This is a genomic window from Pseudomonas japonica, from assembly GCF_900188455.1.
Classification (GTDB): Bacteria; Pseudomonadota; Gammaproteobacteria; order Pseudomonadales; family Pseudomonadaceae; genus Aquipseudomonas; species Aquipseudomonas japonica.
In genome coordinates, this window is sequence record NZ_FZOL01000002.1 from 170,157 (window position 1) to 226,410 (window position 56,254).

At 63.6% G+C, this 56,254-nt stretch carries 52 protein-coding genes, 2 tRNA genes and 2 pseudogenes (2 of these 56 only partly in view); 27 read left to right on the top strand and 29 right to left on the bottom strand.

Annotated features, from left to right (window positions below; genetic code table 11):
• From hutH (CHB99_RS03025) to hutC, 8 genes are all read right to left on the bottom strand, one after another.
• On the bottom strand, positions 1–320 hold the 5' portion of the coding sequence (gene hutH / locus CHB99_RS03025) for a histidine ammonia-lyase (protein WP_042120505.1). 1,216 nt of this gene lie to the left of the window's left edge; 320 of the gene's 1,536 nt are visible here — the first part of the coding sequence; it begins with the start codon at positions 318–320; its stop codon lies off the left edge, out of view.
• 22 nt (positions 321–342) lie between these two features.
• Positions 343–1,863 (bottom strand): histidine ammonia-lyase, encoded by a 1,521-nt coding sequence (hutH, locus tag CHB99_RS03030; protein WP_042120506.1) that lies wholly within the window; start codon positions 1,861–1,863, stop codon positions 343–345.
• An 8-nt stretch (positions 1,864–1,871) separates the two neighbouring features.
• Positions 1,872–2,702: a quaternary amine ABC transporter ATP-binding protein gene (locus tag CHB99_RS03035; RefSeq protein WP_084702422.1), complete on the bottom strand. Its 831-nt coding sequence runs from the start codon at positions 2,700–2,702 to the stop codon at positions 1,872–1,874.
• Positions 2,699–3,550 (bottom strand): ABC transporter permease, encoded by an 852-nt coding sequence (locus tag CHB99_RS03040; protein WP_042120508.1) that lies wholly within the window; start codon positions 3,548–3,550, stop codon positions 2,699–2,701. Before CHB99_RS03040 ends, CHB99_RS03035 begins: the two co-directional genes overlap by 4 nt.
• A 36-nt stretch (positions 3,551–3,586) precedes the next feature.
• Positions 3,587–4,555, bottom strand: a complete 969-nt coding sequence (locus CHB99_RS03045; protein WP_042120509.1) for an ABC transporter substrate-binding protein — start codon at positions 4,553–4,555, stop codon at positions 3,587–3,589.
• A gap of 122 nt (positions 4,556–4,677) precedes the next feature.
• Positions 4,678–6,357, bottom strand: a complete 1,680-nt coding sequence (gene hutU / locus CHB99_RS03050) for a urocanate hydratase (RefSeq protein WP_042120510.1) — start codon at positions 6,355–6,357, stop codon at positions 4,678–4,680.
• A 312-nt stretch (positions 6,358–6,669) separates the two neighbouring features.
• Positions 6,670–7,248, bottom strand: coding sequence for a HutD/Ves family protein (locus CHB99_RS03055; protein WP_042120511.1), 579 nt, complete (start codon positions 7,246–7,248; stop codon positions 6,670–6,672).
• Positions 7,245–7,955, bottom strand: a complete 711-nt coding sequence (hutC, locus tag CHB99_RS03060) for a histidine utilization transcriptional repressor HutC (RefSeq protein ID WP_042120663.1) — start codon at positions 7,953–7,955, stop codon at positions 7,245–7,247. Before hutC ends, CHB99_RS03055 begins: the two co-directional genes overlap by 4 nt.
• A 143-nt stretch (positions 7,956–8,098) precedes the next feature.
• Between hutC and CHB99_RS03065 the strand changes: the two genes are divergently transcribed.
• Positions 8,099–9,463, top strand: coding sequence for a formimidoylglutamate deiminase (locus CHB99_RS03065; RefSeq protein ID WP_042120512.1), 1,365 nt, complete (start codon positions 8,099–8,101; stop codon positions 9,461–9,463).
• 110 nt (positions 9,464–9,573) lie between these two features.
• On the opposite strand, the gene CHB99_RS03070 is transcribed toward CHB99_RS03065, so the two are convergent.
• A complete protein-coding gene (locus tag CHB99_RS03070; RefSeq protein ID WP_042120664.1) occupies positions 9,574–10,137 on the bottom strand; it encodes a lipocalin family protein in 564 nt (187 codons plus the stop codon).
• Positions 10,137–10,391, bottom strand: coding sequence for an outer membrane protein assembly factor BamE domain-containing protein (gene bamE, locus CHB99_RS03075; RefSeq protein ID WP_042120514.1), 255 nt, complete (start codon positions 10,389–10,391; stop codon positions 10,137–10,139). The genes CHB99_RS03070 and bamE overlap by 1 nt, the downstream gene beginning before the upstream one ends.
• Before the next feature lie 225 nt (positions 10,392–10,616).
• On the opposite strand from bamE, the pseudogene CHB99_RS30470 reads away from it, so the two are divergent.
• A pseudogene (locus CHB99_RS30470) lies at positions 10,617–11,654 on the top strand (HAMP domain-containing protein); the annotation flags it as partial.
• A 129-nt stretch (positions 11,655–11,783) separates the two neighbouring features.
• The gene (locus CHB99_RS30475) at positions 11,784–12,509 is read left to right on the top strand and encodes a methyl-accepting chemotaxis protein (protein ID WP_377698114.1); all 726 of its coding nucleotides are present in this window, start codon (positions 11,784–11,786) and stop codon (positions 12,507–12,509) included.
• A gap of 92 nt (positions 12,510–12,601) precedes the next feature.
• Here CHB99_RS30475 and CHB99_RS03085 read toward each other — a convergent pair whose 3' ends face one another.
• The 3 genes from CHB99_RS03085 to CHB99_RS03095 all read right to left on the bottom strand — a co-directional run bounded on the left by CHB99_RS03085 (position 12,602) and on the right by CHB99_RS03095 (position 16,808).
• A complete protein-coding gene (locus CHB99_RS03085; RefSeq protein ID WP_042120518.1) occupies positions 12,602–13,198 on the bottom strand; it encodes a DUF924 family protein in 597 nt (198 codons plus the stop codon).
• Positions 13,199–13,204: 6 nt separating this feature from the next.
• On the bottom strand, positions 13,205–14,215 hold the full coding sequence (locus CHB99_RS03090; protein WP_042120520.1) for a class 1 fructose-bisphosphatase: 1,011 nt from the start codon (positions 14,213–14,215) through the stop codon (positions 13,205–13,207).
• Positions 14,216–14,357: 142 nt separating this feature from the next.
• Positions 14,358–16,808, bottom strand: coding sequence for a glycogen/starch/alpha-glucan phosphorylase (locus CHB99_RS03095; protein WP_042120521.1), 2,451 nt, complete (start codon positions 16,806–16,808; stop codon positions 14,358–14,360).
• 199 nt (positions 16,809–17,007) lie between these two features.
• Between CHB99_RS03095 and CHB99_RS03100 the strand changes: the two genes are divergently transcribed.
• Positions 17,008–17,412: a YkgJ family cysteine cluster protein gene (locus CHB99_RS03100; protein ID WP_042120523.1), complete on the top strand. Its 405-nt coding sequence runs from the start codon at positions 17,008–17,010 to the stop codon at positions 17,410–17,412.
• Between the two features lie 241 nt (positions 17,413–17,653).
• Here CHB99_RS03100 and typA read toward each other — a convergent pair.
• Positions 17,654–19,476 (bottom strand): annotated as a pseudogene (gene typA, locus CHB99_RS03105) (translational GTPase TypA).
• Between the two features lie 115 nt (positions 19,477–19,591).
• Positions 19,592–21,046: a tRNA uracil 4-sulfurtransferase ThiI gene (thiI, locus tag CHB99_RS03110; protein ID WP_042120525.1), complete on the bottom strand. Its 1,455-nt coding sequence runs from the start codon at positions 21,044–21,046 to the stop codon at positions 19,592–19,594.
• On the opposite strand from thiI, the gene CHB99_RS29735 reads away from it, so the two are divergent.
• The 5 genes from CHB99_RS29735 (at position 21,045) to ntrC (ending at position 26,632) form a co-directional block, all read left to right on the top strand.
• A complete protein-coding gene (locus CHB99_RS29735) occupies positions 21,045–21,224 on the top strand; it encodes a hypothetical protein (RefSeq protein ID WP_156994706.1) in 180 nt (59 codons plus the stop codon). The two genes, thiI and CHB99_RS29735, sit on opposite strands and share 2 nt — an antisense overlap.
• Before the next feature lie 152 nt (positions 21,225–21,376).
• Positions 21,377–22,783: a type I glutamate--ammonia ligase gene (gene glnA / locus CHB99_RS03115; RefSeq protein ID WP_042120526.1), complete on the top strand. Its 1,407-nt coding sequence runs from the start codon at positions 21,377–21,379 to the stop codon at positions 22,781–22,783.
• Between the two features lie 144 nt (positions 22,784–22,927).
• A complete protein-coding gene (aroQ, locus tag CHB99_RS30010) occupies positions 22,928–23,854 on the top strand; it encodes a gamma subclass chorismate mutase AroQ (RefSeq protein ID WP_245655560.1) in 927 nt (308 codons plus the stop codon).
• 259 nt (positions 23,855–24,113) lie between these two features.
• Positions 24,114–25,199, top strand: a complete 1,086-nt coding sequence (gene glnL / locus CHB99_RS03130; protein ID WP_042120528.1) for a nitrogen regulation protein NR(II) — start codon at positions 24,114–24,116, stop codon at positions 25,197–25,199.
• Positions 25,196–26,632: a nitrogen regulation protein NR(I) gene (ntrC, locus tag CHB99_RS03135; RefSeq protein ID WP_042120530.1), complete on the top strand. Its 1,437-nt coding sequence runs from the start codon at positions 25,196–25,198 to the stop codon at positions 26,630–26,632. The genes glnL and ntrC overlap by 4 nt, the downstream gene beginning before the upstream one ends.
• A gap of 294 nt (positions 26,633–26,926) precedes the next feature.
• On the opposite strand, the gene CHB99_RS03140 is transcribed toward ntrC, so the two are convergent.
• Positions 26,927–27,367 carry a hypothetical protein gene (locus tag CHB99_RS03140; protein ID WP_042120532.1) on the bottom strand — a complete coding sequence of 147 codons (441 nt, stop codon included), beginning with the start codon at positions 27,365–27,367 and terminating at the stop codon, positions 26,927–26,929.
• On the opposite strand from CHB99_RS03140, the gene CHB99_RS03145 reads away from it, so the two are divergent.
• Complete coding sequence (locus CHB99_RS03145; RefSeq protein WP_042120534.1) at positions 27,366–27,821, top strand: tRNA (cytidine(34)-2'-O)-methyltransferase; 456 nt, start codon at positions 27,366–27,368, stop codon at positions 27,819–27,821. The two genes, CHB99_RS03140 and CHB99_RS03145, sit on opposite strands and share 2 nt — an antisense overlap.
• Before the next feature lie 157 nt (positions 27,822–27,978).
• On the opposite strand, the gene secB is transcribed toward CHB99_RS03145, so the two are convergent.
• From secB to CHB99_RS03160, 3 genes are read right to left on the bottom strand one after another with little or no spacing between them, the layout of a single operon-like run.
• Positions 27,979–28,458, bottom strand: coding sequence for a protein-export chaperone SecB (secB, locus tag CHB99_RS03150; protein ID WP_042120535.1), 480 nt, complete (start codon positions 28,456–28,458; stop codon positions 27,979–27,981).
• A 40-nt stretch (positions 28,459–28,498) separates the two neighbouring features.
• Positions 28,499–28,753 (bottom strand): glutaredoxin 3, encoded by a 255-nt coding sequence (grxC, locus tag CHB99_RS03155; RefSeq protein ID WP_042120537.1) that lies wholly within the window; start codon positions 28,751–28,753, stop codon positions 28,499–28,501.
• A gap of 1 nt (position 28,754) precedes the next feature.
• On the bottom strand, positions 28,755–29,171 hold the full coding sequence (locus CHB99_RS03160; RefSeq protein ID WP_042120539.1) for a rhodanese-like domain-containing protein: 417 nt from the start codon (positions 29,169–29,171) through the stop codon (positions 28,755–28,757).
• 204 nt (positions 29,172–29,375) lie between these two features.
• Here CHB99_RS03160 and gpmI point away from each other — a divergent pair, with 204 nt between their 5' ends.
• From gpmI to CHB99_RS03180, 4 genes are all read left to right on the top strand, one after another.
• Positions 29,376–30,911: a 2,3-bisphosphoglycerate-independent phosphoglycerate mutase gene (gene gpmI, locus CHB99_RS03165; RefSeq protein ID WP_042120541.1), complete on the top strand. Its 1,536-nt coding sequence runs from the start codon at positions 29,376–29,378 to the stop codon at positions 30,909–30,911.
• Between the two features lie 253 nt (positions 30,912–31,164).
• Entirely contained in the window at positions 31,165–32,463 is a 1,299-nt protein-coding gene (locus tag CHB99_RS03170) for a murein hydrolase activator EnvC family protein (RefSeq protein ID WP_042120543.1), read from the top strand.
• 86 nt (positions 32,464–32,549) lie between these two features.
• On the top strand, positions 32,550–33,881 hold the full coding sequence (locus tag CHB99_RS03175) for a S41 family peptidase (RefSeq protein WP_042120544.1): 1,332 nt from the start codon (positions 32,550–32,552) through the stop codon (positions 33,879–33,881).
• Positions 33,881–34,648 (top strand): divergent polysaccharide deacetylase family protein, encoded by a 768-nt coding sequence (locus CHB99_RS03180; protein ID WP_042120545.1) that lies wholly within the window; start codon positions 33,881–33,883, stop codon positions 34,646–34,648. Before CHB99_RS03175 ends, CHB99_RS03180 begins: the two co-directional genes overlap by 1 nt.
• Here CHB99_RS03180 and CHB99_RS03185 read toward each other — a convergent pair.
• The 7 genes from CHB99_RS03185 to CHB99_RS03215 all read right to left on the bottom strand — a co-directional run bounded on the left by CHB99_RS03185 (position 34,639) and on the right by CHB99_RS03215 (position 40,501).
• Complete coding sequence (locus CHB99_RS03185; RefSeq protein WP_042120546.1) at positions 34,639–35,373, bottom strand: substrate-binding periplasmic protein; 735 nt, start codon at positions 35,371–35,373, stop codon at positions 34,639–34,641. The genes CHB99_RS03180 and CHB99_RS03185 overlap by 10 nt on opposite strands.
• Before the next feature lie 137 nt (positions 35,374–35,510).
• Positions 35,511–36,281, bottom strand: coding sequence for an imidazole glycerol phosphate synthase subunit HisF (gene hisF / locus CHB99_RS03190; protein WP_042120547.1), 771 nt, complete (start codon positions 36,279–36,281; stop codon positions 35,511–35,513).
• Between the two features lie 10 nt (positions 36,282–36,291).
• Positions 36,292–37,029 (bottom strand): 1-(5-phosphoribosyl)-5-[(5-phosphoribosylamino)methylideneamino]imidazole-4-carboxamide isomerase, encoded by a 738-nt coding sequence (gene hisA, locus CHB99_RS03195; RefSeq protein ID WP_042120549.1) that lies wholly within the window; start codon positions 37,027–37,029, stop codon positions 36,292–36,294.
• Positions 37,030–37,071: 42 nt separating this feature from the next.
• Positions 37,072–37,332, bottom strand: coding sequence for a DUF2164 domain-containing protein (locus tag CHB99_RS03200; RefSeq protein WP_042120550.1), 261 nt, complete (start codon positions 37,330–37,332; stop codon positions 37,072–37,074).
• Complete coding sequence (gene hisH, locus CHB99_RS03205; protein ID WP_042120551.1) at positions 37,332–37,970, bottom strand: imidazole glycerol phosphate synthase subunit HisH; 639 nt, start codon at positions 37,968–37,970, stop codon at positions 37,332–37,334. Before hisH ends, CHB99_RS03200 begins: the two co-directional genes overlap by 1 nt.
• On the bottom strand, positions 37,970–38,563 hold the full coding sequence (gene hisB / locus CHB99_RS03210) for an imidazoleglycerol-phosphate dehydratase HisB (RefSeq protein ID WP_042120552.1): 594 nt from the start codon (positions 38,561–38,563) through the stop codon (positions 37,970–37,972). Before hisB ends, hisH begins: the two co-directional genes overlap by 1 nt.
• 276 nt (positions 38,564–38,839) lie before the next feature.
• On the bottom strand, positions 38,840–40,501 hold the full coding sequence (locus CHB99_RS03215) for an OFA family MFS transporter (RefSeq protein ID WP_042120669.1): 1,662 nt from the start codon (positions 40,499–40,501) through the stop codon (positions 38,840–38,842).
• Positions 40,502–40,899: 398 nt separating this feature from the next.
• Between CHB99_RS03215 and CHB99_RS03220 the strand changes: the two genes are divergently transcribed.
• The 4 genes from CHB99_RS03220 (at position 40,900) to CHB99_RS03235 (ending at position 44,646) form a co-directional block, all read left to right on the top strand.
• Positions 40,900–43,146, top strand: a complete 2,247-nt coding sequence (locus CHB99_RS03220; RefSeq protein ID WP_042120554.1) for an AsmA family protein — start codon at positions 40,900–40,902, stop codon at positions 43,144–43,146.
• A complete protein-coding gene (gene mutY, locus CHB99_RS03225) occupies positions 43,143–44,210 on the top strand; it encodes an A/G-specific adenine glycosylase (protein ID WP_042120556.1) in 1,068 nt (355 codons plus the stop codon). Before CHB99_RS03220 ends, mutY begins: the two co-directional genes overlap by 4 nt.
• Entirely contained in the window at positions 44,207–44,479 is a 273-nt protein-coding gene (locus CHB99_RS03230) for an oxidative damage protection protein (RefSeq protein ID WP_042120558.1), read from the top strand. Before mutY ends, CHB99_RS03230 begins: the two co-directional genes overlap by 4 nt.
• Positions 44,480–44,570: 91 nt before the next feature.
• A tRNA-Phe gene (locus CHB99_RS03235) sits at positions 44,571–44,646 on the top strand.
• 432 nt (positions 44,647–45,078) lie between these two features.
• Here CHB99_RS03235 and CHB99_RS03240 read toward each other — a convergent pair.
• Entirely contained in the window at positions 45,079–45,903 is an 825-nt protein-coding gene (locus CHB99_RS03240; RefSeq protein WP_141137235.1) for a hypothetical protein, read from the bottom strand.
• Positions 45,904–46,053: 150 nt separating this feature from the next.
• Between CHB99_RS03240 and CHB99_RS29400 the strand changes: the two genes are divergently transcribed.
• The 3 genes from CHB99_RS29400 (at position 46,054) to CHB99_RS03250 (ending at position 48,638) form a co-directional block, all read left to right on the top strand.
• The gene (locus CHB99_RS29400) at positions 46,054–46,752 is read left to right on the top strand and encodes a hypothetical protein (protein WP_141137236.1); all 699 of its coding nucleotides are present in this window, start codon (positions 46,054–46,056) and stop codon (positions 46,750–46,752) included.
• A gap of 275 nt (positions 46,753–47,027) precedes the next feature.
• On the top strand, positions 47,028–48,074 hold the full coding sequence (gene ppk2, locus CHB99_RS03245) for a polyphosphate kinase 2 (protein ID WP_042120560.1): 1,047 nt from the start codon (positions 47,028–47,030) through the stop codon (positions 48,072–48,074).
• 129 nt (positions 48,075–48,203) lie between these two features.
• On the top strand, positions 48,204–48,638 hold the full coding sequence (locus CHB99_RS03250; protein WP_042120561.1) for a hypothetical protein: 435 nt from the start codon (positions 48,204–48,206) through the stop codon (positions 48,636–48,638).
• A gap of 91 nt (positions 48,639–48,729) precedes the next feature.
• On the opposite strand, the gene gabP is transcribed toward CHB99_RS03250, so the two are convergent.
• Entirely contained in the window at positions 48,730–50,124 is a 1,395-nt protein-coding gene (gene gabP, locus CHB99_RS03255; protein WP_042120563.1) for a GABA permease, read from the bottom strand.
• A 607-nt stretch (positions 50,125–50,731) separates the two neighbouring features.
• On the opposite strand from gabP, the gene CHB99_RS03265 reads away from it, so the two are divergent.
• From CHB99_RS03265 to CHB99_RS03290, 6 genes are all read left to right on the top strand, one after another.
• Positions 50,732–51,505, top strand: a complete 774-nt coding sequence (locus CHB99_RS03265) for an ABC transporter ATP-binding protein (RefSeq protein ID WP_042120567.1) — start codon at positions 50,732–50,734, stop codon at positions 51,503–51,505.
• Between the two features lie 13 nt (positions 51,506–51,518).
• Entirely contained in the window at positions 51,519–52,274 is a 756-nt protein-coding gene (locus tag CHB99_RS03270) for an ABC transporter substrate-binding protein (protein ID WP_042120569.1), read from the top strand.
• Positions 52,275–52,329: 55 nt separating this feature from the next.
• Positions 52,330–53,025 (top strand): ABC transporter permease, encoded by a 696-nt coding sequence (locus CHB99_RS03275; protein ID WP_042120571.1) that lies wholly within the window; start codon positions 52,330–52,332, stop codon positions 53,023–53,025.
• Positions 53,022–53,711, top strand: a complete 690-nt coding sequence (locus tag CHB99_RS03280; RefSeq protein WP_042120572.1) for an ABC transporter permease — start codon at positions 53,022–53,024, stop codon at positions 53,709–53,711. The genes CHB99_RS03275 and CHB99_RS03280 overlap by 4 nt, the downstream gene beginning before the upstream one ends.
• 126 nt (positions 53,712–53,837) lie before the next feature.
• Complete coding sequence (locus CHB99_RS03285; RefSeq protein ID WP_042120573.1) at positions 53,838–55,085, top strand: methyltransferase; 1,248 nt, start codon at positions 53,838–53,840, stop codon at positions 55,083–55,085.
• Between the two features lie 439 nt (positions 55,086–55,524).
• Positions 55,525–55,600, top strand: a tRNA-Thr gene (locus CHB99_RS03290).
• 327 nt (positions 55,601–55,927) lie between these two features.
• Here CHB99_RS03290 and rffA read toward each other — a convergent pair.
• Positions 55,928–56,254: the 3' portion of a dTDP-4-amino-4,6-dideoxygalactose transaminase gene (gene rffA, locus CHB99_RS03295; protein WP_042120575.1), read on the bottom strand. It continues 810 nt past the right edge of the window; 327 of the gene's 1,137 nt are visible here — the last part of the coding sequence; the start codon falls outside the window, past its right edge; it ends in the stop codon at positions 55,928–55,930.

Here is a 56,254-nt window from a genome sequence, read left to right on the forward strand (position 1 = left end):
CTGTTGATCTTGAGCACCATGATCAGCCGCACCATGGCGTCATCCAGCGGCGCGCCGATGCCGGCGGCGTGGGACAGCACCAGCGAGCGCTGGAGGTTTTCCAGGTCGTGGCTGGCGATGCGGGTCGAGGCCAGCAGGCCGAACCCGGTGTTGATGCCGTAGGCGGTACGGTCTTCGGCGAGGATCTGTTCGACACAGGCGACGCTGGCGTCGATCTGCGCCGCGGCGCTGGCGACCAGGCTCAGGCGCGCGGGCTTCTCGTAGACAGCGCGCAGGTCGGCGAGGGTGGCCTGGCCGGGGATCAAATTGAAAATGTGCATGTTCTGGCTCCTTGTCGTGGTTTCAGAGCAGCGCCGGCAGGACGTGCCGGGGCAGTTGCGGCTGTTTGAGCAGCGCGGCCGTGGTGGCGATATCCGGCGCCAGCCAACGGTCCTGCAGGTAGGCCGGAACCCGTTCGCGCAGCAGTTGCCAGGCGCGTCCGGTGCCCGCGCCGAAACGCTGCTCCTTGAGGAATTCGAAGGCCTGGGCCGCCAGCAGGTACTCGATGGCGAGGATCTGCGTGCAGTTTTCCAGGGATTTGTGCAGCTTGAGCGCGGCACTGGTGCCGAGGCTCAGGTGGTCTTCCTGCAGGCCCGAGGTGACGAAGTTGTCGACCACCGCCGGCTGCGCCAACTGGCGGTTCTCGGCGCACAGCGAAGCGGCGACGTACTGGACGATCATCATCCCGGAATTGACCCCCGGCTCGCTGACCAGGAACGCCGGCAGCCCGCTGACATGCGGGTTGACCAGACGGTCCAGGCGCCGCTCGGCGATGGCCCCGATCTCGGCCACCGCCACGGCCAGCAGGTCGGCGGCCATGGCCACGGACTGGCCGTGCGGGTTGGCCTGGGACATCACCCGGAAATCCTCCGGGGTACCCAGCAGCAGCGGATTGTCGGTGGCCGAGTTGAGTTCGGTCTCGACCTGCCGCGCGGCATGCGCCAACTGGTCGCGGGAGGCCCCGTGGACCTGCGGGATGGAACGGATGCTCAGGGCGTCCTGGGTACGGATGCCCTTGCTGCTGGCGATCACTTCGCTGCCGTCGAGCAGCGCGCGCAGGTTGGCGCCGACCTGCTGCATGCCCGGATGGGGCTTGAGGGCGATGATGTCTTCGTCGAAGGCGGCGATCTGTCCGCGCTGCGCCTCGAAACTCATCGCCGCGATGATATCGGCCCACTCCAGCAGGTGCGTGGCGTCGGCCAGGGCCAGGCAGCTCAGACCGGTCATGCACGGCGTACCGTTGACCAGGCACAGGCCGTCCTTGGCGCCCAGTTGCACCGGGGCCAGGCCTTCCTCGGCCAGGGCCGCGGCGGCATCGACGATCTGCCCGCGATAGCTGACCTTGCCGACGCCGAGCAGGCAGATGCCGACATGGGCCATATGGGTCAGGTAACCCACCGAGCCCTGGGACGGCACCTGCGGCGTGATTCCGCGCTCCAGCAGGGCCAGCAGCGCTTCCACTACCGGGCGCTGGATCCCCGACTTGCCATGGCTGAAGTTGACGATGGCGGCGCAGATGATCGCCCGGGTCTGCTCGTCGCTGAGCACCGGACCGACACCACAGGCATGGCTGAGCAGGGTGTTGCGCGACAGCTGGCTGAGTTGCTCGCCTTGCAGGGCGACGTTGCACAGCGCGCCGAGGCCGGTGTTGACCCCGTAGGCACGCTCGCCGCTTTCGACGATGCGGCGGACGATGGCCTGGGCATTCTCGATCCGCGCCCAGGCACTGTAGGACAGGCTGAGGCTGGCGCCGTGGCGGGCCACGGCGACGATGTCCTGCCAACGCAGCGGGGCGTCGGCGATAACGACCTTGTCTTGCGGCATGGCGGTCCTCATACGGTGGCGGCGCGGCGCTGGACGAAGCGGTCGACGTACTCGTCCGCCGGCGAATGGAGAATCTCCCGCGGCGTGCCGACCTGGATCAGCCGACCGTCCTTGAGGATCGCGATACGGTTGCCGATGCGCACGGCTTCATCGAGGTCATGGGTGATGAACACGATGGTCTTGTGCAGGGTTTTCTGCAGTTCCAGCAACTGGTCCTGCATTTCCGCGCGGATCAACGGGTCGAGGGCGCTGAAGGCTTCGTCCATGAGGATGATGTCGGTGTCCGCGGCCAGGGCCCGGGCCAGGCCGACGCGCTGGCGCATGCCGCCGGAGAGCTGGTGCGGATAGGACTTCTCGTAGCCCTTCAGGCCCACGGTGGTGATCCAGTGCTGCGCGCGCTCGGCGCACAGCTGCTTGCTCTCGCCGCGGATCTTGAGGCCGTAGGCGACATTCTCCAGCACGGTCTTGTGCGGCAGCAGGCCGAAGCTCTGGAAGACCATGCTGATCTTGCGCCGGCGAAACTGGCGCAGGGCTTCCATGTCGTACTGCAGGATGTCCTCGCCATCCACCAGGATCGCGCCGCTGGTGGGGTCGATCAGGCGGTTGAAGTGACGCACCAGGGTCGACTTGCCAGAACCGGACAGGCCCATGATGACGAAGATCTCGCCGGCGCCGATGGACAGCGACAGGTCGTTGACCCCCACCACGCAGCCCGTCTTGGCCAGCACCTGCTCCTTGCTGTGCGACTCGCCGATCAGGCGCAGCGCCTCGGCGGAACGCTCGCCGAAGATCTTGAAGACGTTCTTCACTTCGATCTTGTTCATCGCAGCCGTACTCATTTGCTCACCTCATGCCGCGCCCGGCCGTAGGCCTGGGTGATGCGGTCGATCACCACCGCGAGAATCACGATTGCCAGCCCGGCTTCCAGGCCGCGACCGACGTTCAGGGTCTGAATGCCCACCAGCACGTCCTCGCCGAGGCCGCGGGCGCCGATCATCGAGGCGATCACCACCATCGACAGGGCCATCATGGTGGTCTGGTTGATGCCCGCCATGATGCTTGGCAGGGCCAGCGGCAGCTGCACGCCGAACAGTTGCTGCCAGCGGTTGGCGCCAAAGGCGTTGATCGCTTCCATGACTTCGCCATCGACCTGGCGGATGCCCAGGTCGGTGAGGCGGATCAGCGGCGGCGCGGCGTAGATCACCGTGGCGAAGATCGCCGGGACCTTGCCCAGGCCGAACAGCATCAGCACCGGGATCAGGTACACGAAGCTGGGCATGGTCTGCATGATGTCGAGCAGCGGCATCAGCACTGCGCGCAGACGGTCGCTGCGCGCCGAGAGGATGCCCAGGGGGATGCCGATCAGCACCGAGATCAGCGTCGCCACCAGCATCAGCGCCAGGGTCTGCATGAGCTTGTCCCACAGCCCCACCGCCCCTACCAGGAACAGTAGGCCGACGATCACCACGGTGGGCAGCACACGGCGGGTGGCGTGCCAGGCGATGAGACCGACCACCGCCAGCATCAGCCACCAGGGCGTGGCCCGCAGCAGGCCTTCGAGGTTGACGATGGCCCAGAGCAGGGTGTCGGAGATCTGCCGGAACACATCACCGTAGTTGGTCACCAGCGCATCGACCCAGCCGTTGACCCAGTCGGCGATGGAGAAGGTAAAGTTTTCGGGGAACATAGGGTTCACTCATCACTCATCAGGTGGAAAAGGTGCTCAGAGCGCCGCGTCGATCTTCTTCGCCGCGTCTTCGCTGACCCACGCATGCCAGATTTCAGGATGTTCCTTGAGGAAGGCTTTGGCCAGCTTCGGCGACTCGATGCGCTCCTTGGTCATGCGCGCCAGGTTCTGGTTGAGCAGGTCGATCGGCAGGTTGACCTTCTCCAGCACCGCGACCAGTTCTGGAGCGCCTTCGTGGAAGGCTTTCGACAGGCCGACCTTGATGCTCACGCTCTTGTCGACACCGGGCTTTTCATCCAGTTTGATCAGGTCCACCTGACCCATCAGCGGGGTCGGGGTCCAGTAATAGAAGAGGATCGGCTCGCCGCGCTTGTAGCTCGACAGCACCGCCGCATCCAGGGCCGGGCCGGTGCCCGGGCGGAAATTGGTGTAGCTGCTTTCCAGGCCGTAGTCCTTGAGCATCGCTGAGTTGTCCAGCTCGCAGGTCCAGCCGGCCGGGCAGTTGTAGAAACGCCCCTTGGACGGTTCTTCCGGGTCCTTGAACACCGCCGCGTACTGGCCCAGGTCGGCGATGGCCTTGAGGTTCGGCGCCTTGGCTTCCAGCTTGCGCTTGGCGTCACCCTCGACCACATAGCGCGGCACGTACCAGCCTTCGACGGCACCGACCACCGGCGCGCCGACGCCGACCACCTTGCCGGCGGCCTCGGCCTTCTTCCACACCTCGCTGCGGCCGACCCACTCCTCGGCGAAGACCTGGATGTCATTGGTGCCCAGGGCGTTCTCCATGGTGATGGAGTTGCCCGGCAGGCTGTCGGTTTCGCAGCCGTAGCCATTCTTCAGGACGAACTGCATGACGTCGGTCAGCAGCATCCCGCTTTCCCAGTTCAGTCCGGCGAATTTCACCGCCTTGCCGGATTCGCACCAGCCAGCGGCCTGGCTACCGCCCGACAGACTCAACAGGCCAAGGGCACACAGCGACGCAAGCAGGGTCTTGTTGGTTTTCATTGCATGACGCTCCCAAACAGGAAAGTGGATATCGGCAGTTCAGCGGCCCTTGGGCCAGGCGCCCGGTCGTCCCTTCCATGAAACGCCGCGACGGGGACCGCGCACGGCCCCCGCGACGCGGATCAGCCGGTGATCATCGGCAGGTTCAGGCCCTGCTCTTTGGCACAGTCGATTGCAATCTGGTAGCCGGCGTCGGCATGACGCATCACACCGGTGCCCGGGTCGTTGGTCAGCACGCGGGCGATACGCTCGGCGGCTTCGTCGGTACCGTCGCAGACGATGACCATGCCCGAGTGCTGCGAGAAGCCCATGCCCACGCCACCGCCGTGGTGCAGGGACACCCAGGTGGCACCGCTGGCGGTGTTCAGCAGGGCATTGAGCAGCGGCCAGTCGGACACGGCATCGGAACCGTCCTGCATCGCTTCGGTTTCACGGTTCGGGCTGGAGACCGAGCCGGAGTCGAGGTGATCGCGACCGATAACGATAGGCGCGGAAAGCTCACCGCGACGGACCATTTCGTTGAATGCCAGGCCCAGCTTGGCGCGCAGGCCCAGGCCGACCCAGCAGATACGCGCCGGCAGGCCCTGGAAGCTGATGCGCTCGCGGGCCATGTCCAGCCAGTTGTGCAGGTGGGCGTCGTCCGGGATCAGTTCCTTGACCTTGGCGTCGGTCTTGTAGATGTCCTCGGCGTTGCCCGACAGCGCGGCCCAGCGGAACGGCCCGATGCCGCGGCAGAACAGCGGACGGATATAGGCCGGGACGAAGCCGGGGAAGTCGAAGGCATTGGCGACGCCCTCTTCTTTCGCCATCTGGCGGATGTTGTTGCCGTAGTCGAAGGTTGGGATGCCCTGCTTCTGGAAGTCCAGCATGGCCTGCACATGCACGGCCATGGACTGCTTGGCGGCCTTGACCACCGCGGCCGGCTCGGTTTTCGCGCGGTCGCGGTACTGCTCCCAGGTCCAGCCGGCCGGCAGGTAGCCGTTCAGTGGGTCGTGGGCGCTGGTCTGGTCGGTGACCATGTCCGGGCGCACGCCACGCTTGATCAGTTCCGGGAGGATTTCCGCAGCGTTGCCCAGCAGGGCGATGGAGATGGCCTTGCCTTCGGCGGTGTAGCGGGCGATGCGGTCCAGGGCGTCGTCGAGGTCCTTGGCCTGCTCGTCGACGTAGCGGCTGGACAGGCGGAAGTCGATGCGGCTCTGCTGGCATTCGATGTTCAGCGAGCAGGCGCCGGCCAGGGTCGCGGCCAGTGGCTGGGCGCCGCCCATGCCGCCGAGGCCGGCGGTCAGTACCCATTTGCCCTTGAGGTTGCCGTCGTAGTGCTGGCGACCGGCCTCGACGAAGGTTTCGTAGGTGCCCTGGACGATGCCCTGGCTACCGATGTAGATCCAACTGCCGGCGGTCATCTGGCCGTACATGGCCAGGCCCTTGGCATCCAGTTCGTTGAAGTGTTCCCAGTTGGCCCAGTGCGGTACCAGGTTGGAGTTGGCGATCAGCACGCGCGGGGCGTTGGCGTGGGTCTTGAACACGCCGACCGGCTTGCCGGACTGCACCAGCAGGGTCTCGTCGTCGTTCAGGTGGGTCAGGCTCTCGACGATCTTGTCGTAGCACGCCCAGTTGCGTGCCGCGCGACCGATACCGCCGTAGACCACCAGTTCTTTCGGGTTCTCCGCCACTTCCGGGTCGAGGTTGTTCATCAGCATGCGCAGCGGGGCTTCGGTCAGCCAGCTCTTGGCGGTGAGCTTGTTGCCGCGGGGGGCGCGGATTTCGACGTCACGGAATTTGTTCAGGTTGTTGTCAGTCACGAAAGGGCTCCTCGAGCGATCTATCCAATCCCAACCAGGCGGTGGGCCAGCGGCGTTTACGAACAGCGCGGAGGGGACGGCCTATCCACTCATACGCACACATCTTTACTTGTACATACAAGCATATGCAATTGGATTGCCAACCCTTGAAGTGGCTTCATGAAAAAACTCGGCGCATGCCTACAGCCCTTGTGGAACAAGGCCGGGAAATCTTGCAGAGGAGAATGGAGAAGACGGGAGGGAGCGCTGGGGACCAAGGCGGCATTGCGCCACCTTGGGGCATTCGGTAACAAAGTGTGCGCGAGTGGTGCGTTACCCGGAAACAGCGATGAGTTCGATCAGGCAGCAGCGACCGGTGATATCCAGAGTGCGCAGTTGCTCGTTGTCCTGCAGATAAAGGCAGTCGTACAGACCCAGCGTCTGCTCCGGATGACCGCTGACGCCGATCTGCAACGACGACTGGGCACTGAATAGCAGCACCGTGCAGGCGGAGCTGAACACCCGGCTGTAGCCACTGAACCACTGCAGGCGCGCGCGGTAACGCTGCGGCGCGTAGATCAGGTTGAAATCACGGATCGGCCCACCCAGCAGGCGGCAACTGACCTGGCTTTCGCCGCTGAACACATAGGCATCGAACGGCAGCAGGGCGCGGCTCGGTTGACCATCGACCTGCAGAACCATGCCGTCGCCCTGCAGCACGGTGATGATCCGCTGGTAACCGGCGAAGCTGGAGAAGTCGCCGGACTCACCGATGTCGGCGATCGACAGGCGCCAGCCGAAGCCTTCGAGGCCCTGGCCGGCGTCGCGGGTGATCTCTTCGGTGCTGCCGCCGCCATTCTTCCACGGCATGCGCGGGTAGTCGGCGGCGCGTAACAGGGTCAACTCGGTCATTTGCTGAAGCGTCCTTCGAGGCGATGGCGGGAACCGGGGTGGATCAGCCGCGCGGCCGTGACCGGCAGGCGGCCCGACCAGGTGCGACGGCGGATCAGCAGGCAGGGCTCGCTGTGTTCGATCTGCAGCAGGCTGCATTCATAGGCATCGGCGAGGATCGCCTCGACCACGTGCTCGCCTTCGGTGAGCGGCGCGACCTGGGACAGATAGGCGTAAGGCGTCTGCCGGGTGAAATCCTGGTTGAGGTAGTCCGGGGCGATCTGCGCGTTGACGTAGCGGTCCTCGATCTGCACCGGCACGCCGTCTTCGTAGTGCACGATCAATGAATGGAAGACCCGCTGGCCTTCGCGCATGTCCAGGGCCACCGCACGCTCGGAACCGGCGACTTCCTCGGCCAGGGTCACCACCTGGCAACTGTGCTGGTGACCACGGGCGGCGATCTCGTCGGCAATGTTGTGCACATCGAACAGCGCCGAGTGCGTCTTCGGTTCGGCGACGAAAGTACCAACGCCCTGCATGCGCACCAGCAACCCCTCGGCGGTCAGTTCGCGCAGGGCACGGTTGATGGTCATGCGGCTGAAGCCCAGTTCGTTGACCAGTTCGCTTTCCGAGGGCACCCGATGGTGCGGCGGCCAGGTGCCGCTCTCGATCTGCTGGACGATCATCTGTTTGACCCGGGCATACAGCGGCGCCGGCCCCTCGCCCATCTGGGCAACCAGCTTGGAGACAGGAGGTTTCGGCACTGGAAAAGTCCTTGTTCTATTGAATGAACGGTAGCTTGCCGGAGTTTACCCAGCAGGCAAACGTCTGTATATGTATATACAAATAAACAGAACGAGGTGCCGTGTCGATGTCCGTCTATTTTGCCGAACGCGCTCTGTTGCCCGGTGGCTGGGCTGAAAACGTCAGGATCGAGGTCGGCGCCGATGGCCTGCTGGCCTCGATCCAGGCCGACGCTTCGTCGGACGGCGCGGAAAAACTCACCGGCCCGCTGCTGCCGGGCATGCCCAACCTGCACTCGCATGCCTTCCAGCGCGCCATGGCCGGCCTGGCGGAAGTCGCCGGCAATCCCAACGACAGCTTCTGGACCTGGCGTGAGCTGATGTACCGCCTGGTCGGCAAGATCAGCCCCGAGCAACTGCAGGTGATCGCCCGCCAGCTGTACATCGAGATGCTCAAGGCGGGCTACACCTCGGTCGCCGAATTCCACTACGTACACCATGACCCGCAGGGCAAACCCTACGCCGACCCGACCGAACTGTCCCGCCGCATCAGCGCCGCGGCCAGCCAGAGCGGCATCGGCCTGACCCTGCTGCCGGTGCTCTACAGCCACTCGGGCTTCGGCGGGCAGGCACCGAACGAAGGCCAGCGGCGCTTCATCAACGGCACCGAGCAGTACCTCGATCTGCAATCGCGACTGCAACCGGTACTGGCCGCGCAACCGGCACAGGGTCTGGGGCTGTGCTTCCACTCGCTGCGCGCGGTGACGCCGGAGCAGATCGCCAGCGTGCTGGCCGCCAGCGACAAGGCCTGCCCGGTACATATCCACATCGCCGAACAGCAGAAGGAAGTCGACGACTGCCTGGCCTGGAGCGGACGTCGGCCGATCCAGTGGCTGTACGACAACGTCGAGGTGGACCAGCGCTGGTGTCTGGTGCATGCCACCCATGCGCACGCCGATGAAGTGACGGCGATGGCCAGGAGCCGGGCGATTGCCGGGCTGTGCCTGACCACCGAGGCGAACCTGGGCGACGGGATCTTCCCCGCCGTGGATTTCCTCGCCCAGGGTGGGCGCATGGGCATCGGCTCGGACAGCCATGTGTCGCTGAGCGTGGTGGAAGAACTGCGCTGGCTGGAGTACGGCCAGCGCCTGCGCGATCAGCGGCGCAACCGCCTGTATGGCGCGGCGCAGCCGATGGTCGGGCGGACGCTGTTCGATGCGGCGCTGGACGGTGGCGCGCAGGCGCTGGGGCAGGCCATTGGCGAACTGGCGGTGGGCAAGCGTGCGGACTGGCTGGTGCTGGATGGGGTGGATCCGTATATCGCCACGGCGGAAGGCGACAGCATTCTCAATCGCTGGCTGTTTGCCGGTGGGGATCGGCAGGTGCGGGATGTGATGGTGAATGGGCGGTGGGTGGTCAGGCAGGGCTGCCATGCCGACGAAGAGGACAGTGCCGTTGCGTTTACCGGAGTCCTGAAAGATCTGCTTGGCTGATTTTGGGCCTGCTTTGCAGGCCTTCGCGGGCAAGCCACGCTCCTACAGGGAGTTCGCGTTCCCGGTGTAGGAGCGTGGCTTGCCCGCGAAGGACCGCAAAGCGGTCCCGATCAAGGTTTGCGGGCCATATCCCGATCCGCAACCCGCCACACCAGTCGCGTCGTGTCATACCCCTGCTGCCGCGCCCTGGCCAGCAGGTTCTCGCGCTCCACCGCCGGCAAGGTCGGGGTCCGCGACAAAATCCACAGGTACTTGCGGTCCGGGTTCCCCACCAGCGCCGTCTGGTAGTCGCTGCTCACATAGAGCACCCAGTAGTTGCCCTTGGGCGCCCCGGGCAACTTCATGAACCAGTTGTCGAACGTCACCCACAGCTTGTCGGTCTTGCCCGGCACCTGCGGCGTGGCGCTGCCGCTGGCTTCCTGCCATTTGCCCTCGAGGGTCAGGCAGCGATTGAGCACCCCGACGCTGCCATCGACGCGCAGGTTGTAGTGCGCTTCGGATTGCGCGCAATCACGCTGGAAATACATCGGCAGCCGGGCCAGTTCATACCACTTGCCCTGGTAACGCTTGAAATCGACGTGATCCACCGTCTTCGGCGGCACCGGTCCGACGTCCTGGGTCGCACAACCACCCAGCAGCAACGCCGCACCCAATGCCAGCAGCGAACGACGAATCATTTCAGCCCCTGCCCCGCGTACATCAACACCTTGTCACCTGCGTACTGGACACTGATGAAGGTCTTCTCATCCCCCCAGGTACAGCTGGACACACCGAGGGCGCCGGAACATTCGGTCGGGCTCCCCAACAGGCTTTCGACCTCGGCCTTGCTCATACCGGTCTTGAGCTTGGAATAGTTTTCCTGGTTGAGCTTGCTGCACGCAGCCAGCAACACGCACAGGGACAACAGGGCGACGGAACGCAACGACATGAAGGGGTACTCCTGGGAATGAAGGTGACAGGGCCAGATCACTGCCGACAGCTTAGAAGGATAAATCTCACTCCGGTTCCCGAAGGCCCTCGCTTTCAATCCCGCGCAATCGCTCACCTTTGGTCGGTTGTTGGCGGAACCGATTAATCTTTTTCGTGCAACGGACGACAAAGGGGGCGCTGCGGCGGATTGCCGCGCCCCTTCCGTGAATTGCGTGACCTCGAAATGACCAAGAACCTGAAATTCAGCCACAAGATCCTGTTGGCGGCCGCCCTCATTGTGGTGCTGGCCTTCACCTGCTTCGTCCTGTTCAACGATTACCGCCAACGCCAGTCCCTGCGGGCCGGTACCGAAGCCTCGATGCAGGAACTGGGCACCCTGACCGCCGGCAACATCCGCAGCTGGCTGGACAGCCGCATCCAGATCCTCGACTCCTTCGCCCAGCAGGTGGCCGTCGACGGCCCCGGCAAGGACGCCCTGAACCGCAGCCTGGCGCTGCCGGTGTACGCCAGCAACTTCGCCCTCACCTACTTCGGCGGCAAGGACGGTGCCATGCAGTCGGTGCCGGCCGGCAATCGTCCCGCCGACTACGACCCGCGGGTGCGCGGCTGGTACAAGAGCGCCAGCGCCGCCGGCCAGACCGTGGTCACCGAACCGTACATCTCCGCCTCCATGGGCAAGCTGGTGGTGACCATCGCCACCCCGGTGCGCCAGGCTGCCCAGCAGATCGGCGTCGCCGGCGCCGACACGGCCCTGGACACCATCAGCGCGATCATCAACTCGCTGAATTTCGACGGCCACGGCCACGCCTTCATCGTCAACGGCGACGGCAAGATCCTCATCCACCCCAACGGCGACCTGGCCCTGAAAACCCTGGCGCAGGCTTATCCACAGGGCACGCCGGTGATCGGCAAGGGCATGAAGGAAGTCGAGATCGACGGCCGCGCGCAGTTCATCAGCTTCACCCATGTCGACGGCGTGCCGTCGGCGGACTGGTACGTCGCCCTGGTCCTCGACCAGGACGCCGCCTTCGCCATGCTCGGCGAGCTGCGCAGCTCGGCGGTGGTGGCGACCATCGCCGCGGTGCTGATCATCATCGCCCTGCTCGGCGTGCTGATCCGCGTGCTGATGGAACCGCTGCATGTGATGGGTCGGGCCATGCATGACATCGCCGAGGGCAAGGGCGACCTGACCCGACGCCTGAACATCCACGCCCACGACGAATTCGGTGCCCTCGGCCAGTCGTTCAACCGCTTCGTCGAGCGGATTCACGAATCGATCCGCGAAGTGTCCTCGGCCACCGGCCAGGTCAACGAGGTCGCCCTGCGCGTGATCAGCGCGTCCAATGCCTCGATCCACAACGCCGACCAGCAGTCGAGCCGCACCAGCAGCGTGGCCGCGGCGATCAACGAACTGGGCGCCGCGGCCCAGGAAATCGCCCAGAACGCCGCCCTCGCCTCGCAGCATTCCAGCGACGCACGCGGCCTGGCCGAAGACGGTCAGCAGGTGGTCGAGCAGACCATCGAGGTGATGAACCAGCTGTCGGCGAAGATCAGCGACTCCTGCGGCAATATCGAGACGCTCAACGCCAATACGGTGAACATCGGGCAGATCCTCGAAGTGATCGCCGGCATCTCCCAGCAGACCAACCTGCTGGCGCTCAACGCCGCCATCGAGGCGGCGCGGGCTGGCGAGGCGGGTCGCGGTTTCGCGGTGGTGGCGGACGAAGTGCGCAACCTCGCCCACCGCACCCAGGACTCGGCGCAGCAGGTGCAGCGGATCATCGAGGAACTGCAGTCCGGCGCCCAGGTAGCGGTGAGCACCATGACCGAGAGCCAGCACCACAGCCAGCACAGCGTGGGCATCGCCAACCAGGCGGGCGAGCGTCTGGGCAGCGTGACCCAGCGGATCGGCGAGATCGACGGGATGAACCAGTCGGTCGCCACCGCCACCGAGGAACAGACCGCCGTGGTGGAGTCGATCAATGTCGACATCACCGAGATCAATACGCTGAACCAGGAAGGTGTGGAAAACCTGCAGGCGACGTTGCGGGCCTGCAACGACCTGGAGCATCAGGTCGAGCGGTTGAAGCATCTGGTGGGGAGTTTCAGGATCTGATGCCACTCAAGGCCTGCGCCGCCCTGTAGGAGCTGGCTTGCCTGCGCGGTCCTTCGCGGGCAAGCCACGCTCCTACCAGGTTAGCGCGGCCCCTAGAATCTGGACCCCGGCTCCAGCAGGAAATCCATCTCTTCACTGGTACTCGGCCGCCCCAGCACCAGGTTGCGGTGCGGGAACCGACCGAACCGGGCAATCACCCGCTGGTGCTGCTCGGCATAGTCGAGAAAGCCCTCGAACAACCGACGATCCGCCGCCGGCTGCGCCGCCAGCAGGGTCTGGTAGCGCTCGACGCAGATGTTCTGCCAGTCCAGCACCTCGGCATGCTCCAGCACCAGCAGGATGAACACCCGCTGCAGCGGCAGCAGCTGGTAATCCCAGGCCCGGTCCAGGCCCTGCATCACCAGCACCTGCGCGCGACGATCGCCGTCGAAGGCGCGCGGCGTGTCGCGGTGGATCATGCGCGGCAACTGATCCAGCAACAGGACCAGCCCCAGCCAGCCCTGCGGACTCTGCAACCACTCGTCCAGACCACCGGCCAGCGCCTGCTCGACCAGCGGGCCGAAGCGCTCCTGCGCCTCGGCGTCGTGGTGCTTGCCGAACCACAGCGCGCTCTTCTCGTCAGCTACGTCCTGGGGACTGGTGCCCCATCCGAACCACCACTCCAGCAACGGCTGCCAAGGTGCGAGCATGGCTGTTTACTCCTGGTGATAACCGGTGACGCGCTGGACTTCCTCTTTCGAACCGAGGAACACCGCCACGCGCTGGTGCAGGCTGTCCGGCTGGATGTCGAGGATGCGCTGGGTACCGTCGGTGGACGCGCCACCGGCCTGCTCGATGATGAAGGACATCGGGTTGGCTTCGTACATCAGCCGCAGTTTGCCCGGCTTGCCCGGCTCACGGGCGTCGCGCGGGTACATGAACAGGCCGCCGCGGGTCAGGATGCGATGCACGTCCGCAACCATCGAAGCGATCCAGCGCATGTTGTAGTTCTTCTTCAGCGGGCCGGTCTCGCCTTCCAGCAGTTCGCCGACGTAGCGCTTGACCGGGGCTTCCCAGTGACGCTGGTTGGACATGTTGATGGCGAACTCGGCGGTGGTTTCCGGCACCTTGATGTTCTCGTGGGTCAGGACGAAGCTGCCCAGCTCGCGGTCCAGGGTGAAGCCCTTGACGCCATTGCCCAGGGTCAGGATCAGCATGGTCTGCGGACCGTAGATCGCGTAACCGGCGGCAACCTGCTTGGTGCCCGGCTGGAGGAAGGCCTTTTCGTTCAGGCTTTCGTTCTGGCTCAGGTACTCGTTAGGGCAGCGCAGCACCGAGAAGATGGTGCCGACGGAAACGTTGACGTCGATGTTCGACGAGCCGTCCAGCGGGTCGAAGACCAGCAGGTAGGCGCCTTTCGGGTACTTGCCGGGAATCTGGTAGGCATTGTCCATCTCTTCCGAGGCCATGCCGGCCAGGTGACCGCCCCACTCGTTGGCTTCGAGGAGGATGTCGTTGGAGATCACGTCCAGCTTCTTCTGGACTTCGCCCTGCACGTTCTCGGTGCCCATGCTGCCCAGTACGCCGCCGAGAGCGCCCTTGGACACGTTGTGGCTGATTTCCTTGCATGCGCGCGCCACCACTTCGATGAGGAAGCGCAGATCGGCAGGGGTGCTGTTGCTACGGGTCTGCTCAATCAGATAGCGACTCAGGGTAACGCGGGACATGTATGGCTCCGGAGGATTGGGGAGGAAAAAATCCCACGCAGTTTACAGGGAGAGCACGGCGCGGGCGAGCAGTAGGACAGCCCTGCCCGATCAGACGACACATTCGGCGTCTGGTTCCCGCCGCCCGCCGCGCCGCGGCCGTTCATTCCAGGGCGGTCCAGATCTCCCGGGCGTACTCGCCGATGGTCCGGTCCGAGGAGAACCAGCCCATCCGCGCGGTATTGAGCACCGCCGAGCGCCACCAGCGGTTGGGCTCGTGCCAGAGCTCGTCGACCCGCCGCTGCGCTTCCCAATAGGCATCGAAATCGGCGCAGAGCAGGAAACGGTCGTAGGCCACCAGCGAGTCCACGAGGCCGACGTAACGCGCCGGATCGTCCGGCGAGAAGACCCCGCCGCGGATCGCCTGGAGCACATCGTTGAGCCGGTGCGAGGCGCCGATGATCGGGCTGGCGCCGAAGTCGCCGTTGCGCTTGCGGCTTTCCACCTGCTGCGCGGTCAGGCCGAAGATGAACATGTGCTCGGCGCCCACCTGCTCGCACATTTCCACGTTGGCACCGTCGAGGGTGCCGATGGTCAACGCGCCATTGAGGCCGAACTTCATGTTGCTGGTGCCCGACGCCTCGTAGCCGGCGGTGGAGATCTGCTCGGAGAGGTCCGCCGCCGGGATGATGCTTTCCGCCAGGCTGACGTTGTAATTGGGCAGGAACACCACCTTGAGCAGGCCACGCACGGTCGGGTCGTTGTTGACCACCTGGGCGATGTCGTTGGCCAGCTTGATGATCAGCTTGGCCTGGTGATAGCTGGCCGCCGCCTTGCCGGCGAAGATCTTCACCCGCGGCACCCAGTCGGTGCCCGGCTCGGCGCGGATCGCCTGGTACAGGGCGACGGTATGCATCAGGTTGAGCAACTGGCGCTTGTACTCGTGGATCCGTTTGACCTGAACGTCGAACATCGCTTCCGGATTGACCGTGATGCCCAGGCGTTCCTGGATGATGCTCGCCAGGGCACGCTTGCTGTGCAGGCGCTGCTCGGCGAACTTCTTGCGGAACGCCGGCTTGTCGGCGAAGGGTTCGAGGCCGCGCAGCTTGGTTTCCGGGTTGTCCAGCACGTCATCGCCCAGGGCATCCATGAGCATGTGGGTCAGTGGCGGGTTGGCCTGGTACAACCAGCGGCGGAAGGTGATGCCGTTGGTCTTGTTGTTGATCCGCTCCGGGTAGAGCTTGTGCAGTTCGGCGAACACGGTGCTGCGCATCAGTTTGGTGTGCAGCGCCGACACCCCGTTGACGCTGTGCGAGCCGAGGAACGCCAGGTTGCCCATGCGCACCCGCCGGCCGTTGTCTTCCTCGATCAGCGACACCGCGCGCAGCACGTCGAAGTCGTGGATGCCTTTGGCCCGCAGGGCGTCGATATGGTAGGCGTTGATCAGGTAGATGATCTGCATGTGCCGCGGCAGCATGCGCTCCATCAGGCCTACCGCCCAGGTTTCCAGCGCTTCCGGCAGCAGGGTGTGGTTGGTGTAGGCGAGCGTGTTCACCGTCAGGCGCCAGGCGGTGTCCCACGGCACCTCGTGCTGGTCCACCAGCAGACGCATCAGCTCGGCCACGGCGATCGACGGGTGGGTGTCGTTGAGCTGGATCGCCGCCTGCTCGGGCAGGTTGAGCAGGCTGTCGTGCATGTTCAGGTGGCGGCGCAGCAGGTCCTGCAGCGAGGCCGAGACGAAGAAGTACTCCTGGCGCAGGCGCAGCTCCTGGCCGGCCTCGGTGCTGTCGGCCGGGTACAGCACCCGGGAAATGCTCTCGGCGCGCGCCACTTCGGCCACCGCGCCAAGGTGGTCGCCAGCGTTGAAGCGCTCCAGGTGCAGTTCCTCCAGGGCCCGCGCGCGCCACAGCCGCAGGGTGTTGACGCTGGCGCCGCGCCAGCCGACCACCGGCGTGTCATAGGCCACCGCGCGCACGGTTTCCGCCGGCCACCAGACCTGGCGCGGCTCACCGTCGCCGCTGCTCACGGTTTCGACGCGACCGCCGAAGCTGATCGGGTAGATCACCTCGGCCCGCTCGAACTCCCAGGGGTTGCCGAAATCCAGCCAGTTCTCGGTCTGCTCCTGCTGCCAGCCATCCACTACCGCCTGGCGAAACAGGCCGTGTTCATAGCGGATGCCATAACCGTGGGCGGCGATGCCGAGGGTCGACATGCTTTCCATGAAGCACGCCGCCAGGCGACCGAGGCCACCGTTGCCCAGCGCCGCGTCCGGCTCCAGCAGGCGGATGCGTTCGAGATCGACATCCAGCCCCTCCAGGGCTTCGCGGGCCACCTCCAGCAGGCCAAGGTTGCTCAGGCTGTCGTACAGCAGACGGCCGATGAGGAATTCGAGAGAGAGGTAATAGACGCGCTTCTGGCTCTTGCGATAGATCTGCCGGGTGTGGTCCATCCAGTGATCGACCATGTGATCCCTGGCCGCCAGGGCGATGGCTTCGAACCAGTCGTGGTCGAAGGCGTGTTCCGGGTCCTTGCCGACCGCATAGGTCAGTTTTTCCAGCACAGCGGTGCGAAATGCCGCCACCTCTGCTTCACGAGCATTCGATTCCTGAGACATGCGGTGTCCTCGGGCGAGTTTGGCGATTGCGGATGGAGATCAGACAGCCTAGACGGTTCGACACAGAGCGTTGGCGCTGGTTCGCCGGTCATCCTGCAAAAGCGGGACCGCCCCGGGGCTATTTCGCAAATGGTTGTTCACAATTTGATCAACTCCGGTATGATCGCGCGCCTTCCTATACCTATATGCCTGACCCCTGATGAAACCGACCCTGATCGCCGCCGCCGAGCTCGACCGTCTCGAAACGTGGCAGAAGTACGCCAGCCATATGTGCGGCGGCTGCATGTCCACCTGCTGCACCCTGCCGGTGGAAGTGAAGCTGAAAGACCTGATCCGCATTGGCGTGGTGGATGAATTCGAAGTCGGCGAGCCGCCGAAGAATATCGCCAAGCGCTTGCAGAAGGACGGCATCGTCGAACGCTTCAACCAGAAGTCGGGGATCTTCACCCTGACCCGGATGAGCAATGACGATTGCCTCTATCTGGATCGCAAGACCCGCCTGTGCACCATTTACGACAAGCGCCCGGACACCTGCCGCAACCACCCACGGGTGGGGCCGCGGCCGGGGTATTGCGCCTACAAGCCGAAGCCGGTGGCTCGCTAGCGCTTCCACTGTAGGAACTGGCTTGCCCGCGAAAGACTTGTAGGAGCGTGGCTTGCCCGCGAAAGGACTTGTAGGAGCGTGGCTTGCCCGCGAAGGACCGCGCAGCGGTCCCAAATAGCGGTGAGGTCCGGGACCGCTGCGCGGTCCTTTCGCAGGCAAGCCAGCTCCTACAAGGCCCGCGCGAAGCCCAGAAAAAAGCCCCCGGCCTTTCGACCGGGGGCTTTTTCATTTCAAGCCGGGCTTAGTTGGCCTTGGCTTTCTTGGCAGCGCGGGTACGCTCGCCTTCGTCGAGGATCTTCTTGCGCAGACGGATCGACTTCGGCGTGACTTCGCACAGCTCGTCGTCCTGGATGAATTCCAGGGCCTGTTCCAGGGTGAAACGAACCGGCGGAACCAGGGCGATGGTCTCGTCCTTGCCCGAAGCACGCATGTTGTCGAGCTTCTTGCCTTTGGTTGGGTTGACGCCCAGGTCGTTGTCACGGCTGTTCAGACCGACGATCTGACCGTTGTAGATCTCCTGGCCGTGCTCGACGAACAGCTTGCCGCGCGCCTGCAGGGTTTCCAGGGAGTAGGTCAGGGCCTTGCCGGTTTCGACCGAAACCAGAACACCGTTCAGACGGCCGGACATGTGGCCGGACTTCATGGTGTCGTAGCGATCGAAGATCGAGGTCAGGATGCCTGCACCGTTGGTCAGGGTCAGGAACTGGTTACGGAACCGATCAGACCGCGAGCAGGGATGTTGTACTCCAGACGAACACGGCCCTTGCCATCCGGCGCCATGTTGGTCAGGTCGCCCTTACGCAGACCCATTTCTTCCATGACCTTGCCCTGGGATTCTTCAGGGATGTCGATGGTGACGTTTTCGAACGGCTCGTGCTTGCTGCCGTTGACTTCGCGGATGATCACTTCAGGACGGCCCACGGCCATCTCGAAACCTTCGCGACGCATGGTTTCGATCAGAACCGACAGGTGCAGCTCACCACGACCGGAAACCTTGAACTTGTCAGCCGAGTCGCCTTCTTCAACGCGCAGTGCAACGTTGTACAGCAGCTCTTTGTCCAGACGCTCCTTGATGTTGCGCGAGGTCACGAACTTGCCTTCTTTACCGCAGAACGGCGAATCGTTGACCTGGAAGGTCATGGAAACGGTCGGCTCGTCGACGGTCAGCGGCTTCATCGCTTCGACCGCGTCCGGGGAGCACAGGGTGTCGGAGATGAACAGCTCGTCGAAACCGCTGATGCAGACGATGTCGCCAGCCTGGGCTTCTTCGACGTCGATGCGGTGCAGGCCGTGGTGGCCCATCAGCTTGAGGATACGACCGTTGCGGCGCTTGCCGTCGGTGTCGATGGCGACGACCGGGGTGTTCGGCTTGACGCGACCACGGGCGATACGGCCAACACCGATGACGCCGAGGAAGCTGTTGTAGTCCAGAGCGGAGATCTGCATCTGGAACGGACCATCGCGGTCAACGGCCGGAGCTGGCACGTTGTCGACGATCGACTGGTACAGCGGGGTCATGTCTTCGGCCATCTCGGTGTGGTCCAGACCGGCGATGCCGTTCAGGGCCGAGGCGTAGACGACTTTGAAGTCCAGCTGTTCGTCGGTGGCACCGAGGTTGTCGAACAGGTCGAAGATCTGGTCCAGAACCCAGTCAGGACGCGCGCCCGGACGGTCGACCTTGTTGATCACGACGATCGGCTTCAGACCGGCTTCGAAGGCCTTCTTGGTCACGAAGCGGGTTTGCGGCATAGGGCCGTCCTGGGCGTCGACCAGCAGCAGCACGGAGTCGACCATCGACATCACACGCTCTACTTCACCACCGAAGTCGGCGTGGCCGGGGGTGTCGACGATGTTGATGTGGTAGCCATTCCAGTTGATGGCGGTGTTCTTCGCCAGAATGGTGATGCCGCGCTCTTTTTCCTGGTCGTTGGAGTCCATGACGCGCTCGTCGTTGAGCTCGTTACGCTCCAGGGTGCCGGACTGGCGCAGGAGTTTGTCGACCAGGGTGGTTTTGCCATGGTCAACGTGGGCGATGATGGCGATGTTGCGCAGATTCTCAATCACTGTGTGTATCTCGATCTCAGGTATTCGGTGCCGCCGCCAGGGCAGCGGGTTTCAGTAAACGGAGCAGGAAATCCGGTCGGGAGGACGATGGCGAGAACGGTCGCCATCGTGCTTCCTAGGCGGGGCGATAAACGCGCACATTGGCGTGTCCCTCACTGAGCAGGTGATGAGCATGCAGGCGGCTCATGACACCTTTATCGCAATAGAGCAAATATTGACGGTTGCCATCCAGGTGCTTGAAGCGGCTGTTCAGGGCGTAGAACGGCACGGCCTGGACCTCGATGCCGTCGAGCAGCAGAGGTTCGTCTTCCTGGGCGTCGGGGTGACGGATGTCGATGACGATCTGACCCGGCAGCGCCTCGCTCAGTTCCTCGACCTGGATGTCCTGGCCGAGTTCGTCGATCACGTTGTCGATGGAAATGTAGCGCGCGCGCTCCAGGGCGCGGTCCAGCACGGCCATGTCGAACTGCTTCTCTTCGTGGTCGACACGGTGGCGCTTGGCGCAGGTAGTCGGGTTCACCGAGATCACGCCGCAGTATTCGGGCATGTGCTTGGCGAACTCGGCGGTGCCGATCTGGTTGGCCTGGTCGATGATGTCCTGCTTGTGGCTGGCCAGCAGCGGGCGCAGCACCAGTTTCTCGGTGGCCGAATCGATCACCGCGAGGTTCGGCAGGGTCTGGCTGGACACCTGGGAAATCGCCTCGCCGGTGACCAGTGCGTCGATTTCCAGACGGTCGGCAACCCGTTCAGCGGCGCGCAGCATCATGCGCTTGAGGGTCACGCCCATATAGCTGTTGTCGACCTTGCCGAGGATCTCGCCGACCACTTCCTCGAACGGCACGCTGACGAACAGCACGCGCTGGCTGCTGCCGTACTTCTTCCACAGGTAGTGGGCGACTTCCATCACCCCCAGCTCGTGGGCGCGGCCGCCGAGATTGAAGAAGCAGAAGTGGGTCATCAGGCCGCGGCGCATCATCTGGAAGGCCGCCACGGTGGAGTCGAAGCCACCGGACATCAGCACCAGGGTCTGCTCCAGTGCGCCCAGCGGGTAGCCGCCGATGCCCTTGTGCTGGTTGTGGATCACGTAGAGGCGCTTGTCGCGCACTTCGATACGGACTTCCACTTCCGGGGTGCGCAGGTCGATACCGGCGGCGCCGCACTGCTGGCGCAGCTGGCTGCCGACATAGCGGTCGACGTCCATCGAGGTGAAATCGTGGTGGCCGCCGCGCTTGCAGCGCACGGCGAAGCGCTTGCCGGCCAGCAGGTGGCCGAAGTGCGCCTTGCACTTGGCGACGATGTCGTCGAAGTCGCCCAGCGGGTATTCGTCGACCTGCAGGAAATGCGCGATCCCCGGCATGCAGGTCAGGCGCTCGGTCATCTCGCGCAGTACTTTCTCGTCCTCGATCCGGGTGACCACTTCGAGGTTGTCCCAGACGCCGTCGACCTTGACCTCGGGATCGAGCTCACGCAACACGGCACGGATGTTACGGCCGAGCTGACGGATGAACCGCTTGCGGACCGGGCGGCTCTTGATGGTGATTTCTGGAAAGACTTTGACGATCAGTTTCATGGAAAACAGCGCGCGAGCGGCCAGCCGAAAAAGGGGGGCGCGGATTATAGCGGAAATTGCTCAAGGTTTGACCAACTTTTGTCCGATCGCTTTGCAATGCATCAATTTGGTGCGCAATGGCTTTTTTGCGCATCTAAAGAGTGCAGAAAAAATCGAGATTTCCTACAGAAAGGACTGAAACGCGAGAAAACGGGGCATAAATCCCATTTCCGGGCACTGGCATGCAATTTGCTCCCTTGTGATGCAGGTTGCCCTGGCCGACTATTCGCGCCCGGCATCACCCAAATTGAAGGGCTGCACAGGCACGCTCTACCCCACCCGGAGGACACTATGTCGAAGTCGGTTCAACTCATCAAAGATCATGACGTTAAATGGATTGATCTGCGCTTCACTGACACCCGCGGCACTCAGCACCACGTGACCATGCCAGCCCGTGATGCGCTGGATGACGACTTCTTCGAAGTCGGCAAGATGTTCGACGGTTCCTCCATCGCTGGCTGGAAAGGCATCGAAGCGTCCGACATGATCCTGATGCCGGTCGACGACACCGCCGTCCTGGACCCGTTCACCGAAGAGCCGACCCTGATCCTGGTCTGCGACATCATCGAACCTTCCAGCATGCAAGGCTACGATCGCGACCCACGTGCGATCGCCAAGCGCGCCGAGGAATACCTGAAAAGCACCCTGATCGGTGACACCGTGTTCGCCGGTCCAGAGCCTGAGTTCTTCATCTTCGACGAAGTGAAGTTCAAATCCGACATCTCCGGCTCGATGTTCAAGATCTTCTCCGAGCAAGGCTCCTGGATGTCCGACCAGGACGTCGAAGGCGGCAACAAGGGCCACCGTCCAGGCGTCAAGGGCGGCTACTTCCCGGTTCCTCCGTTCGACCACGACCACGAAATCCGTACCGCCATGTGCAACGCACTGGAAGAGATGGGTCAGTCCGTCGAAGTTCACCACCACGAAGTGGCGACTGCCGGCCAGAACGAAATCGGCGTCAAGTTCAACACCCTGGTGAAGAAGGCTGACGAAGTTCAGACCCTGAAATACGTCGTGCACAACGTTGCCGATGCCTACGGCCGCACCGCGACCTTCATGCCGAAGCCTCTGTACGGCGACAACGGCTCGGGCATGCACGTCCACATGTCGATCTGGAAAGACGGCAAGAACACCTTCGCTGGCGAAGGCTATGCCGGCCTGTCCGACACCGCCCTGTACTTCATCGGCGGCATCATCAAGCACGGCAAGGCCCTGAACGGCTTCACCAACCCGGCAACCAACTCCTACAAGCGTCTGGTTCCAGGTTTCGAAGCTCCGGTAATGCTGGCCTACTCGGCACGCAACCGCTCCGCCTCGATCCGTATTCCTTACGTCGGCAGCCCGAAAGCCCGTCGTATCGAAGCACGCTTCCCGGATCCGGCCGCCAACCCGTACCTGGCCTTCGCTGCCCTGCTGATGGCCGGTCTGGACGGTATCCAGAACAAGATCCACCCAGGCGACGCCGCCGACAAGAACCTGTACGACCTGCCGCCTGAAGAGGCCAAGGAAATCCCGCAGGTCTGCGGCAGCCTGAAAGAAGCCCTGGAAGAGCTGGACAAGGGCCGCGCGTTCCTGACCAAGGGCGGCGTATTCTCCGACGACTTCATCGATGCCTACATCGCGCTGAAATCCGAAGAAGAAATCAAGGTTCGCACCTTCGTACACCCACTGGAATACGATCTGTACTACAGCTGCTGATCCAGTGACGCTCGCGCAAGCGACGTAATCGGAAAAGGCCTCCTTCGGGAGGCCTTTTTCTTACAGGCGGTGACTCCCCGGCTGATAGTTCAGCCTTTCCAGGTCACCCATGCTGGCCCGCTCTTCCTTCAGCGAGGCCACGCCATGATTCGCCGTCTCTCCCTCCTCTGCCTGCTGGCCCTCGTCAGTGCCTGCGGCACCACGCTCTCCGGCGACACCACCGAGCCCCAAGTCCTGCTGCGCGCCAGCGCCGCCTGGGACGGCTCGCCCTACCCTAGCTATTCGACCGGCACGCCCGAACTGAGCCTGCTGAAGATCCGCATCCCGCCCGACACCACCCTGGACTGGCATCGTCATCCGTCGCCCAACGCCGGCTACCTGCTGACGGGTGAACTGCAGGTGGAAACCCGCGAGGGCCAGCGCACACGGGTGCGGGCCGGCGAAGCCCTGGCCGAAGTGATGGATCGCGTGCACCGCGGGCGCAGCGGCAGCCAGGGCGCCGAACTGATCGTGTTCTACGCCGGAACCCCGGGTTTGCCGCTGGCGGAGAAGGAGCAGCAGGCCCCCGCCAGCGGCCAGACCTTTTCCACCGCGGCCCCCACCATCCTGACCGCCCTGCTCGACAGCATCGACCAGCGCCTCGACATGGCCAAGGCAGTGGCCCTGTACAAATGGGACCACGACCAGCCCGTGCAGGCCGCCTTACGCGAGCGCCAGGTCGTGGATCAGGCCCGACGGCAGTCCTCCGGCCATGGCCTGGATGAGCAACGCGCCGCGGATTTCTTCGCCGATCAGATCGAAGCCAACAAGCTGCTTCAATATGGTGCACTGTCGGACTGGCACGCCGAGGGCCGCGCACCGGATGTTCCGCGCCGCGATCTCGGCAGCCAGCTACGCCCCCGCCTCGACCACCTGCGCGATGAACTGCTGGCCCTCCTGGCAGCCTTCGATCAGCAAAAGCCGCCACGCTGCGAACAAGTGCTGGCGCAAGCCCTGCAACAACGCGGCAGCGACCCGCTGCGGCGGGTGGCGCTGACCCGGGCGAGCGGACGTCTTTGCGAAGACACCTGACGCGCCCCGCCTATGCTCTATATTGGTGCGCAAACTTGCGTTCGCTGGCGCAACTCAGCCCATTTTGGGTCACGAATTCCTGAAATTCAGGTCTTTGTAGGCCTTTTTCGGGCAGATACAGGGGTTTTTCCGGGGTTTCCGCTTCTTTTCGGAGCCTTGGTTTGCTTTTTGCATTTTCCCGGGTTCAGCGGATTACCAGCGTTCGCGCCCCTGGCCATTGCCAGGTCCGACATGTGCCAAAAGAGGTCAAAGAAGCCGCATGACCATCAGCGATGCACTGCACCGATTGCTACTGGACAACCTGACCACCGCCACCATCCTGCTCAACGCCGACCTGCGCCTTGAGTACATGAACCCGGCGGCGGAAATGCTCCTGGCCATCAGCGGCCAGCGCAGCCATGGTCAATTCATCAGCGAGCTGTTCACCGAATCCACCGAGGCCCTCAACTCGCTGCGCCAGGCGGTGGAGCACGCGCACCCGTTCACCAAGCGCGAGGCCCAGCTCACCTCGTTGACCGGGCAGAGCCTGACCGTCGACTACGCCGTCACGCCGATCCTCAACAACGGACGCACCCTGCTCCTGCTCGAAGTCCATCCCCGTGACCGCCTGCTGCGCATCACCAAGGAGGAAGCCCAGCTGTCCAAGCAGGAAACCACCAAGATGCTGGTGCGCGGCATGGCCCACGAGATCAAGAACCCCCTCGGCGGCATCCGCGGCGCCGCCCAGCTGCTGGCCCGGGAACTGCCCGACGAGGGGCTGAAGGACTACACCAACGTCATCATCGAAGAAGCCGACCGCCTGCGTAACCTGGTCGACCGCATGCTCGGCTCGAACAAGCTGCCGCTGCTCGCACCGACCAACATCCACGAAGTGCTGGAACGGGTCTGCAGCCTGGTCGAGGCGGAGAGCCAGGGCGGCATCACCCTGGTCCGCGACTACGACCCGAGCCTGCCGGACGTGCTGATCGATCGCGAACAGATGATCCAGGCCGTGCTCAACATCGTGCGCAACGCCATGCAGGCCATCAGCGCGCAGAACGAACTGCGCCTGGGCCGCATCACCCTGCGCAGCCGGGCCATGCGCCAGTTCACCATCGGCCATATCCGCCATCGCCTGGTGGCCCGGATCGAGATCATCGACAACGGCCCCGGCATTCCCGCGGAACTGCAGGACACCCTCTTCTATCCCATGGTCAGCGGTCGCCCGGACGGCACCGGACTGGGCCTGGCCATTACCCAGAACATCATCAGCCAGCACCAGGGCCTGATCGAGTGTGACAGCCATCCGGGTCACACCACCTTCTCGATCTTCCTGCCACTGGAACAAGGAGCCGCTTCCTCATGAGCCGTAGTGAAACTGTCTGGATCGTCGACGACGACCGCTCCATCCGCTGGGTCCTGGAAAAAGCCTTGCAGCAGGAAGGCATGACCACGCAAAGCTTCGACAGTGCCGATGGTGTCATGAGCCGCCTGGCCCGCCAGCAACCGGACGTGATCATCTCGGACATCCGCATGCCCGGCGCCAGCGGCCTGGACCTGCTGGCACAGATCCGCGAGCAGCATCCACGGCTGCCGGTGATCATCATGACCGCCCACTCCGACCTGGACAGCGCGGTGGCGTCCTACCAGGGCGGCGCGTTCGAATACCTGCCCAAGCCATTCGACGTCGACGAAGCGGTGTCGCTGGTCAAGCGCGCCAACCAGCACGCCCAGGAACAACAGGGCATGGACATCGTCCCGACCCTGACCCGCACCCCGGAAATCATCGGCGAAGCGCCGGCGATGCAGGAGGTGTTCCGCGCGATCGGTCGTCTCAGCCACTCCAACATCACCGTGCTGATCAACGGCGAATCCGGAACCGGCAAGGAACTGGTGGCGCACGCCCTGCACCGCCACAGCCCACGCGCCGCGGCACCGTTCATCGCCCTGAACATGGCGGCGATCCCCAAGGACCTGATGGAGTCCGAACTGTTCGGCCATGAAAAAGGCGCCTTCACCGGCGCCGCCAACCTGCGCCGCGGCCGCTTCGAACAGGCCGATGGCGGCACCCTGTTCCTCGACGAGATCGGCGACATGCCCGCCGACACCCAGACCCGCCTGCTGCGGGTCCTGGCCGATGGCGAGTTCTACCGGGTTGGCGGGCATACCCCAGTGAAAGTGGACGTGCGCATCATCGCCGCGACCCACCAGAACCTGGAAACCCTGGTCCAGGCCGGCAAGTTCCGCGAAGACCTGTTCCACCGCCTCAACGTGATCCGCATCCATATCCCGCGCCTGGCCGATCGTCGCGAGGACATCCCGACCCTGGCCCGCCACTTCCTCGGCCGCGCCGCCCAGGAGCTGGCGGTGGAGCCGAAGCTGCTCAAGGCGGAAACCGAGGAGTTCATCCGCAACCTGCCGTGGCCGGGCAACGTGCGCCAGCTGGAAAACACCTGCCGCTGGATCACCGTGATGGCCTCGGGTCGCGAAGTGCATATCGGCGACCTGCCGCCGGAGCTGCTGAGCCTGCCGCAGGACGCCGCGCCAGTGACCAACTGGGAGCAGGCGCTGCGCCAGTGGGCCGACCAGGCGCTGTCCCGCGGCCAGTCGAGCCTGCTCGACAGCGCCGTGCCGAGCTTCGAGCGGATCATGATCGAGACCGCCCTCAAGCACACCGCCGGTCGCCGTCGCGACGCCGCCGTGCTGCTGGGCTGGGGACGCAACACCCTGACCCGCAAGATCAAGGAGCTGGGCATGAAGGTGGATGGCGGCGACGAGGGAGAAGACGAAGAGTCCTGATTCGCCAGCTGAAAGGACGCGGGGCCGGCGCCTGCCACGACATGATCGTGAGCAGGCCCGGCCCCGCGGTCGTTTCAGCCGGGCAACGGCATGAATGCCCCATTCCTGAACCGAAAATGCCCGCCGCGCACCGCCGCAAGGCAAAAACCCTGGAAACAGCACCGGAATTCTCCGCCAGCCCCCCTGAAAGCCTTGTATTTACTGGACTTCACAAAGTTGGCACAGCGCCTGCATTAATACAGACATCTCCAGTTTTGGGGACCTTGGTACAGGCAGGCCGGGGAATCCCCTCTTTTATTCGTGCAGTCTCACCTGCACTCGCCAGCGGTCCTCCACTGACTCACCCGCCCAGCGGGCCTGCAGTGGACGGGCCGCCACCAGGCTCAACAACAATCCCCCATCGGTCTTGCGCACTCGCCAGCTCACCGGTTTGTCGCCGAAGCTCAACTGGCCTTTCGCCGGCTTCCCTTGCGCATCGAACAGCAGCGCCACGCTGCCATCCACCACTTCGCCATGCAGTTTCGGCTCTTCGTTGAACCACAGGTCCAGGCCACCCGCGACCACCTCGATGCGTTCCAGCTCGCGGGGCTCCGGCGTGGTCAGGCGGCCGATCATCAACCCCACCAGCATGCCGAACAGGGCCAGGGAGAAGAGGAAGCGGGGCCAGTATTTCGAACGCGGTTCCGGCTCGTCAGGAGTAGAATGCGCGTCATCTTTATGCTCGGAGCCGTGCATGTTTCACGTGATCCTTTTTCAACCAGAAATTCCGCCGAATACCGGCAACATTATCAGGCTCTGCGCCAACAGCGGCTGCGATCTGCACCTGATCGAGCCGATCGGCTTCGAGCTGGACGACAAGCGCCTGCGCCGCGCGGGCCTGGATTATCACGAGTACGCCCCGCTCAAGCGTCATGCCGACCTCGCATCGTGCCTGGAAAGCCTCGGGCGGCCGCGCCTGTTCGCCTTTACCACCAAGGGTTCGCAGCCGTTCCACGAGGTGGCGTTCGAGCCGGGCGATGCGTTCCTGTTCGGGCCGGAGAGCCGCGGGTTGCCGGCGGAGGTGCTGGATGCGCTGGAGAGCGGGCGGCGCTTGCGCCTGCCGATGCGGCCGGGGTGCCGGAGTTTGAACCTGTCCAATACCGTGGCGGTGGCCGTCTACGAGGCCTGGCGCCAGCAGGGCTTCGCCTGAAAGAACATCGCGGGCAACGCCCGCTCCCACAAGGTCCGGTGGTGTACGCGAGACCTGTGGGAGCGGGCGTTGCCCGCGATGAGGCCGTCAGTTTCACCACAGACCCCACCTGCATAAAAAAACGCCCCGAAGGGCGTTTCTTTCATTCCGGCATCGCTTACTGCAGCGAAGGCGCTTCGCCGGCTTCCTGCATGCGCTGCATTTCCTGCGCGTACAGGGCGTCGAAGTTGACCGGGGACAGCATCAGCGCCGGGAACGAACCGCGGGTGACCAGGCTGTCCAGGGCTTCGCGAGCGTACGGGAACAGGATGTTCGGGCAGAACGCACCCAGGGTGTGGCTCATCGACGGGGCGTCGAGGTTCTTGATCAGGAAGATGCCGGCCTGCTGGACTTCAGCGATGAAGGCCACTTCCTCACCGTTCTTCACGGTGACCGACAGGGTCAGGACCACTTCGTGGAAGTCGCCTTCCAGGCCTTTCTGCTTGGTGTTCAGGTCCAGGGCAACGCTCGGCTCCCACTGCTGACGGAAGATCGCCGGGCTTTTCGGCGCTTCGAACGACAGGTCACGCACGTAGATGCGCTGCAGGGAGAATTGTGGTGCGTTGTCTTCGGCAGCGCCGTTGTTTTGCTCGGTCATGGCAGATCCTTCCTTGCAGGGTCTTAGAGGGTTTGGAATTTCAGGCGTTGAGCAGGGCGTCGAGCTTGCCGGCGCGCTCCAGCGCATAGAGGTCGTCGCAACCACCGACGTGGGTATTGCCGATCCAGATCTGCGGCACCGAGGTGCGGCCGGCCTTCTGGGCCATGTCCGCGCGCACCTGGGGTTTGCCATCGACCTTGATTTCTTCGAAGGCCACATCTTTGCTCGCCAGCAACTGCTTGGCGCGGATGCAATAAGGGCAGTAGTCGCTGGAGTAGACGATGACCTGGGTCATGTCACTTCACCAGCGGCAGGTTGTCGGCTTTCCAGCTGGACACGCCGCCAGACAGCTTGGCGGCGGTGAAGCCGGCCTTGAGCAGATCGCGGCAGATGGCGCCAGAGTGCTGGCCCATGTTGTCGACGATGATCAGGGTCTTGTTGCCTTTGTGCTTTTCCAGCTCGCCGGTACGGGCAGCGAACTTGTCCTGCGGGATATTGATCGCACCGACGATGTGGCCGGCGGAGAAATCCTTGCTTGGACGGATATCGATCACCAGACCCTTGTCGCCGTTGACCAGCGCGGTCAGCTCGCCGTTGCTCAGGCTGCGGCCACCCTTGCGGGCTTCGTAGACGATCAGCAGAACCAGCAGAACCAGGAAGAGAGCAACCAGCAGGTAGTGATTTGTCGCGAATTCAATCAGATGAGCAACCATCGGAGGGTGTTCCAGGTCATAGAAAATGGCGGCCAGTATACACAGCAGCCATGGGCCGCCAAAGCCCGTCAACGGGGGTTGTTGACAGCAATTCTCATCCCTGTGCTGCAGCCCGTCGCCCCGGCGATACGCGGAATTCGTCACGGCTGACCAATTTGCCCTAAAATGCGGTCCTTTCTCATCTACAACCGTGAGTAGATTTTGATGACGAGCACGCCCAAGCCTTTGGTCCTGATCATCCTGGATGGTTTCGGTCACAGCGAAAGCCCCGAGTACAACGCCATCTATGCCGCCAACACCCCGGTCTACGATCGCCTGCGCGCTACCCAGCCGCACGGACTGATCTCCGGTTCCGGCATGGATGTCGGCCTGCCCGACGGGCAAATGGGCAACTCCGAGGTCGGCCACATGAACCTCGGCGCCGGCCGGGTCGTGTACCAGGACTTCACCCGCGTGACCAAGGCCATTCGCGACGGTGAGTTCTTCGCCAACCCCGTGCTCACCGGCGCGGTGGACAAGGCGGTCGGCGCCGGCAAGGCCGTGCACATCCTCGGCCTGCTCTCCGACGGCGGCGTGCACAGCCACCAGGACCATCTGGTGGCCATGGCCGAACTGGCCGCGCAACGGGGTGCCGAGCGCATCTACCTGCACGCCTTCCTCGACGGTCGCGACACCCCGCCGCGCAGCGCGCAATCCTCCATCGAACTGCTCGACAGCACCTTCGCCAAGCTGGGCAAGGGCCGCATCGCCAGCCTGATCGGCCGCTACTACGCGATGGACCGCGACAACCGCTGGGACCGCGTCAGCGCCGCCTACAACCTGATCGTCGACAGCGTCGCCGAATACAGCGCCGACACCGCCGTGGCCGGCCTGGAAGCAGCCTACGCCCGCGACGAAAGCGACGAATTCGTCAAGGCCACCCGTATCGGCGAAGCCGTGAAGGTCGAGGACGGCGACGCCGTGATCTTCATGAACTTCCGCGCCGACCGCGCCCGCGAGATCTCCCGCGTGTTCGTCGAAGCCGACTTCAACGAATTCCCGCGTGCGCGCCTGCCGAAGCTGGCGGCCTATATCGGCCTGACCCAGTACTCGGCGAAGATCCCGGCACCCGCGGCCTTCGCCCCGTCCAGCCTGCACAACGTGCTCGGCGAATACCTGGCGAACAACGGCAAGACCCAGCTGCGCATCGCCGAGACCGAGAAATACGCCCACGTCACCTTCTTCTTCTCCGGCGGGCGCGAAGAGCCCTTCGAAGGCGAAGAGCGCATCCTGATCCCGTCGCCGAAGGTCGCCACCTACGACCTGCAGCCGGAAATGAGCGCCCCGGAGGTCACCGACCGCATCGTCGAGGCCATCGAGCAGCAGCGCTATGACGTGATCGTGGTCAACTACGCCAACGGCGACATGGTCGGCCATACCGGTGTGTTCGAGGCCGCGGTCAAGGCCGTGGAAGCCCTGGATGGCTGCGTCGGACGCATCGTCGAGGCGCTGGACAAGGTCGGCGGCGAAGCCCTGATCACCGCCGACCACGGCAACGTCGAGCAGATGGAAGACGAATGCACCGGCCAGGCGCACACCGCCCACACCACCGAACCGGTACCGTTCATCTATTACGGCAAGCGTGACCTGAAAGTCCGCGAAGGCGGTGTGCTGGCGGATGTGGCACCGACCATGCTGACGCTGATGGGCATGGAGATTCCGCAGGAGATGACCGGTACCAGCATTCTGGTTGATGCCTGACAGGCTTGCGCGAATGTTGTAGGAGCGTGGCTTGTCGTGTGACGAACCACCGCGAAGGCCCGCAAAGCGGTCCCCGATGGCGGTGAGATCCGGGCCCGCTTTGCGGGCCTTCGCAGGCAAGCCAGCTCCTACAATGGTCATGCATTGGGCCAGAGGCCCCGGATTTCCAGACAAACGCCCTATCAGGGCGTTTTTTTTGCGGTCAGCGGCGGGCATACTAGGCCAGTCTCCATCCCCTGGTTATCGCCATTCCATGCTTCGCGCCCTGATCGTTCTAGCCCTGACCTGCCTGCTCGGCCCGGCCTTCGCCGACGAGCGCGCGCAAACCCAGCAACAACTGGACGCCACGCGCCAGGACATCGCCGAGCTGAAAAAGAAGCTCGGCCAGCTGCAGGAAGAGAAATCCGGCGTGCAGAAGGACCTGCGCGGCACCGAAACCGACATCGGCAAGCTGGAGAAGCAGGTGGAGGACCTGCAGAAAGAACTAAAAAAGAGCGAGGGCGAACTGGAGCGCCTCGACACTGAAAAGAAGAAACTCCAGTCCGCCCGCCTCGAACAGCAACGCCTGATCGCCATCCAGGCCCGCTCCGCATACCAGAACAACGGCCGCGAGGAATACCTCAAGCTGCTGCTCAACCAGCAGAACCCGGAGAAGTTCGCCCGGACCCTGACCTATTACGACTACCTGAGCCAAGCCCGCCTGGCCCAGTTGCGCAGCTTCAACGAAACCCTGCGCCAGCTGGCCAACGTCGAGCATGACATCGCCCAGCAGCAGGCCCAGCTCCTGGTCCAGCAAGGCACCCTCGACGCCCAGCGCCAGGAACTGGAAAAGGTCCGCGCCGAACGCCAGGAGATCCTCGCCAAGGTCAACAGCAACCTGAAGAACAACGACCAGAAGCTCGCCGCCCGCGAACAGGAGCAGGCCGAGCTGGGCAAGGTGCTCAAGACCATCGAGGAAACCCTCGCCCGCCAGGCCCGCGAAGCCGAGGAAGCGCGCCAGCGTGCGTTGCTGGCCGAACAGGAAGCCGAGAAGAAACGCCAGCGCGAGGCCGCCCTCGCCGCCCGCGAAGCACGGGACGACGAACCGAAGAAGCCGGTGAAAACCCCGGGCCCGCTGGTGTCCAGCGACGGCGCGGTGTACGGCGGCGCATTTTCCGCGGCACAGGGAAAACTTCCATGGCCGGTCAATGGTCGATTGTTGGCACGCTTCGGTGAAACCCGTGGCGACGATGCCCGGGCCCGATGGGACGGGGTGATGATCAGTGCATCGGCCGGCAGCCAGGTGCATGCGGTGCACGGCGGACGCGTAGTGTTCGCCGACTGGTTGCGCGGGGCCGGACTTCTGGTCATCCTCGACCACGGTAACGGTTACCTCAGCCTCTACGGTCACAACCAGACCCTGCTCAAGGACGCTGGCGATATCGTCAAGGCCGGTGAAGCGATCTCCACCGTTGGCAACAGCGGTGGCCAGAGCACGCCGGCGCTGTACTTCGCCATCCGCCAGCAGGGCCGGCCGACCGACCCCACGCAGTGGTGCCGCGGCCAAGGATAGGCTTCACCTTTTTTCACGCGCCAGTCACCCGGTGACCGGCGCGAGGCTCCTCACGGGGCTCACACAGGATCAGGAGTTCGTTCGACATGCTGCATTCGCCTCGCCTTACTTCGCTGGCCCTGGCCGTCGCCCTGGTCAGCGGCGCGTCCCTGGCCTTCGCGGCCGAGCCGGTCAAGCCCGCGGCGGCGGTCGCGCCGACCACGGTCAGCGCCAAGGCGCCGCTGCCGCTGGACGAGCTGCGCACCTTCGCCGAGGTGCTGGACAGGGTCAAGGCGGCCTATGTCGAGCCGGTGGATGACAAGACCCTGCTGGAAAACGCCATCAAGGGCATGCTCAGCAACCTCGATCCGCACTCCGCCTACCTCGGCCCCGAGGACTTCCAGGAGCTGCAGGAAAGCACCAGCGGCGAATTCGGCGGTCTCGGCATCGAGGTCGGCATGGAGGACGGCTTCGTCAAGGTGGTCTCGCCGATCGACGACACCCCGGCCTCCCGCGCCGGCATCGAGGCCGGCGACCTGATCGTCAAGATCAACGGCGCGCCGACCCGCGGCCAGACCATGACCGAAGCCGTGGACAAGATGCGCGGCAAGATCGGCGAGAAGATCACCCTGACCCTGGTCCGCGACGGCGGCACGCCGTTCGACGTGACCCTGGCCCGCGCGGTGATCCAGGTGAAGAGCGTGAAGAGCCAGTTGCTGGAGTCCGGCTACGGCTACGTCCGCATCACCCAGTTCCAGGTCAAGACCGGCGAGGAAGTCGGCAAGGCCCTGGCGAAACTGCGCAAGGACAACAACGGCAAGCTGCGCGGCCTGGTCCTCGACCTGCGCAACAACCCCGGCGGCGTGCTGCAGTCGGCCGTGGAAGTGGCCGACCACTTCCTGACCAAGGGCCTGATCGTCTACACCAAGGGCCGCATCGCCAACTCCGAACTGCGCTTCTCCGCCGATCCGGCCGACGCCAGCGAGGGTGTGCCGCTGGTGGTGCTGATCAACGGCGGCAGCGCCTCGGCCGCGGAAATCGTCGCCGGCGCCCTGCAGGACCAGAAACGCGGCGTGCTGATGGGCACCGACAGCTTCGGCAAGGGCTCGGTGCAGACCGTGCTGCCACTGAACAACGACCGCGCGCTGAAGATCACCACCGCGCTGTACTACACCCCCAACGGTCGTTCGATCCAGGCCCAGGGCATCGTCCCCGACATCGAGGTCAGCCGGGCCAAGATCACCCGCGAGCAGGACACCGAGAACTTCAAGGAAGCCGACCTGCAGGGCCATCTCGGCAACGGCAACGGTGGCGCCGACCGGCCATCCAGCAGCAAGGCCAGCGGCACGAGCAAGAAGGAGCGTCCGCAGGACGACGACTTCCAGCTCAGCCAGGCCCTCAGCCTGCTCAAGGGTCTGAGCATCACCCGCGACAAGTGATGCGCGCGTTCTGCCTCGCCCTGCTCTGCCTGCTGGCCGGTGCCGTTCACGCGGCACCGGCCACGACGCAAAAGGCCTACCTCAGCATCATCATCGACGACCTTGGCCAGAGCCCGGCCAAGGATTCGCGCACCCTCGCCCTGCCCGGCCCGGTCACCATGGCGATCATGCCGGACACACCCCATGCCACCGACTTCGCCCGCCAGGCGCACAAGGCCGGGCGCACGGTGATCCTGCACATGCCGATGGACCCGGCCACCGGCCCTTACGCCTGGCACCCGGACCTGGCACCGACGGAGCTGGAGCGGCGCCTGGATGCGGCGTTGGCCAAGGTCCCCTACGCCGCCGGCGTGAACAACCACATGGGCAGCCGCATGACCGCGCAGCCGGAGGCCATGGCCTGGCTGATGGGCGAACTGCAGCGTCGCGAGCTGTTCTTCGTCGACAGCCGCACCAGCGCCGCCACCGTCGCGGCGGCCAAGGCCCAGGCCATTGGCCTGGCCAGTGTGTCGCGGGATGTCTTCCTCGATGACGTGCGCACGCCCGAGGCGATTGCCGGGCAACTGCGCCTGGCCGTGGAGCTGGCCCGCAAGCAAGGCACCGCGGTGGCGATCGGGCACCCTTATGCCCAGACCCTGGACGTGCTGGAGCGCGAATTGCCGCGGCTCAAGGCCCAGGGTGTCGAGTTGATCGAACTGCATCAGATGATCGGCGAGCGCAGCAATCGCGCCATGCCCGCCCACGGCAAGGGCGGGATCTACAGGTAGCGGGCGAAGGTGGCGTCGACGAAGCCGTCTTCGCGCATCTGCTCCAGGCAGGCCTGCAGCTTGTTCACCACCTCGTCCGGCACGCTCTTGTTCAGCGCCAGGTACAACTGGGTGCCGTTGAAGCGCAGCACGGTCTTGAACGCGGTCATGCCGATCTGCCGCGCCAGGTAGCGGCCGGCGGGGTCGCCGGTGGCCCAGAGGTCGATCTCGCCGCTGGACAGTTTCTTCGCGTTGTCCTGGTCACGCAGGACCAGGACCGGCTTCAGGCCGCTCTTCTGCAGGCTTTCGGCGATGGCGTCGCCCTTGTAGGCACCGATGCGCAGGCCCTTGGCCTGTTCCAGGTTGTCCAGCTGCAGCGTGCTGCCGGCGCGGGCCAGCAGTACCCAGTCGTCCGGGCCCAGCGGACCGACCCATTTGAACAGCGGCTCGCGGTCCGCCTGGCGGGCGAGGACGAAAACGCCGTGGTTCGGCGTGTCCTTGGCCTGCTGGTAGACACGGGTCCAGGGGAAACGCAGGGTCATGCTGTAGGGGATGTCGGCGCGGCGGAACATCTCGCGCACCAGATCGGCGGCGATGCCCTGGATTTCAGGCTCGCGGGCGAAGCTCTTGCCGTCGCTGGACATGTTGTACGGCGGGAAGTTTTCGGTGAGCAGGACCAGGGGTTCGCTGGCCTGGGTTGTGGCAGAGAAGGAGAGCAGCAGGAATAGCGCCAGGCGGGTGAGCATAGGTTGAACCCTGAGATTTGGGGCTGCTTTGCAGCCCTTCGCAGGCAAGCCAGCTCCTACAAGAAGCGGGCACCACCGATCACCCGTAGGAGCGTGGCTTGCCCGCGAAAGGACCGCAACGCGGTCCCATTCAAATGTCAGCGAACGACAATCCCACGCTGCGCCATATAGGCCTTCGCCTCGGGCACCGTGTACTCGCCGAAGTGGAAGATGCTCGCCGCCAGCACCGCGCTGGCGTGGCCTTCGAGAATGCCGTCGGCCAGGTGCTGCAGGTTGCCCACGCCACCGGAGGCGATCACCGGAATGCCCAGGGCATCGCTGATGGCCCGGGTCACGCCGAGGTCGAAGCCGCTCTTCATGCCATCCTGGTCCATGCTGGTCAGGAGGATTTCGCCGGCGCCCAGGCCTTCCATCTTCTTCGCCCACTCCACCGCATCCAGCCCGGTAGGCTTGCGCCCGCCGTGGGTGAAGATCTCCCAGCGCGGGGTTTCGCCCGGGCCGGAAACCTTTTTCGCGTCGATGGCGACGACGATGCACTGCGAACCGAAATGCGCCGCCGCTTCGCCGACGAACTCCGGATTGAACACCGCCGCGGTGTTGATCGAGACCTTGTCGGCCCCGGCGTTGAGCAGGTTGCGGATGTCCTGCACGGTACGCACGCCACCGCCCACGGTCAGCGGGATGAACACCTGACTGGCCATGCGCTCGACGGTATGCAGGGTGGTGTCACGGCCATCGACGCTGGCGGTGATGTCGAGGAAGGTGATCTCGTCGGCACCCTGCTCGTCGTAGCGACGGGCGATTTCCACCGGATCGCCGGCATCGCGGATGTTCTCGAACTTGACGCCCTTGACGACCCGGCCGTTGTCCACGTCCAGGCAAGGGATGATGCGTTTGGCCAGGGCCATGGCGTTCTCCTCAGCCTTTGTAGCTGTCGCAGAAGGCTTGCGCCTCGGCGACATCCAGGGTGCCTTCGTAGATCGCGCGACCGGTGATGGCGCCGATGATGCCCGGGGCCTTCGCGTCCAGCAGGGCCTTGATGTCGCCCAGGTTGTGGATGCCGCCGGAGGCGATCACCGGGATCTTCGTGGCTTCGGCCAGGGCCTTGGTGAAGGGCACGTTGCAGCCCTGCATCATGCCGTCCTTGGCGATGTCGGTGTAGACGATCGCCGAGACGCCATCGGCCTCGAAACGCTTGGCCAGGTCGATGACCTGCACCGAGCTGACCTCGGCCCAGCCGTCGGTGGCGACGAAGCCGTCCTTGGCGTCCAGGCCGACGATGACCTTGCCCGGGAAGGCGCGGCAGGCTTCGGCGACGAACTCGGGCTGCTTGACCGCCTTGGTGCCGATGATCACGTAGCTGACGCCGGCCTTGACGTAGTGCTCGATGGTTTCCAGCGAGCGGATGCCGCCGCCGATCTGGATCGGCAGGTTCGGATAGCGCTTGGCGATCGCGGTGACCACTTCACCGTTGACCGGCTGGCCTTCGAAGGCGCCGTTGAGGTCGACCAGATGCAGACGGCGGCAGCCCCCTTCCACCCATTTGGCGGCCATGCTCACCGGGTCGTCGGAGAACACGGTGGAATCTTCCATGCGGCCTTGGCGCAGACGTACGCAGGCACCGTCCTTGAGATCGATAGCGGGGATAATCAGCATCTGGAAAACCTGTCTATTCGGTAAACAGTGATGCCCGGGAAGTCAGTTCTTCTCGAGCGCCCACAGGTCGCTCTCGATGCTCTCGAAGCGCTCCTTGAGCTGCGCCTGAACATCGAAGATCGCCCTGTTGTAGTAGTGCGGTGCGATTTCTTTGCCGATCAGTTCCAGGACCTCGGCCACCTCGAACGACCCCAACTGCAGCTCGAAACGGTCTTCGAGGAAGCGCTTGAGGGTGTCCAGCGCCTCACGCTCCTGTTCGGAGCTGAGGGTCATGACCGGGGTCTTGTTCCTGGAGCGGCTCATTACCAGCGGCCATCCCAGGCGGCGAAGTTCTGCAGCAGCTGCAGGCCGTGGGTGTGGCTCTTCTCCGGGTGGAACTGGGTGGCGAAGCGCGAGCCTTCGGCCAGTACCGCGGCGAAATCGACGCCGTAGTGACCGCGACCGACCACCTGGGACGGCTTGCCGGACTCGATGTAGTAGCTGTGCACGAAGTAGAAGCGCGCGCGGTCCGGGATGTCGTGCCAGAGCGGGTGATCGACCACCTGGCTGACTTCGTTCCAGCCCATGTGCGGCACTTTCAGGTGCTCGCCATCCTCATGCAGGTCCTTGCCGAAGAAGCGCACCTTGCCGGGGAACAGGCCGATGCCGTCGACACCGTCGTTCTCCTCGCTGTGATCGAGCAGCGCCTGCATGCCGACGCAGATGCCGAGGAACGGCCGGTCCTGGCTGACCTCGCGGACCAGGGCGTCGAAGCCCAGGCGGCGGATCTCGGCCATGCAGTCGCGCATCGCACCGACACCGGGGAACACCACGCGATCAGCTTCGCGGATCACGCTGGCATCGCTGGTGATCAGCACCTTGCCGGCCCCCACGTGCTCCAGGGCCTTGGCCACGGAGTGCAGGTTGCCCATGCCATAGTCGATAACGGCGACGGTCTGCATTACAGGCATCCCTTGGTCGACGGCATCTGCCCGGCCATGCGCTCGTCCAGCTCGATGGCCATGCGCAGCGCGCGGCCGAAGGCCTTGAACACGGTTTCGATCTGGTGGTGGGTGTTGTGCCCGCGCAGGTTGTCGATGTGCAGGGTGACGTTGGCGTGGTTGACGAAGCCCTGGAAGAACTCCTGGAACAGGTCGACGTCGAAGCCGCCCACGCTGGCGCGGGTGTACGGCACATGCATCTGCAGGCCGGGACGACCGGAGAAGTCGATCACCACGCGCGACAGCGCTTCGTCCAGCGGCACGTAGGCATGGCCGTAGCGGCGGATGCCTTTCTTGTCGCCGATGGCCTGGTTGAAGGCCTGGCCGAGGGTGATACCGACGTCCTCGACGGTATGGTGATCGTCGATATGCAGGTCGCCCTTGCACTCGATGTCCAGGTCGATCAGCCCGTGACGGGCGATCTGATCCAGCATGTGCTCAAGGAAAGGCACGCCGATATCGAATCGGGCCTTGCCAGTGCCATCCAGGTTGATCGAGGCCTTGATCTGGGTTTCCAGGGTATTGCGCTCGACGGATGCCTTACGTTCGACCATCACCAGCTCCGCAAAATCATTGGGCGAAAAAGGCGGTCATTATAGGCCGAGAACGTCGCATCTTGAAACGAAGATGACATATGGCGATCAGGTCTTGCCGGCAAAGAATCTCGAACGGGCTTTACCCGCGAAAATCCCGTAGGAGCGTGGCTTGCCCGCGAAGGACCGCGCAGCGGTCCCAAAACGGTATCAACCGGATCGGGCCTGCCTTGCAGGCCTTCGCGGGCAAGCCACGCTCCTACGAAAAGCGGGCGCTACCGCGCCCGAGCAACGGGTCTACTGGAACAACACCGCCGTCTTCTGCAGCGTCACCCACACCCCCCACGCCAGCGGAATGCCCACCGCCAGCCAGGCGGCGATCACCAGCGGCTTGCTCGCCGGCGCGGCCGACCACTCCAGCACGGTGCTGCTGTCGGCGCCCTTGTCATGGCCCAGCGCCTGCTCCGCGGCCAGTTCGGCATCGGTCATGAAGTGCTTGTCGGCCACCGGACGCACCAGGGCGTTGCAGATGAAACCCAGCACCAGCAGACCGGCGAGGATGTACAGGGTGATGTCGTAGGCTGCGGCCCGCTCCACGCCAATCTTCAACTGGTACTCGCGCAGGTAGTTGACCAGCACCGGCCCGAGCACACCCGCCGCGGCCCAGGCGGTCAGCAGGCGGCCATGGATGGCACCGACCATCTGCGTACCGAACAGGTCGGCCAGGTACGCCGGCACCGTGGCGAAACCACCGCCATACATCGACAGGATGATGCAGAACGCCGCGACGAACAGGGCGATGTTGCCCAGGTGACCCATGTTCGGCACCAGCGAATACAGGGCAAAGCCCAGCGCGAAGAAGGCGAAGTAGGTGTTCTTGCGCCCGATGTAGTCGGAGAACGAGGCCCAGAAGAACCGCCCGCCGATGTTGAACAGGCTGAGCAGGCCGGTGAAGCCGGCGGCGATCACTGCGATCTGGCCGAGTTGCGCGGCGTCCAGCTCACTGAAGGTCAGGTTGTTGCCCAGCAGCTTGCCGGCGAAGACCTCCTGCAGCAGCGGCGAGGCCATGCCGAGGATGCCGATGCCGGCCGAGACGTTGAGGCACAGCACCAGCCAGATCAGGGCGAACTGCGGGGTCTTCCAGGCCACGCTGACATGCACATGGCGGTGGGTGATCATCGCGTTGCTGGCCTTCTTCGCCGGGGCGATCCAGCCTTCCGGCTTCCAGCCGGTGGGCGGCACGCGGTAGGCCAGGGCGCCACCGATCATGAACACGAAGTAGATCGCCGCCATCACCACGAAGCTCTGCCACACGCCGACGCCTTCAGGGCTGGCGAAGTGGTTCATCAGTGCCGCCGCCAGCGGCGCACCGACCATCGCGCCGCCGCCGAAGCCCATGATCGCCATGCCGGTGGCCATGCCGCGCTTGTCCGGGAACCACTTGATCAGGGTCGAGACCGGCGAGATGTAGCCCAGGCCCAGACCGATACCACCGATCACCCCCGAACCGAGCCACATCAGCCAGATCTGGTGGGTGTACACGCCCAGCGCGGAAATCAGCAGACCGCCGCACCAGCACAGCGCCGAGACCACACCGGCCTTGCGCGGCCCGGCGTGCTCCAGCCAGCCACCCCAGATCGCCGCCGAGCAGCCGAGGAAGATGAAGAACAGGGTGTAGATCCAGCCCAGCATCGAGATCGGCCAGTCGCAGCTGGACGAGAAGACCTGGGCGAAGAACCCGATGTCCGCCGAACAGGCGACCGGCGCGCTGATGCCGATGGCCTTGGACAGCGGCAGCCAGAACACCGAGAAGCCGTAGGCCATGCCGATGCACAGGTGGATGGCCAGGGCGGCCGGTGGAACCAGCCAGCGGTTGAACCCGCTGCGAGCGACGATGCGCTCCTTGGAGAGGAAGCCCGGCGTGCTGTCGACGGCTCCCGCGGTGATGCTGCTCATTATTGTTGCCCTCGTAGATAGGTAGGGTTCCCCTGTCGAACCGGACACCCATCGACTTTGGCGCACGCAGGCAGCGAGTCGTTCTTTTGCAGGCAGCCGGCCCTGTCGCGACAAACCGTCGCAGCAAGACCCGGGAACCGGGCAAGAGTAGCACTTAGCTTGCTAACAGAAGTCAAACTGATATCGCAGAATTGCACGCAACTGAGACCCTCTTCGCGGAACTGTCGCTCGATGCAGGGTCGAAATGGCCAACTGCTGATGCCTTGGCGTACAGGGTGGCGCTACCCGATCCGACAGGCTTTATCCATTTCCCCCACACCCAGGACTAATCGCAGTCGCCAAGGTCGCAAGGCTATACTCTGCGGCTGAATTTTCAGACATCGGACTACAAGGACTCGCCCATGAAAGCGTTTGGCAAAATCCTGGGACTGGTGGTTCTCGGGCTGTTGCTGATCGTCGTGGCAGGAGGCTTCGCCCTCACCCACCTCTTCGATCCCAACGACTACAAAGACGAGATCCGCCAACTGGCTCGCGACAAGGCTCATATCGAGCTGACCCTCAACGGCGACATCGGCTGGAGCCTGTTCCCCTGGCTCGGCCTGGAGCTGCACGAAGCGAGCATTGCCACGCTGAACAAGCCCACCGAACCGTTCGCCGACCTGCAGATGCTCGGCCTGTCGGTGCGCGTGCTGCCGCTGCTGCGCCGCGAAGTGCAGATGAGCGACGTGCGCGTGGAAGGGCTGAACCTGACCCTCAGCCGTGACGAAAACGGCCACGGCAACTGGGAAGATATCGGCAAGCCACTGCCGGCCAGCACCCCGGCGGCCAGCGGCGAAACCGCGCCCGCCACGCCACCCGCCACGCCGAGCGAAAGCAAACCGGCGGCCGGCGAGCGTCCGCTGAAACTGGACATCGACAGCCTCACCGTCAACAACGCCCGCGTGCAGTACAACGACGCGCGCAGCGGCCAGAGCTTCAGCGCCGAAAGCATCCAGCTGAGCACCGAGGCCGTGCATGACGGCGTCAACATCCCGCTGAAACTCACCGCCTTCCTCAGTTCCGGCCAACCGGTACTGCGCGCACGCATCGAGCTCAACGGCGAGGCCCGCTTCGACCGCGCGCTGCGCCGCTACCAGCTGGAAGACATGAAGCTCAGCGGCGAGCTCTCCGGCGAGCCGCTGCAGCAGAAGAGCATGACCTTTTCCGCCCAGGGCCAGTTGCTCGCCGACCTGGCCGCCAACGTCGCCGAGTGGAACGGCCTGAAGCTCTCCGCCAACCAGTTGCGCGCCCTCGGCGAGCTGCATGTGCGCGACCTGAACAGCGAGCCGAAACTCACCGGCGGCATTTCCATCGCCCAGTTCGACCTGCGCAAGTTCCTCGACAGCGTCGGCGTCGCCCTGCCGGCGATGAACGACCCGAGCACCCTGACCAACGTCGAACTGGTCGGCCGCCTGGAAGGCACGAAAACCAGCCTGGCCCTGGAAGACCTGGCCCTGAAGCTCGACGCCAGCACCTTCACCGGCCGCCTCGCGGTGGAGGACTTCGCCAGGCAGGCCCTGCGCATCCAGCTGAAGAACGACAAGTTCGACGCCGACCGCTACCTGCTGGCGAAAAGCGAAGCCGCGGCCAGCGCCAGCGCCGCGCGCCAGGCCGAGGTCAAGAGCAACGAGAGCAGCGCCCTCTCCGGCCCAAGCACTTCGCCGCTGCCGGAGGCGCCGACCCAGGTCGCCTGGAGCAGCGACAAGCTGCTGCCGGTGGATCGCCTGCGCGCCCTCGACCTGCAGGCCGACCTGAGCTTCGGCATGCTGACCCTGGACAAGTTGCCGATCCGGAATGCCGAGCTCAAAGCCAGCGGCCAGGGTGGCCTGATCACCCTCCAGGCCCTGCGCGGCGGGCTGTACAACGGCAGCTTCGACACCCGCGGCACCCTCGACGTGCGTCCGGACATCCCGCAGATCGGTATCACCGGCAAGATCGACCGGGTGCCGGTGGAACACTTCATCAAGCACGATGGCGATACCCCGCCGCTCAAGGGCCTGCTCACCCTGAACAGCGACCTGACCGCCAGCGGCAACAGCCAGAAAGCCCTGATCGACACGCTCAACGGCAACGCCAGCTTCGTCATCAACGACGGCGTGCTGATCAACGCCAACCTCGAACAGCAACTGTGCCAGGGCATCGCCACCCTCAACCGCAAGACCCTGAGCGGCGAGCCGCGCGGCAAGGACACCCCGTTCCAGGAACTGAAAGGCAGCCTGGTACTGCGCAACGGCGTGGCCAGCAACCCGGACCTGAAGGTGCGCATCCCCGGCCTCACCGTCAACGGTAACGGCGACATCGACCTGCGCGTGCTGGGCATGGACTACCGCGTCGGGGTCATCGTCGAAGGCGACAAGCGCGACATGCCGGACCCGGCCTGCCAGGTCAACGAGCGCTTTGCCGGCCTGGAATTCCCGCTGCGCTGCCGTGGCCCGCTGGAGCTGGGCGCGCGGGCCTGCCGGGTCGACCAGGAAGGCGTCGGCAAGCTGGCCGGCCAGGCGCTGGGCAACCGCATCAACGAAAAACTCAATGAAAAACTCGACGAAAAGCTCGGTGACAAGGTCAGTCCCGAGCTCAAAGACGCACTGAAGGGCCTGTTCAAACGATGACCCCCGAGCAGTTTTCCACCGCGGTCCTCGACTGGTTCGACCGCCACGGCCGCCACGACCTGCCCTGGCAACAGGGCATCACCCCGTACCGGGTGTGGGTCTCCGAGATCATGCTGCAGCAGACCCAGGTCAGCACCGTGCTCAACTACTTCAGCCGCTTCATGGACGCCCTGCCGGACGTCCAGGCGCTGGCCGCGGCGCCGGAAGACGAAGTGCTGCACCTGTGGACCGGACTCGGCTACTACACCCGCGCGCGCAACCTGCAGAAGACCGCGAGGATCGTCGTCGAGCAGTACGGCGGCGAGTTTCCCCGCGACGTGGAGAAACTCACCGAACTGCCCGGCATCGGCCTGTCCACCGCCGGCGCGATCGCCAGCATCAGCATGGGCCTGCGCGCGCCGATCCTCGACGGCAACGTCAAGCGCGTGCTGGCCCGCTATACCGCGCAGGAGGGTTATCCCGGCGAGCCGAAGGTGGCGAAGGCGCTGTGGGCCAATGCCGAGCGTTTCACCCCGCATGCCCGGGTCAACCACTACACCCAGGCGATGATGGACCTCGGGGCCACCCTCTGCACCCGCAGCAAGCCCAGTTGCCTGCTGTGCCCGCTGGAGCGTGGCTGCGAGGCGCACATGCTCGGCCAGGAGATCCGCTACCCGCTGCCCAAGCCGCGCAAGGAACTGCCACGCAAGCGCACGCTGATGCCGCTGCTGGCCAACGACGAAGGCGCCATCCTGCTTTACCGGCGGCCGTCCAGCGGACTCTGGGGCGGCTTGTGGAGCCTGCCGGAACTGGATGACCTGGACGATCTGCAGCACCTCGCCGAACAGCACCAGTTGCACATCGAAAGCCGTCACGAGCTCAGTGGCCTGACCCACACCTTCAGCCATTTCCAGCTGGCCATCGAGCCGTGGCTGGTACGCGTCGGCCAGCAGGGCGATCGCGTGGCCGAGGCCGACTGGCTCTGGTATAACCTCGCCACCCCGCCGCGCCTGGGGCTCGCCGCCCCGGTCAAGAAGCTGCTCAAGCGCGCGGCCGACGTATTGACTGCAGGAGAGTCGCGATGACCCGCACCGTTATGTGCCGCAAGTACAAAGAAGAGCTGCCAGGCCTGGAGCGCCCACCGTATCCGGGCCCCAAGGGCCTGGACATCTACGAACACATCTCGCAGAAGGCCTGGGCCGACTGGCAGAAGGAGCAGACCATGCTCATCAACGAAAAGCGCCTGAACATGATGAACGCCGAGGACCGCAAGTTCATCCAGGGCGAGATGGACAAGTTCTTCTCCGGCGAGGCATTCGAGAAGGCCGAAGGCTACGTTCCGCCCAGCGAATGACCCCCTGGGAACGTAAGCGTCGGTATTAATTAAAAAAATTTTGAAATTGTTGTTGACGCAAACCTGAAAAACCCTTTTAATGCGCCCCGTTGCCCAGATAGCTCAGTCGGTAGAGCAGAGGATTGAAAATCCTCGTGTCGGCGGTTCGATTCCGTCTCTGGGCACCAAATACCGAGAAACCCCAAGGAACCCTGTGTCCTTGGGGTTTTTTCTTGCCTGCGATTTCAGAGTGCATGAACCACTTCTGGACCGTTGCGTGGGGCGGGTGGTCGCCAGCCCTCCAGAGTCGTTCCGGACATCTCGGCACCGAACCTCAAAAGGCGCCTCTCGCTGCCACTCCAGCGCATGCATTCCAGAGCAAAGAATCTCCTTCTCCCTTGTGCGAGCATGGCAACGTCAGCAAGTCGAACGGACACGCCATAGCTCACGGAGAGCCTGATGCGAATCCATCAAGTCGAGCTCAAGAGTTTTCGTCTTCCAGCTGACGTCAACCTGGCGCTGGCAGCGCAAACATCCGCAGCCACCTGTGACGCAGTGAGAATGATCAAGCCACATACTGACTTACGGCCACCCCAGCGACTCGCATCCGCACGAAGAAGCTATCTATTTTCATGAGCGCTTTTAACCGTCGCGTAGAGATTGCCTACGAAGTCTACGTATCGTTGCGGGAAATCATTCTTTCTCATGTAGTCGATCGCATTTTTATAGAGAGCGGCATAATAGCCATCCGACCGATCCATTTGCTCAGGCGTTGGAGTAACTCCCGATGTGAAGCCGCTCTTTTGCCCAATAATTTCATGCTGCTGCTTCATCTTGATGATCACGTTGGCAATAAAAGACTCAGCATAATACGCCTCTGCAGGAGGCAGATATTTGTGCGCATCCTTGACAAACTCATCAGTCGATTCAAATCGGGCCAACCCCTCACAGCAATACTCCCTTCTGTAACCGTAATACAACCGCTCCATAGCGTCCATCCAGGCGGAATAAAACTCTTCGGAGGTGGGTTTTCGCTCCAATCTGACTTGATTCATGTAAATCAACTGACAGGTTTCAAAACAGGTACTTTCAGAAGGAGCCCAACTGGCCGTAGCCGCCTGATTCATGTTCCTTTTCTTGAGCGCGTACAGGAAAAACAGGGATTTGGCGTGGGCGCGCTGATTAAAGAACATCTTCGGAAGTAGCTCTTCGGCTTTCAGGCAAAAAGAATCTGCTCCGCTCGTTCCCTTGACACAGTGTTCCTGATATTCGCTTTCGACTCTTTGGGTGACGGCATCAAGGTCCGGTGCACCTTCCTTGGGTACGCCGGTACGCTCTAGCTCAGCACGCTTCGCATCCCAGTATTCCCAGCCCTGATCTGTTGCGCAGCCATGTATCAACAGTGTTAAGGAAATGAAACAGATAAAGGCGATTGGCTTTTTCACAGAGCCCCCTACTGATGATGATTTACCAATTAACGCCAGTAAATCGAGCCTCTGACACTTGGCTGAGCTAATGTTCAGGTTAGTCCAGCATTATCGACGCTGCAAAAAACATGAACGCCCGACGTTCATGAATGATGATTGGAGGATTAAATGAAATCGCTTCTCGTTCTTGTACTTGCCTTTGCAGGTACACCTATTGCTTTAGCCGATAGCTGTCCAGATGTTTTAAATACGGCAAGTGGATCCGTTGATCTACGAAGCTTCATCAATACCTATGGCGCGAACGCATTGGCCAACGCTCAATTAGGCCTGGATCAAAGTCGTGCGCAAGATTGCTCAAGCGTATTGAACTCTGAAGAGTGCGAGGCGACTGTTGAGCTGGCAGCATTGATGGTTAGCACGCTGCAGAGCTGTTTGAGCAAGGTGATAACCGAGTCCATATCCAAGCCTTCGCCCCCCAGTAATCCTCCCGAAAAAAAGAGTAAATCCATCGATAAAGTCGCTGCCGATGCCGCCAATGATCCTGCAAGCAACCCGTGGGCCTCGGAAGGGAATAACTCAAAAGCCAAGTCACCAAACAACGAAAAGGTGAATATTGAAGCCCAGGGCTGCCCCTATGTAATACAGGACATTCCAGGAGCCTTTCACTCGCCAAAAACTTATATTTGCTATCAGGGTCGAACCCAGAAGTGTGATATCAGCGGAAAAAAAAATGGAACCGTGACTTACGGATGGCGAGTTACCAACCAGTCGGACTGCATACACCCCGAGGGCTGGATTGATGTTGTAACGGTAGAGTCGAATGCGGCCTTTGCTCGGAAGCAGACCAAGGTACATGAAGATGAATAACGCGAGTCCATGTCGCCAGAGCAGATCTACCTGATTGATGACTCCACCGAAAACGTCCGGACAGCAAGAAGCTTCGGATGGAAAGCTGTTGAATGGCGCAAAGGCTCGAAGCTTGCAATTGAGATGAGTCGACTCACGGCCGAAAACTAATGCCGGATTCAGGTTTTTTGTTCGTGCGCGAAAAACCACCCGCGCATTGATCGATATCAATACGCCATCACTCGATCTATGTAAGTTGTGGGTTGGACATTCGAAGGAACAGAAGGCCCGATCCCATGAGTGAAGAAACCCCCGTCCTGCCGCTCCCAGAGCCCGGGGTAAGCACGCACCACGTCACACCCCACAAGCCCGCCACCCCGCGCCCGCCACGCCGCTCACGCAAGCCTTCGCCGATCGTCGAGACCGATATCGAGCCGAACAGCCCGGCCGCCCTCGAAATCGCCCATGCACCGCATGGCACCGACGAAGACAGCGCGTCGGCGCAGTTGCCGCACAGTTATCCGTACAGCACGCGCATGCGCCGCGCCGAGTACGACAAGGCCAAGCACGCGCTGCAGATCGAACTGCTGAAGGTGCAGAACTGGGTCAAGGAAACCGGCCAGCGCGTGGTCATCCTGTTCGAAGGCCGGGATGCCGCGGGCAAGGGCGGCACCATCAAGCGCTTCATGGAGCACCTGAACCCGCGCGGCGCGCGGATCGTCGCCCTGGAAAAACCGTCCGAGCAGGAAAAGGGCCAGTGGTATTTCCAGCGCTACATCCAGCACCTGCCGACCGCGGGCGAGATGGTCTTCTTCGACCGCTCCTGGTACAACCGCGCCGGCGTCGAGCGGGTCATGGACTTCTGCACGCCGCTGCAGTACCTGGAGTTCATGCGCCAGGCCCCGGAGCTGGAGCGCATGCTGTGCAACAGCGGCATCCTGCTGTTCAAGTACTGGTTCTCGGTGAACCGCGAGGAACAACTGCGCCGCTTCATCTCGCGCCGTGACGACCCGCTCAAGCACTGGAAGCTGTCGCCCATCGACATCAAGTCGCTGGACAAGTGGGGCGAGTACACCGCGGCCAAGGAAGCCATGTTCTTCCACACCGACACCGCCGATGCGCCATGGACCGTGATCAAGTCGGACGACAAGAAGCGCGCGCGGCTCAACTGCATCCGCCACTTCCTGCACTCGCTGGATTACCCGGGCAAGGACTTCCGCGTCGCCCACGAACCCGACCCGCTGCTGGTGGGCCGTGCTTCGCGTGAGATCGAGGAAGACCGTCGCGACGAGGAAGACGTGCAACTGCAGAGCCGGGTCAGCTCCCTGGTGCTGCCGCGCTGAAGCCTGCAGTGCGCCCGGCATGCCGGGCGCCGCTGCCTGCGGTCCGTTAATCCCCTCGCCGGCTTGGGTTTCCCGGTCAACTGCGCTTCAATACGCGCCATTTGACTGACTTCGCACAAGGGAATCCCCATGGCCTCGAACACCAAACAACAGAAACGCGCCAAACGCGCCGCCACCAAGGCCCGCGAGAACCGCATGGTGCGCAGCGGCCAGGCAGTCAAGGGCGGTGGCGAAGCCTCCAGTGCCAGTGTCCAGCAGGTATTCGACAAGGCGATGAGTTCGAACAGCTACGCCGGGCTGTTCGACAAGATGAAGAAAGCCCAGGAGACCAGCCTGGAAGCGATGATCGCCGTGTTCATGGTCGACCCGCTGCTGACCCTGGTGCTCAAGGGCCACAAGGAAGAGCACGCGACCGACTACATCTGCATGGTCTTCTGCGCCTACCGCAAATGGCTGGACGGCACCGAGGAAGCCGAGGCCATGGCCTGGCTGGAGAGCGAGGAGTTCCAGGACGCCTATGTGGCGGCGTCGGAGCTGGTGTCGAAGCAGAAGAAGTTTGCCTGACCCACGCAGAGCCGCGCTCCTGCAACGGACGTTCTCGTGCCAATGAAAAAGGTCGCGATCCAGTCGCGGCCTTTTTGCATTTCCAGCTCGATCAGTTATCCAGCACCAACCGCCCAGCCTTCTCCGCCTTGCGCTTGCGCGCCACCAGCAGACCGGCGGCCACCACGGCAATGCTCAGCAGCCCGGTGGAAATCACCTCGGCACGATGGTCCGGACGCACCAGCATCAGGGTCAGCACAGCAATGATGAAGAAGATGGTGGCCCAGGTCAGCACCGGGAATGCCCACATCTTGAACGCGATCTTCTCGCCACGGGCCATGCGCTGACGACGCATGCGCAGTTGCGACACGGCGATCACCAGGTACACCAGCAAGGCAATGGCGCCCGAACTGGCCAGCAGGAACTCGAACACCTGCGCCGGCGCCACATAGTTGGCGAACACCGTGAGGAACGCCGCCGCGGTGGACAGCAGCACCGCCCAGTGCGGCGTGCCGCTGGCGTTGGTGCGCTGGGCGAGCGCCGGGGCATCGCCGCGCTTGCTCAGGGAGAACAGCATGCGCGACGAGGTGTACAGCGCCGAGTTCAGGCAACTGGTCACGGCGATCAGCACGACGATGTCGACGATCAGCTTGGCATGCGGGATGCCCATCAGTTGCAGCACGGTCTGGTACGAACCGACTTCCGCCAGCTCGCCGGCATTCCACGGCACCAGGGCGACGACGATGAAGATCGAGACGAGATAGAACAGGAAGATCCGCCAGATCACCGAGTTGGTCGCCTTGCTGATCTGCCGGCCCGGATCCTTCGACTCGGCGGCGGCGATGGTGACGATTTCGGTCCCCATGAACGAGAACATGGTGGTCAGCATGGCGCCCAGCACCGCGCCGAGGCCGTTGGGCATGAAGCCCTGGGTGTCGAACAGATGGCTGACACCGCTGACCTGGCTGTTCGGCATGAAACCGAAGATCGCCGCCAGGCCGAGAATGATGAAGCCGATGATCGCCACCACCTTGAGCAGGGCGAACCAGAATTCGAACTCACCGTAGTTCTTCACGCTGAACAGGTTGGTCGCGGTCAGCAGCAGGGTGATGACCAGGGTGAACACCCAGATCGCCACATCGGGGAACCAGGCATGCAGGATGGTCGCGGCGGCATTGGCCTCCAGTGGGATGACCAGCACCCAGAACCACCAGTACAGCCAGCCGATGGTGAAACCGGCCCAGTGCCCGATGGCACGGTCGGCGTAGGTGGAGAAGGAACCGGTGTCCGGCGAGGCCACGGCCATTTCGCCGAGCATGCGCATCACCAGTACCACCAGCGTGCCCGCCGCGGCGTAGGCCAGCAGCACGGCCGGACCGGCGGCGGCGATGGCATGGCCGGAGCCGACGAACAGACCGGCACCGATCACGCCAGCGATGGACAGCATGGTCACATGCCGTTGCTTGAGCCCCTGAGCGAGGTCATTGGAATTGTGCTTACCGCTCATAAAACTACCTATGCAAAGAATGGGGGATCTTCCCGCGTTCGAGGCCGCATGCCCTTTTGGGGCGCCCTGGGTCTCGTGAGAGGTGGATGGCAATAAGCGGGCCAGGTTGATGAACCGTTTATGTCGAAATACCCCGTAACCACGACAGACAAGGCCTGCGGCGCTTTCAGCCAGCCATTGGCCGAAAGGCCGCCAAACTTGCCAGACTTCGCCGGATTACTGAAATACCCACTTACAATTAGAAATGGGTGCGCCATAACCGAACACAGGTAACACCCAGTGCAACTTTACGAATCAAAAAGGTGCAACCTTAAGGCGTGAAAGTGCTTCACACAGGCGCCACCCGCCATCGCCGCGACCAAATACAACTTTCCAGCGGCGGCCAAAAATGGCACCATCGCGCCTTTTTTCATGCCGGCTCCGGCCCCGCGAAGCGGAATGGCGGACAGCGACGCGACAGTCCCCTGCGACGATGCGACACCCGCCGCCCCCATGGCCGACCACACTGCTCGACCTTCTTGGCTGCGATCCGAGCGCTATGCTAGCGTGGCGCCTCGCCAGGACGGCCGCCAACAAGCAGAACGCACAGAACATATGAGGACCGCACATGGCCCAGGCCACGCCCGCGCTGGAAATCCGCAACCTGCACAAACGCTACGGTGAACAGGAGATTCTCAAAGGCATTTCCCTCACCGCCCGCGACGGCGACGTGATCTCCATCCTCGGTTCCTCCGGTTCCGGCAAATCGACCTTGCTGCGCTGCATCAACCTGCTGGAAAACCCGCACCAGGGCGAAATCCTCGTCGCCGGCGAAGCGCTCAAGCTCAAGGTCGCGCGCAATGGCGAGCTGGTCGCCGCCGACGGCAAGCAGATCAACCGCATGCGCAGCGAAATCGGCTTCGTCTTCCAGAATTTCAACCTGTGGCCGCACATGACCATCCTCGACAACATCATCGAGGCGCCACGCCGCGTACTGGGCCAGAGCAAGGCCGAGGCGATCGAGCATGCCGAAGCGCTGCTGGACAAGGTCGGCATCCACAACAAGCGACACAGCTACCCCAGCGAACTCTCGGGCGGCCAGCAGCAGCGCGCGGCCATCGCCCGCACCCTGGCGATGAAGCCCAAGGTCATCCTGTTCGATGAACCGACCTCCGCACTGGACCCGGAAATGGTCCAGGAAGTCCTCAACGTCATCCGCGCGCTGGCCGAAGAAGGCCGCACCATGCTGCTGGTGACCCACGAAATGAGCTTCGCCCGGCAGGTGTCCAGCGAAGTCGTCTTCCTCCATCAGGGCCTGATCGAAGAGCAGGGAACGCCGCAGCAGGTTTTCGAAAACCCGACCTCGGCGCGTTGTAAGCAATTCATGTCCAGCAACCGCTAACGGAGCAACACGCATGCAGACCTACAAGAAATTCCTCCTGGCCGCTGCCGCCACGCTGGTGTTCTCGGCCAATGCCATGGCCGCGGAAAAACTGCGGATGGGTATCGAGGCGGCCTACCCGCCGTTCAACAGCAAGGACGCCAGTGGCCAGGTGGTCGGCTTCGACAAGGACATCGGCGACGCCCTGTGCGCCAAGATGAAGGTCGAGTGCGAAGTGGTCACCTCCGACTGGGACGGCATCATCCCGGCCCTGAACGCCAAGAAGTTCGACTTCATCGTCTCGTCGCTGTCGATCACCGACGAGCGCAAGCAGGCCGTCGATTTCACCAAGCGCTACTACTCGAACAAGCTGCAGTTCATCGCGCCGAAGAACGTCGACTTCAAGACCGACAAGGACGCCCTGAAAGGCAAGGTCATCGGTACCCAGCGCGCCACCCTGTCCGCCACCTGGCTGGAAGACACCTACGGCAGCGACATTGAAGTGAAGCTGTACGACACCCAGGAAAACGCCTACCTCGACCTGACCTCCGGCCGTGTCGACGCGCTGCTGGCCGACAAGTACGTGAACTACGACTGGCTGAAGTCCGATGCCGGCAAGAACTACGAGTTCAAGGGCGAACCCGTGGTGGAAAGCGACGAAATCGGTATCGCCGTGCGCAAGGGTGACAAGCAGCTGGTCGACAAGCTGAACACCGCGCTGGACGAAATCATCGCCGACGGCACGTACAAGAAGATCAACGACAAGTACTTCCCGTTCAGCATCTATTGATTCGCCCCGACCGGCATCGCCCTGCGCGGTGCCGGTCCCTTGAACACTCCTGCCCATGAATATTGATCTACACGGATTCGGGCCGGCGCTTGCCGCTGGCACGCTGATGACCGTCAAACTGGCGCTGTCGGCGCTGTGCCTGGGCCTGGCCCTCGGCCTGCTCGGTGCATTGGCCAAGACCTCGCCGTACAAACCCCTGCGCTGGGTCGGCGGCAGCTACTCGACCATCGTTCGCGGCGTACCGGAACTGCTCTGGGTACTCTTCATCTATTTCGGCTCGGTCACCCTGATGAGCCAACTCGGCGACCTGCTGGGCATCCCCGGCCTGGAACTGAGCGCCTTCGCCGCCGGCGTCATCGCCCTCGGCCTGTGCTTCGGTGCCTATGCCACGGAAGTGTTCCGCGGCGCGCTGCTGGCGATCCCCAAGGGCCACCGTGAAGCGGGCCTGGCGCTGGGCCTGTCGAAGGGGCGGATCTTCTCGAAACTGGTGCTGCCGCAGATGTGGCGCATCGCCCTGCCTGGCCTCGGCAACCTGTTCATGATCCTGATGAAGGACACCGCGCTGGTGTCGGTGATCGGCCTTGAAGAGATCATGCGCCAGTCGCAGAACGGCGTGACCAGCACCAAGGAACCGTTCACCTTCTACATGGTGGCGGCCATGATCTACCTGGGCCTGACCATCCTCGCCATGACCGGCATGCACTTCATGGAAAAACGCGCCGGACGCGGCTTCGCGAGGGCCAACTCATGAATTGGGAAGTCATCATCAAATGGCTGCCGCGCCTGGCCCAGGGCGCGACCCTGACCCTGGAACTGCTGGCCATCGCCGTCATCGTCGGCCTGATCATCGCCATCCCGCTGGGCATCGCCCGCTCCTCGCGGCTGTGGTACGTGCGCGCACTGCCCTATGGCTACATCTTCTTCTTCCGTGGCACGCCACTGCTGGTGCAGCTGTTCCTGGTCTACTACGGCCTGGCGCAGTTCGACGCGGTCCGTTCCAGCTCGCTGTGGCCGTACCTGCGCGACCCGTTCTGGTGTACCGCGCTGACCATGACCCTGCACACCGCGGCCTATATCGCCGAGATCCTGCGTGGTTCGCTGCAGGCCATCCCGCGTGGCGAGATCGAAGCGGCGCGGGCACTGGGCATGTCCCGCGCCACCGCGATGCTGCACATCCTGCTGCCGCGCGCCGCGCGCATCGGCCTGCCGGCGTACAGCAACGAAGTGATCCTCATGCTCAAGGCCAGTGCCCTGGCCAGTACCGTGACCCTGCTGGACATCACCGGCATGGCCCGCACGATCATCGCCCGGACCTACATGCCGGTGGAGATCTTCTTCGCCGCGGGCGTGTTCTACCTGGTGATCTCGTTCGTCCTGGTGCAGGCGTTCAAGCTGCTGGAGCGCCGGCTGCGGGTGGACGCGACCCAGGGTCGGTAAGCTGAAATCGGGGCCGCGCAGGCGGCCCCGATTTCATGGGCAACCACAATCCCCGTGGGAGCGAGCTTGCTCGCGAATGGCCGCAAAGCGGCTACCCCCTCCCTCCTCGATCCCCCGGGCCCGCCCATGACCGCCTACCTGGAAAACGACCAACTTCTCCCCCGCTTCCAGGCCCTGGACCAATTCCTGCGCGACCACCATCACCTCTGGCACCCGCGCCCGTTCACCAGCCTGCGCCTGCCTTGGGAAACCACCCACCCGGAACTGGCCGAATGGCTGCGCGGCCAAACCCTCGCCGACGCCGAATCCGCCCATAACGATCCCTGCCACGTTCTCGCCCCGGCCCCCTATCCACAACTGGCAGCCGAGGCCCAGGCCCTGGCGACCGTGGGCGACTTATCCACAACTGCCCTCGCCCCCGCCAGCCCGCGCCTCAACGTCGACGTTCCCGGGCGCAAATGGCAGCAGATCGAAGCCTTCGCCAGCCACCTCGACTTCGCCCGGCGCGCGCGCCACTGGCTCGACTGGTGCGCCGGCAAGGGCCACCTCGGCCGCCGCCTGCTGGGCGAGGAACAGCGCCTCACCTGCCTGGAACACGACAGCGCGCTGGTCGCCGCCGGTGAACACCTCAGCCGGCACCACCAGTTGCCGGCCGAGCACCGCCTGCAGGACGTCATGGCCGAAAGCGCTGCCGCCCAGCTCAGCGCGGACCATACCCCCGTGGCCCTGCATGCGTGCGGCGATCTGCATGTGCGCCTGATCCAGCTCGCCAGCGCCAACGGCTGCCAGCAACTGGCGATCGCGCCCTGCTGCTACAACCGCACCAGCGGCCCCGGGTACACACCGTTATCCAGCGCCGCTCGCACCTCGACACTGCGCCTCGACCTCGACGACCTCGGCCTGCCCCTGAGCGAAACCGTCACCGCCGGCAACCGCGTGCGTCGGCAGCGGGACCAGTCAATGGCCTGGCGCCTGGGTTTCGACCTGTTGCAGCGCCAACTGCGGCAGAGCGACGACTATCTGCCGACCCCGTCACTGCCGAGCAGTTGGCTGCAGAAGTCCTTCGCCGACTACTGCCACGACCTTGCCGCCCTCAAGGGCCTGACCGTGACGAACGCTCCTGACTGGCCGGCTCTGGAAGCCGCCGGCTGGCAGCGTCTGGCCCAGGTGCGCAACCTGGAGCGGGTGCGCAACCTGTTCCGTCGCCCGCTGGAACTCTGGCTCGTCCTCGACCGTGCGCTGTATCTGCGCGAACAGGGCTACAACGTCCGCCTCGGCACCTTCTGCCCGCACCAACTGACACCCCGCAACCTGCTGTTGCTGGCGGAACAACCTGTGGATAACTCTGTGAGCAACTTCACCGTTCCGGGCTGAAAAGTCGCGTTGCTGAGCGGGTCCACGGATTGAATGTATATTTCCGCACCTGTTAAACGCCTGAGAAAACAGCCGTTTGCACAGGCGTCAATGCGGCGAGGCAGCGCACTTGCATGGGGTGCAAGGGATCGATGTGGTTTGTGCATAAGCGTTAAAGCGAATTAGGCGGGGGTAGTTCAGATTCGGGTTGGGTGGGGTGTCGTGTCGGCTTCTGCGTGGGAGTGCACCGCGGTCAGTGCAGGAGCGGATTCATCCGCGATCGGCGGCGCAGCCGTCGTAAAACCTGAATCCCGAATCTGCCTGATCCCACCTGGGTACCAGACCTCCCAAAACCCACCACCCAAAAACACCGAAAGCCCCGAAATACGGGGCTTCCAACAGGATCACAACGAATAGGTTTACAGAACCAAACCGATCGCTATAATAGCGCGCCTACCTTGCCGGTATAGCTCAGATGGTAGAGCAACTGACTTGTAATCAGTAGGTCCCGGGTTCGATTCCTGGTGCCGGCACCATTCAAGGTTCCATAGAAAGCTTTCAAAATCTCTGGAACCCCCGAAAAACCCGCCTTATGGCGGGTTTTTTCGTTTTGGCGTTCCGTCGGATTTCGAGGGGAGCCACAGCTCATAAGGGTATTTCCAGTTCGATTTTGGAAAGCATCCTGATGGCCGGACCACCGCCCCGCTCATAGACACCGACTGCCGCACGGCAAGGTCAGAGAGTGCAAGCACAAGCTTTTTCGATGGCGTCGACCGCAGCTCACAAGACAAGGGCCCACACTGCTGCGGGCCTTTGTCTTGTGAGGTGGCTAAATCGAAGTTGATCCGAAACGGCTCGCACCGTCAGCGCACAGCTCGCTCCAACGCATCCACAACTCGCGCTTGCTGCTCAGCAGTCATCCCGACCCAAAGCGGCAAACGGATCAGCCTGGCCGCCTGGTTGACGGTAACCTCCAGAGCACCCTGCACCCGGCCATACCTGCGCCCGCCAGGCGAATCATGCAGGGGTACATAATGGAACACTGCCTGCACACCTTGCGCCTTGAGATAGTCGAGCACAGCCGGACGATCCAATTCTGGAGAAAGCAAAACGTAATACATGTGCGCATTGTGCTGGCATTCGACTGGTATGACGGGGCGGCGAATGGCACCAGTGGCCTCCAGCGGCTT

What these genes read in the sequence shown, in the direction of transcription:
- hutH (WP_042120506.1), bottom strand. Translation starts at nt 1,863, where the DNA reads ATGCCGCAAGACAAGGTCGTTATCGCCGACGCCCCGCTGCGTTGGCAG.
- CHB99_RS03035 (WP_084702422.1), bottom strand. Translation starts at nt 2,702, where the DNA reads ATGAGTACGGCTGCGATGAACAAGATCGAAGTGAAGAACGTCTTCAAG.
- CHB99_RS03040 (WP_042120508.1), bottom strand. Translation starts at nt 3,550, where the DNA reads ATGTTCCCCGAAAACTTTACCTTCTCCATCGCCGACTGGGTCAACGGC.
- CHB99_RS03045 (WP_042120509.1), bottom strand. Translation starts at nt 4,555, where the DNA reads ATGAAAACCAACAAGACCCTGCTTGCGTCGCTGTGTGCCCTTGGCCTG.
- CHB99_RS03055 (WP_042120511.1), bottom strand. Translation starts at nt 7,248, where the DNA reads ATGACCGAGTTGACCCTGTTACGCGCCGCCGACTACCCGCGCATGCCG.
- hutC (WP_042120663.1), bottom strand. Translation starts at nt 7,955, where the DNA reads ATGGGCGAGGGGCCGGCGCCGCTGTATGCCCGGGTCAAACAGATGATC.
- CHB99_RS03065 (WP_042120512.1), top strand. Translation starts at nt 8,099, where the DNA reads ATGTCCGTCTATTTTGCCGAACGCGCTCTGTTGCCCGGTGGCTGGGCT.
- bamE (WP_042120514.1), bottom strand. Translation starts at nt 10,391, where the DNA reads ATGTCGTTGCGTTCCGTCGCCCTGTTGTCCCTGTGCGTGTTGCTGGCT.
- CHB99_RS03085 (WP_042120518.1), bottom strand. Translation starts at nt 13,198, where the DNA reads ATGCTCGCACCTTGGCAGCCGTTGCTGGAGTGGTGGTTCGGATGGGGC.
- CHB99_RS03090 (WP_042120520.1), bottom strand. Translation starts at nt 14,215, where the DNA reads ATGTCCCGCGTTACCCTGAGTCGCTATCTGATTGAGCAGACCCGTAGC.
- CHB99_RS03095 (WP_042120521.1), bottom strand. Translation starts at nt 16,808, where the DNA reads ATGTCTCAGGAATCGAATGCTCGTGAAGCAGAGGTGGCGGCATTTCGC.
- CHB99_RS03100 (WP_042120523.1), top strand. Translation starts at nt 17,008, where the DNA reads ATGAAACCGACCCTGATCGCCGCCGCCGAGCTCGACCGTCTCGAAACG.
- CHB99_RS29735 (WP_156994706.1), top strand. Translation starts at nt 21,045, where the DNA reads ATGGAAAACAGCGCGCGAGCGGCCAGCCGAAAAAGGGGGGCGCGGATT.
- thiI (WP_042120525.1), bottom strand. Translation starts at nt 21,046, where the DNA reads ATGAAACTGATCGTCAAAGTCTTTCCAGAAATCACCATCAAGAGCCGC.
- glnA (WP_042120526.1), top strand. Translation starts at nt 21,377, where the DNA reads ATGTCGAAGTCGGTTCAACTCATCAAAGATCATGACGTTAAATGGATT.
- aroQ (WP_245655560.1), top strand. Translation starts at nt 22,928, where the DNA reads ATGATTCGCCGTCTCTCCCTCCTCTGCCTGCTGGCCCTCGTCAGTGCC.
- glnL (WP_042120528.1), top strand. Translation starts at nt 24,114, where the DNA reads ATGACCATCAGCGATGCACTGCACCGATTGCTACTGGACAACCTGACC.
- ntrC (WP_042120530.1), top strand. Translation starts at nt 25,196, where the DNA reads ATGAGCCGTAGTGAAACTGTCTGGATCGTCGACGACGACCGCTCCATC.
- CHB99_RS03145 (WP_042120534.1), top strand. Translation starts at nt 27,366, where the DNA reads ATGTTTCACGTGATCCTTTTTCAACCAGAAATTCCGCCGAATACCGGC.
- CHB99_RS03140 (WP_042120532.1), bottom strand. Translation starts at nt 27,367, where the DNA reads ATGCACGGCTCCGAGCATAAAGATGACGCGCATTCTACTCCTGACGAG.
- secB (WP_042120535.1), bottom strand. Translation starts at nt 28,458, where the DNA reads ATGACCGAGCAAAACAACGGCGCTGCCGAAGACAACGCACCACAATTC.
- grxC (WP_042120537.1), bottom strand. Translation starts at nt 28,753, where the DNA reads ATGACCCAGGTCATCGTCTACTCCAGCGACTACTGCCCTTATTGCATC.
- CHB99_RS03160 (WP_042120539.1), bottom strand. Translation starts at nt 29,171, where the DNA reads ATGGTTGCTCATCTGATTGAATTCGCGACAAATCACTACCTGCTGGTT.
- gpmI (WP_042120541.1), top strand. Translation starts at nt 29,376, where the DNA reads ATGACGAGCACGCCCAAGCCTTTGGTCCTGATCATCCTGGATGGTTTC.
- CHB99_RS03170 (WP_042120543.1), top strand. Translation starts at nt 31,165, where the DNA reads ATGCTTCGCGCCCTGATCGTTCTAGCCCTGACCTGCCTGCTCGGCCCG.
- CHB99_RS03175 (WP_042120544.1), top strand. Translation starts at nt 32,550, where the DNA reads ATGCTGCATTCGCCTCGCCTTACTTCGCTGGCCCTGGCCGTCGCCCTG.
- CHB99_RS03180 (WP_042120545.1), top strand. Translation starts at nt 33,881, where the DNA reads ATGCGCGCGTTCTGCCTCGCCCTGCTCTGCCTGCTGGCCGGTGCCGTT.
- CHB99_RS03185 (WP_042120546.1), bottom strand. Translation starts at nt 35,373, where the DNA reads ATGCTCACCCGCCTGGCGCTATTCCTGCTGCTCTCCTTCTCTGCCACA.
- hisF (WP_042120547.1), bottom strand. Translation starts at nt 36,281, where the DNA reads ATGGCCCTGGCCAAACGCATCATCCCTTGCCTGGACGTGGACAACGGC.
- hisA (WP_042120549.1), bottom strand. Translation starts at nt 37,029, where the DNA reads ATGCTGATTATCCCCGCTATCGATCTCAAGGACGGTGCCTGCGTACGT.
- CHB99_RS03200 (WP_042120550.1), bottom strand. Translation starts at nt 37,332, where the DNA reads ATGAGCCGCTCCAGGAACAAGACCCCGGTCATGACCCTCAGCTCCGAA.
- hisH (WP_042120551.1), bottom strand. Translation starts at nt 37,970, where the DNA reads ATGCAGACCGTCGCCGTTATCGACTATGGCATGGGCAACCTGCACTCC.
- hisB (WP_042120552.1), bottom strand. Translation starts at nt 38,563, where the DNA reads ATGGTCGAACGTAAGGCATCCGTCGAGCGCAATACCCTGGAAACCCAG.
- CHB99_RS03220 (WP_042120554.1), top strand. Translation starts at nt 40,900, where the DNA reads ATGAAAGCGTTTGGCAAAATCCTGGGACTGGTGGTTCTCGGGCTGTTG.
- mutY (WP_042120556.1), top strand. Translation starts at nt 43,143, where the DNA reads ATGACCCCCGAGCAGTTTTCCACCGCGGTCCTCGACTGGTTCGACCGC.
- CHB99_RS03230 (WP_042120558.1), top strand. Translation starts at nt 44,207, where the DNA reads ATGACCCGCACCGTTATGTGCCGCAAGTACAAAGAAGAGCTGCCAGGC.
- CHB99_RS29400 (WP_141137236.1), top strand. Translation starts at nt 46,054, where the DNA reads ATGAAATCGCTTCTCGTTCTTGTACTTGCCTTTGCAGGTACACCTATT.
- ppk2 (WP_042120560.1), top strand. Translation starts at nt 47,028, where the DNA reads ATGAGTGAAGAAACCCCCGTCCTGCCGCTCCCAGAGCCCGGGGTAAGC.
- CHB99_RS03250 (WP_042120561.1), top strand. Translation starts at nt 48,204, where the DNA reads ATGGCCTCGAACACCAAACAACAGAAACGCGCCAAACGCGCCGCCACC.
- gabP (WP_042120563.1), bottom strand. Translation starts at nt 50,124, where the DNA reads ATGAGCGGTAAGCACAATTCCAATGACCTCGCTCAGGGGCTCAAGCAA.
- CHB99_RS03265 (WP_042120567.1), top strand. Translation starts at nt 50,732, where the DNA reads ATGGCCCAGGCCACGCCCGCGCTGGAAATCCGCAACCTGCACAAACGC.
- CHB99_RS03270 (WP_042120569.1), top strand. Translation starts at nt 51,519, where the DNA reads ATGCAGACCTACAAGAAATTCCTCCTGGCCGCTGCCGCCACGCTGGTG.
- CHB99_RS03275 (WP_042120571.1), top strand. Translation starts at nt 52,330, where the DNA reads ATGAATATTGATCTACACGGATTCGGGCCGGCGCTTGCCGCTGGCACG.
- CHB99_RS03280 (WP_042120572.1), top strand. Translation starts at nt 53,022, where the DNA reads ATGAATTGGGAAGTCATCATCAAATGGCTGCCGCGCCTGGCCCAGGGC.
- CHB99_RS03285 (WP_042120573.1), top strand. Translation starts at nt 53,838, where the DNA reads ATGACCGCCTACCTGGAAAACGACCAACTTCTCCCCCGCTTCCAGGCC.